This window comes from Streptomyces sp. NPDC054770, from assembly GCF_053611985.1.
The window spans coordinates 54497-111308 of sequence record NZ_JBSHBL010000006.1 but is presented as its reverse complement, the minus strand read 5'-3'; the positions used below and the strand labels follow the sequence as shown (position 1 = coordinate 111308).

Genomic DNA, 56812 nt, shown 5'->3' with positions numbered 1-56812 from the left:
CCGAAGACCTTCTCCACCGAGCCCGGGAAGTCGGTGTTGAGTGCCTCCTTCTGGCCGCCCGCGATCAGCTGCTTGTCCTTGAAGAGGGTGCCGAGCGTGCCGAGTGCCTTGACCACGGACGCGTCGGTCCACTTCAGCTTGTGGGCGGCGAGGGCGTCGTACTTCTCGGGTCCGGCCTGGGAGAGGTAGATGTTCTCGAACCAGTCGGTGAGGGTCCAGCCGTCCGCGCCGCCTATGGAGAAGGCGGCGAGCCCCGAGTCGGAGACGGTGTGCCCGTCCTTGAGCAGGTCGGCCCAGCTGGTGGGCGGCTTGACGCCGGCCTGGTCGAGGGCGTCGGGGCTGTACCAGACGGTGGACTTGTCGGCGGCCTTGAAGTAGAGGCCGTAGAGGGTGCCGCCGACGCTGCCGTAGTTCTTCCAGACCGGCGCGAAGTTGCTGTCCACGGACTGCTGGGCGGTCGTGGACAGCGGCTTCAGCCAGCCGCTCTTCGCGAACTGCTGGAGCACGCCGACCTGCGGGACCATGACGACGTCGGGGGCGTTGCCGCCCTCGATCTTGCTGCCGATGACGGTGGAGACGTTGTCGCCGGTGGAGACGAACTGGGTCTTGGCGCCGGTCTTCGCGCTGAACGCGTCGAGGACCTTCTGGAAGCTCTTCAGTTCGTCCCCGGACCAGACGCCGGCCACGGTGACGGTCTGGCCGCTGAGCGCCTTGGCGCCGCCGCCGGCCGCGACCGGGCCGCTGCTGCCGCCGCAGGCGGTGGCGCCGAGCGCGAGGACGAGGGCGGTGCAGCCGCCGAGCAGGGTGGTGCGTCGTCGCATCATCATTGATGTCCCTTCGGAAGAGCGTGAGTCGAGCGTTGTGCGGGGAGGGTTCGGAGGGGTTCGGAGGGGGTTCAGAGGTCGTTGATCCACCAGGCGGCGGTGGAGCCGGGCAGTACTCCGGCGGGGCAGGGGCCGCTGGCGAGCAGGGGGGTGCCGGAGACGGAGGCCGGGGTGGGTGTCGTACCGAAGTTGACGGCGCAGACCAGGCCGTCGCCGCGGACGAAGCCGAGGACGCCGGGCGGGGTGTCCAGCCACTCCAGCGGGCCGTCGCCCAACTGGGGCAACTGGGACCGGAGTTGGAGTCCGTCGCGGTACAGGTGCCAGAAGGAGCGGGTGTCGGCGAGGGCGCGGTCGGTGGCGTACTCGGCGAAGTAGTCGGGCTGCGGCAGCCAGGGCCGGGCCCCTTCGGCGCCGGAGGTGAAGCCGAACGGGGAGGCCTGTCCGGACCACGGGAGCGGGACCCGGCAGCCGTCCCGGATCCGGGCCCGGCTGCCGGTGCGCCGGAAGATCGGGTCGGTGAGCACGTCGTCGGGCAGGTCGACCACCTCGGGCAGGCCCAGCTCCTCGCCCTGGTAGATGTAGGCGGCACCGGGCAGCGCCAGCATCAGCAGGGCTGCGGCGCGGGCCCGGGCGGCGCCGAGTCCGCTGCCCTCCGGGGTGGGCTCGCCGTAGCGGGTGACCGTACGCACCTGGTCGTGGTTGTTGAGGACCCAGGTGACGGTGGAGCCGGTGCCGGCGATGTCCTGCATGGCCTCGCCGATGACCTTGCGGAAGGCGTCGGCGTTCCACGGCGCGCTCAGCAGGTCGAAGAAGAAGGCCTGGTGGAGTTCGTCGGGCCGGACGTACAGCGCGTGGTCGCGGGCGGTCGGCACCGACACCTCGCCGACGAGGAGGCGTTCGCGGCCGTCGCGGGCCGTGTACTCCTCGCACACCGCGCGCCAGTGCCGCCAGACGCCGTGCACCTCGGGCCGGTTCCAGGCGAGCGGGTTGACCGAGTCCCGGGTGCGCGCGTCGGCCTCCGGGTCCGGGGAGTCGGGCAGCTCGGGGTGCTTGAAGAGGCCGGCGGCGACGTCGATGCGGAAGCCGTCGACGCCCCGGTCGAGCCAGAAGCGGAGCACCTGGTCGAACTCGGCGGCGACCTCGGGGGTGCGCCAGTTCCAGTCGGGCTGCTCCGGCGCGAACATGTGCAGGTACCACTGCCCGGGCCGGCCGTCCGGCTCGGTCACCCGGGTCCAGGCCGGGCCGCCGAACATGGAGTGCCAGTTGTTGGGCGGCTCGGAGCCGCCCGGGCCCCGGCCGTCGGCGAAGTGGAACCGGCCGCGCTCCGGGCTGCCGGGGGCCGCGGCGAGGGCCTGCCGGAACCACGGGTGCTCGTCGGAGCAGTGGTTGGGGACGATGTCGAGCAGCACCCTGATGCCGAGCCGCCGGGCGGCCGCCGTCAGCAGGTCGAACTCGGCGAGGTCGCCGAAGAGCGGGTCCACGTCGCGGTAGCCGGCCACGTCGTAGCCGTGGTCGTGCTGCGGCGAGGGGTAGAAGGGGCTCAGCCAGATCCCGTCGACACCGAGCTTCTTCAGGTACGGCAGCCCGGCCCGGACGCCGGCCAGATCGCCGATGCCGTCGCCGGTGCTGTCCAGGAAGCTGCGGACGTACACCTGGTAGATCACTGCGTCACGCCACCAAGGGTGCCTGTTCAACCCGTTGACCTGTCTGTGCGAAGGGCAGCAGTTATGCATGCATGTTAAGTAGCCGTGTCGCGAAGGTGTCAACGAGTGAGCGGGATACTACTGCCGAGTTAGGCTTTATACACGGATATTTCATCCACTTGTGAGCACGGATGAGACCGTGGCGTTACCTAACAAGTAACTAGCGAGCGGAGAGGGCGGCCAGTTCCCGCGCGAGCCGGCGCACCGCCGCCGCGGGCGTCTCGTGCCCGGTCATCGCGTCGTGCACGACGGCCTGCACCACCAGGCTGACCTGGTCGTAGCGCGGGCTCTTGGGGCGCGGCCGGGCCGCCTGCACACTGGCGCGCAGGGTCGGCAGATAGGGGAACTCCCGGATCAGCGCGGGGTCGTCGTACAGCGCGGCGCGCACCGGCGGCAGCGCGCCGCGGGTGAGGACCTGGCGCTGCACGGGTGCGCTGGTGAGGTACGCGATCAGCCGCGCGGCCGAGTCGGGGTGCCGGGCGTGCGTGTTGACGGCCAGGTTGGAGCCGCCGAGGACACTGGTCCCGGGCCCGTCGGGCCCGGGCAGCGGTACGGCGCCGACCTTGCCGGCGACCGCCGAGCCCCTGGCCGAGGCGCCGACGTACGCGTACGGCCAGTTGCGCAGGAAGAGCAGGTGGCCGTCCTGGAAGGCCTGTTTGGACTCCTGCTCCGTGTACGTCAGGGCGGCCTTGGGGATCCAGCCCTCCCGCACCCCGCGGGCGAGGAACCCGATGCCCTCGCGGGCCGCCGCGGAGTCCACGGTGACCCGGGCGCCCTCGTCGCCGAGGATGGTGCCGCCGGCCGAGTAGACGGCCTCGGCGGCGTTCACGGTGAGCCCCTCGTAGGGCAGGAACTGGCCCGCGTAGCCGCCGAGTCCGTACTTCGGCGCGATGGTCTTCGCGTCCTGCTCCAGCTCGGCCCAGGTGCGCGGCGGACGCACCCCCTCCTTGGCGAGGACGTCCGCGCGGTACAGGAGCAGGCCGGCGTTGGTGACGTACGGGACCGCGTACAGCCGTCCGTCGTAGGTCGCCGTGTCGACGACCCGCGGCAGGAAGGTGCCCAGCGGGAAGCGGTCGCGGGGCAGCGGCCGGATCCAGCCCGCCGCGGCGAACTCCGAGGTCCAGGCGACGTCGATGTTGAGGACGTCGAACCGGCTGCGGTCGCCGCCGCGCAGGTCGGTGACCATCTGCGCGTGCGCCTCGTCGGTGGCGTCGGGGAGTTCGACGAGGGTGACCCGCTCGCCGGGGTGGGTGCGGTTCCAGCCCTCCAGGAGCGGGCCGAGATAGCCCGTGAGGTCCCCCGCGGTGGCCAGGGTCAGCGGGCCGCGCCCGCCGCCGTCCCCCGCTCCGGAGTGCGCGCCCGAGGCGACGTAACCGGTCATGACCACGACCAGAGCCAGGAGACCCCTACCCGCGGCACGCAACCACCGCATAGGTTCCTCCCTGTGCACCGCGACCGCACGGGGCACCTTCACCCCGAGTCGGAGGCCATGTATACCTGTTAGGTATGGGCGATACTAGGGTGCGGAGCACAATCGGTAGACAGGAGGACTGCACACGTGCGCCTGCCCCTCCTGGCACTCCTCGCGCGCGGTCCGGCCCACGGCTACGAGCTGAAGCAGGACCTTGAGCAACTGCTGGGCTCCGCGTACCCTCAGCCGAACATCGGCCAGGTCTATGTGACCCTGGGCCGTCTGGAGAAGCAGGGGCTGATCGAGGGCGAGGACGTCGAGCAGTCCAGCCGTCCCAACAAGAAGGTCTACCACCTCACCGAGGCCGGGCAGGACGAACTCCGCGCCTGGTTCGAGAAGCCCGAGGACGAGCCCCGGGTGCGGGACGAGTTCTTCATGAAGCTGGCGCTCGCTCCGCAGACGGGACTCGCCGACCAGATCGCCCTGATCAACCGGCAGCGGCGGCAGTACCTGACCACGATGCGCAGCCTGTCGAAGCTGGCCGCCGCCGAGAACCGCGACAACCGGATCGCCCACCTGCTGATCGAGGGCGCGATGCTGCACCTGCAGGCCGACCTCGACTGGCTGGAACGGTGCCAGGAGGAACTGGAAGACCTGGCAGGACTGGCAGGACGGGAAGAACCGGAATGACTGGAGGAGCTGGAATGAGCGAGACTCCCGCTCCTGTGCTGCGCGCCGAGGGCCCGGTCACTCCCGTGCTGCGCGCCGAGGGTCTGGTCAAGACGCATCACGGCGAGGGCGCCCCGGCCCGGGCCGTCCGCGGGGTGGACCTCGCCCTGCGGCCGGGCGAGTTCGTCGCCGTCACCGGTCCTTCCGGGGCCGGCAAGTCGACGCTGCTGCACCTGCTGGGCGGACTCCAGCGGCCGGACGCGGGCAGCGTCTGGCTGGACGGCACCCGCGCGGACGACTGGAGCGAGGCCCGCTGGGCCGTCGAGCGCCGCAAGCGGATCGGGATCGTCTTCCAGTTCTTCAACCTGGTGTCGAACCTGTCGGTGGCCGACAACGTGGAGCTGCCCGCGCTGCTCGCCGGTGTCCCCCCGAAGCAGGCACGGACCAAACGCATGGAACTCCTCGCCGAACTGGGCCTCGACGGCAAGGACCGCAGCCTGCCCGGCGAACTGTCCGGCGGCGAACAGCAGCGGGTCGCCCTCGCCCGCGCCCTGGTCAACCACCCCCCGCTCCTCCTCGCCGACGAACCCGCCGGCAGCCTGGACAGCAAGGGCACCCGCGAGGTGATGCGGCTGCTGTCCCGCTTCCACGGCCGCGGCCAGACGATCCTGCTGGTCACCCATGACGCCCGGCTGGCCAGCGCCGCGGACCGGGTGATCAGCTTCTTCGACGGCCGGATAGCCGACGACGCGGAACTCGACGGCACGCCCACGCGCGGCACCGGGATATCCGGCGTGCTGGAACTGACGGACTGACGGGCCGAGATGCGGACGTACGACGTCCCCCCGAGGGGCTGATGCGCATGCGGGCCACCCTGCGCTGGGCGCACTCCGATCTGCGCACGCACCGCGGCGAGGCACTGTTCCTGGTGCTGGCCACGGTCGGGACAGTCCTGTCGCTGCTCCTCGCGACGGCCCTGTTCGGCTACGCCACCAACCCCTGGCAGCGCGTCTTCGAGCAGAGCCGCGGCGCGCACGTGTGGCTGCACACCGCCAGATCCGCGCAGCTGTCGAAGCTCGCCGGGCTGGACGGCGTCGAGTCGGAGGCCGGCCCGTACGCCACCGAGTCCACCACCCTCACCTCCCATGGCACCCGCGCCGCCGTGGAACTCCGCGCCACCCCCCAGCACCTCACGATCGCCCGCCCGCTGCTCGTCTCCGGCCGCTGGCTCGACCCGGCCACCCCCGACGGCGTGGTCCTGGAGACCCGTCTCGCCCGCGCCCTGCTCGCCGAGCCCGGCGACACGCTCACCCTGCTCGGCACCAGCCGTACGGTGACCGTGCTCGGCATCGCCGACACCGCCGAGCAGCGCTACGACCCGGACGAGCAGCCGGGCCTGGTCTGGGCCCCGCCGTCGGTCGTCCACGCCCCGAACGGCCAGGTCATCGGCTTGCGCCTGACGAACCCCGACGACACGGACTACCGCGTGCAGCGCGCCGTGACCGTGCTGGGTCCCGGCGCGGTCGGCGAGGTCGACACCTGGCAGCAGGCGCGCGCCGAGGCGCAGGGCGACAACCGGCTGCTCGGCCAGGTACTGGGCCTGTTCGGACTGGGCGCGCTGATAGCCGCGGGCCTGGCCGTCCACGGCGCGATCACCACCCGCATCCGCGGCCACCTCCGCGACATCTCCATCCTCAAGGCGATCGGTTTCACCCCGGACCAGGTGGTCCGCGTCTTCCTCCTCCAGCACATCGCGTACGCGCTCCTGGGCGCCGTGACCGCGGCCGCCCTCACCCGGTCCCTGGGCAGCAGGCTCCCCGGCCGCCTCGGCGACGCGATCGCCCTCTGGCAGGGCCTGCCCGGCCACGCGCTGACGCTCGTCGCGATCCCGGCGGGCGCGGTCCTGTTCATCGCCGCGACGACGGGCCTGGCGGCGTGGCGGGCCGGCCGGGTGCCACCGGTCCCGACACCGCTCCCGTCGATCCGTGGCGCAGCCACCGTCACCGCCATCGCCATCGCCCCGCAGTCCGCCGCCCGCCTCTCCGCCCCGGCCCGGCGGGCACTGGGCCTGCGGGTACCCCCCGCACTTGTCCTGGGCTGGCACACCGCGTTCGCCCGCCGGACCCGGTCGCTGACGACCGTGGCGCGACTGGCCCTCCCCCTCCTCCTCATCGTGGTGGCGATGAGCGCGTGGACCACCATCAGCCGCTTCCACAGCGACCCCGGCCGGATCGGACTCCCGGCCGCGCTCACCGTCCACACCGACACGGGCCTGGACGACCGCGACACCCGCGCCCTGCTGACCCGGGACCCGCAGGTCGCCGCCGCCTACCCGGGCGTGGAAGTGGCCGCACTGGTCCCCGGCCAGACGGCCACGATCGCCCTGCGCGGCTTCGGCACCGACCGCGCCCCCTACCCGTACGCCCTGGCCGAGGGCCGCTCCCCGCGCCACACCGACGAGGCGGTGGCCGGCCAGGGCCTGCTCGACCTGCTGGACGCGCGCGTCGGCGACTGGGTGCGGATCACCGTCAGCAAGCAGCCGCAGATCCTGCACATCGTCGGCCGCAGCATCGAGACGGAGAACGCCGGCCGGGTCATCTCCACGTCCCTGGACACCCTGCGCGACAACAACCCCCGGCTCACCCCCACCCTCTACCAGGTGCGCCTGCGCCCCGGCACCGACGTACGCCGGGCCGCCCTCCGGTTGTCCGCCGCCGGCCACGGCCACCTGGACGTCCACACCGTGACCAACCCGGCGGACGGCCTCTCCCCGCTGCGCGGAGTGGCAGCCGGCGTGATCGCGGTCCTGGCCCTGATCGGCCTGATCGAACTCCTCACCGCCATCGGCGGCACGGTACGCGAGGGCGAACGCGACCTGCTCGCCCTCAAGGCCATCGGCCTCACCCCACGCCAGATCACAGGCGTCACCGTCACGGCCACCGCCTGCACCGCACTGGCAGCGGTCCTGGCGGGCACGGCCCTCGGCACCCCGCTCGCCCACTGGCTGATCAACACCCAGGGCAGATCGAGCGGCATCGGCGCGGGCATCGCCCAGAGCCCGCCGTTCCTGCTCCTGCTCCTGCTCGGCACGGCCGCGGTCCTGGGCGCGGCGGTCCTGTCCGCGCTCCCGGCGGCCCGAGCGGCCCGCCGCCGCCTGGCGGACACGCTGAGCGCGGTGGCCTGAGCCGCTACCCGTAGAGGCACAGCGTCCACCCGAACGGGACCGCATGCCTCATACCGGAACGACACACACCAGCCGCATGCCTACAGTCACGGCAACCCGGGATGTGAAAGGTCCACCGTTGACAGTGCAATTGGCCGTGGCCCTCACCCTTGTGAGCGGCATTGCCTGGACGATCGTCTACATCGAGGCGGCCCGCATCGGCTTCCGCGACCGCACGTACGGGATGCCGGTGGCGGCGCTGGCCCTGAACCTGGCGTGGGAGTGGACGTACGCGGTGCGTTCGATGGTGGTCGGCTCGTCCTTGCTGGGCGTCATCGAACTCATCTGGGCCCTGGCCGACTTGCTCATCGTGTACACGTATCTCCGGTACGGCCGGGCCGAGTTCCCGTCCTTCGTCACCCGGTGGATGTTCATGGGCTGGAGCGTGTTGCTGCTCATCGTCGCGTTCGCCGTCCAGCTGCTGTTCCTGACGCACTTCGGCGCAAAGAACGGCGGCGGCTACTCGGCGTTCCTCCAGAACCTGCTGATGTCGGGCCTGTTCATCGCGATGTTCGTGGCACGGGATGGCGGCCTGCGCGGGCAGTCACTCACGATCGCGGTGGCGAAGTGCCTGGGCACCCTGGCCCCGACGCTCCTCTACGGAGTCGTCTTCCACACCGCGTTCTACCTGGTCGTCGGCATCGCGTGCGGTGCGCTCGACGTCGTGTACATCGGCCTGTGCCGGCAGGCGAAGCGAACCGGTCGCGCCGCCCTCGCCTGACCGTTCGGCTCCGTCCTCTACGGCTTCCGCGCAAGCCCACCGTGCTCGGCGACGATCTCCGGAACGCCCGAACCGGCCTCCGGCCGCCACTCCGTCACCGACACGACACCGGGTTCGACAAGCTCCAGACCGTCGAAGAACGCGCTGATCTCGTCAATGCTGCGCAGGTTGTAGGGCACGGCGCCGCTGTTGTTGTAGGCGTCCTGGGCCTGCTCGAAGACGGGGTCGATGCCGCGCGACCCGTCGTTGACGGAGAGGTAACTGCCCGAGGGCAGGGCGTCCATCAGCGTGGTGACGATGGCACGGGCCTGGTCGTGGTCGGCGACGTGCCCCAGGATGTTGCTGAGAATGAGCGCGGTGGGCCGACCGAAGTCCAACGTCCTGGCGGCGGCCGCGAGAATCCGCTCCGGGTCCGTCACGTCGGCATCGATGTAGGCGGTCGCGCCCTCCTCGGTGGAGGTGAGCAGCGCACGGGCGTGCGCGAGCACCATCGGATCGTTGTCGACGTAGACGATCCGCGCCTCGGGAGCGAGCCCCTGGGCGACCTCGTGGGTGTTCTGCGCGGTCGGAAGCCCGGTACCGACGTCCAGGAACTGCCGGATACCCGCCTCGGACACGAGATACCCGATGTTCCGCCGCAGGAAGGCCCGGCTGCTGCGGGCGATGGTGACGATCCCGGGAAACACCTCGGTGTAGGCGTCACCGGCCGCCTCGTCGACGGGGTAGTTGTCCTTGCCGCCGAGCCAGTAGTTCCAGATACGGGCGGAATGCGGCACCGACGTGTCGATCTTCTGCTGCTCGGCCGGGTCGGGCGTTGCCACGTGGTCGGTCATGGGGTGTGCACGTCCTTCGGCCGGGGCGGGGATCGTTCGTGGCACATCTTACGATCCAACTCCCCTTTCTTTCCTACTAGTTCGTGCCCTTCCTCAGTCAGGCAGGCGGGTACTCCGCACGACCGGACAGTACCGAGAGATCGCGCAGGTGACCGAGACACGGACATGCCGACCAAGCTGCGGCTGCCTCAGAACGCTTGGCCAGGACGCCGTTCTCGAACCTCGCCCCGGAGCATACGTCTGGCGCCCTCGCGGACAGTCTCGTCGATCAAAGCCTCGGGCCGGCCCCTTCGCCGGCCGGAGTTTCCGCTGACCAGACTTCCCGTCCATCCCAGCAGAAACCCGGCGGGGATCGAGACCAGAGCGACCGTCTGCAGCGGGTACCAGTTGAGGTGCCGGTGCGGGAAGAGCGCGAATGCGGTCCCCGAGAATGCCGGGGAGGAGAGTTGCAGGACCAGGGCGCATGCGAGCCCTCCGTACAGCGTCCAGAGAAGGCCTGTTCGGGTGTAACCCGTCCAGAAGGTGGAGTAGATCAGCGCAGGCAGCACTGTGGAGGCGGCAATGGCCATGGCCAGAGGTATCAGGAACTGAATGTTCCATCCCTGGACCGCGACGGCGAGTGCCATGCTCAGGCCCCCGATGCCCACCCCGGCCCAGCGGGCGGCCAATACCCCGGTGCTCTCGTCGGAGCGTGCGCGTTTCGTGTGGGAGCGGATGTCGTGGGCGACAGAGGCGGCAGCGGAGAGAGTGAAGCTCGCACTGGCAGCCAGGACGGCGGCGAATACCGCGCAGGCCACGAGTACGAAGAACCACGCCCCACCTCCCGTGCTCGGGCCGCCCGCCAGTTGGCTTGCCAGCCGCAACAAGGCACTGGCGCCGCCTGGATCGGTCGCGGCGATGGCCCGGTTTCCGACGATGGCTGCGGCCCCGAGCCCCATGACGGCGGCAAGCAGACAGAAAGCCGCCGTGATCGTGATGGCGTGGCGGACGACCCGCCGGGCGGACGGGCCATCAGCTGTCGTGTTGATGCGCATCACTACGTGCGGCATAGAAGCGACGCCGAAGACAATGGTCAGCTGAAGGCCTATGAAGTCAAGGCCGGCGCTGGTGGCCGAAGCGCCGGAGACCGCGCTCATGCCCTGGCCGAGGAAACGGTCGGGAAAGGAACTGCCTTTGCGTGCAGCGCTGATGAGCGCGTCGACACTCCATTGGAAGTGGGAGAGCACGAGGGCGACGGTGATCAGACTGGCCGCGGCAAAAACAGCCGCTTTGAGGATGTGGAGGGCGCTCGCGCCGCGCATCCCCCCGAAGGCAGCCGCACATATGACCAATGATCCGATCATGAGGGAAAGTACTTGCTGCGCTCCGGGGCCGGAGAGGCCGAAGAGCAGCGCAGTGGAAACTCCCACTCCGGCGATCTCGAACATGAGCAACAGGACGCAGATGGAGAGAGTGACCACGGCCCCCGCGATGCGTACCGAAGGGCTCTCAGCACGTCGAGCGAACAGATCTCCGACGGTGAAGCGGCCATGGTTGCGCATAGTCTTCGCGAGCAGGAGCAGGACCCCGAGGGAGAGCAGCAGGCTCAGCACGACGAAGAGGCCGTCGTATCCGCTGACGGCAATGGTTCCGGTGGTCCCGAGTATGGTGCCGGCAGGGATGCATTCACTGGACAGGGCAAGGGCATTGCGAAGTGTGCCCGTATGACGCCCTCCCCGGTAGTAGGCGCTTACCAGATCTCCCTCCGGATCGGCCGTCAAACTGAAGAAGAGTGCGCCGACCAAGAAGATGAGGAAGCCGATTACCAGGACCTGCGATGTGCCGCGCCCTACGAGTATCGGGGCTGCCGATTCGAGCACCATGGTCGCTAATTCGCCTTTCCAGGTCCGGAGTTGTCGTACCGGGCGGCCGTCCAGAGGAGCAGCGCGCCCTGGACGAGGAGGAGCGCCAGGCCTACCGTGATTTCTCCGAAGACCCGGGATCTCAGCCACGCCGGATTCAGGGCCGAGAGAGTCAGTTCACCGAGGAACAGGCATCCGTTGAGCAGGATGAAGCGGGCCGTGGGAGATGCTCGGCCCGCGCGTTGCCGTCTGGTCAGAGCGTTCGGCACAGGGCTCCTTCATGGGTGCCGCCCCGGGCAGGGCGTACTTGGTTGACGTGGCAGGGCACTGGGACCGCCGATGATCAAGACACCGCTCCACAGCGCAACTGTGTGAAGAGCGCCGAGTTCAGGGACGCCGGAACGTCGCGCACAGTCGGCCTGCCCCTGACGGCTCGCCCCCGCGGCGCCGGTGCGGTGAGTGTGTCTCGTGGACGCAGGCGACTGTAGGTCCCCTCGATGCCTTGCCGGCAGGGCGACGGAGGCCAGAAAGAGGACTTCACCGGCCATGTGCCGGGAACCTGCGCGAAGGGCCTGAAGGACATCCGTTCATCTGCCGTTGCCGTTCGGCGGGAACCGGTCCGTGCGGTCAAGGGGGGCCTGGGTGGGCAGGTGCTTGCCGCCCGCATTCCGGCCACGCTGCGTGCCGGGCCGGGCACGGGCCTGGCGGAGAGGCAACCGTCTGGCCGCTGAGGCCCCCCGTCTGACCGCCCGGACCGGTTCGCGCCGAACAGCAGATGAATAGATTTCCTTCAGTCCCTCAGGAAGGGGACCGCGATCGGCCGGAAGGAGAGCGGCTTCGTCCGCCGCTCGGGTTGATCGACCTGAGCTCTTCCGCGGCTGTGAGTCGCCCTGGCACGCGAACGTCGGGCCATGCCTGGCGTGGCGTCCCTGTCACGCCGACGGCCGTACTCATCAGGGGCGCCGAACATCACCTAGGAGTGTCCATGACCGGTTCACCGAGCAGTGCGCCCACGCGGGACCGCCGGCGGAACGAAGCCGACGTCGTCGTGATCGGTGCGGGTCTGGCAGGGCTCACCGCGGCACGCGCGCTCGTCGCGGCCGGGCTGTCCGTCGCCGTGCTGGAGGCTCGTGACCGGGTCGGCGGCCGGTTGCTCAACCACCACCTCGGCGAGGGACAGGTGACCGAGATCGGCGGGCAGTTCGTCGGCCCGACCCAGGACCACATCCTGGCGTTGGCGAAGGAGGTCGGCGTCGACACCTACCGGGCGACCGTCTCCGGCGAGAACGTGTACGTGCACAACGGCAGGGCCAAGCGGTTCTCCGGGCACACGCCTCCGGACCCGCTGGCGCTGCCGGACATGGGCATCGCCCTGGCCCGCATCGGCCAGGCGGTGCAGAAGGTGCCCCCGAGGGCTCCGTGGCGGGCCCCGAACGCCCGTGAGCTGGACGGTATGACCTATGAGACGTGGCTGCGCAAGGCCGAGATCACCGGCGCCGCCGTCGACCTGGTCAACATCTTCCTGAACTCCGCGTACGGCGGGGAGGCACGCGACGCGTCGGCCCTGTTCAGCCTCTGGTACGTGGCGGCCTTCGGTGACGAGACGCATCCGGGCACGATGGAGCGCGGCACCGGTACCACCGGGGGCGCTCAGGACAGCCGCTTCGTCGGCGGCTCGCAACTGGTCGCGCAGCGGCTGGCCGTGGAACTCGACGGCCGCGTCCACCTCTCGGCCCCGGTGCGCCGCATCAGCCAGGACGCCACCGGCGTCACCGTCGTCTCGGACGCCGGCGACTGGCGGGCCGACCGCGTGATCGTCGCCGTACCACCGCTGCTGGCCTCCCGGATCGTCTGGGACCCGCTGCTGCCCCCGCAGCAGGGCCAGCTGCTGCAGCGGCTTCCGTTCGGCACCCTCATGAAGTGCGTCGCCGTCTACGACAAGCCGTTCTGGCGATCGGACGGCCTGTCCGGCATGGGTCTGCTGCGCGACGGCTCACCGATCCGCGAGATGTTCGACAACACCCCGCCCGACGGCGGACCGGGCGTCCTCATGGGCTTCCTCGGCGGCAGGGAATGGCGCAAGTGGGCCCACCGCCCGGCCCATGAGCGGCGCGGTGCGGTGCTGCGCTGCTTCGCCCGGGTGGTCGGGGACCGCGCCTTCGACACCGTCGAGTACGTCGAGCAGGACTGGACCGCCGAGGAGTGGACCCAGGGCGGCCCCACCGCCGTCGCCGCCCCCGGCGTGCTCACCGGCTACGGGGAGTGGCTGGGCCGCCGGTTCGAGCGGGTGCACTGGGCGGGCGCCGAGTTCGCCGCGTACTGGAACGGCTTCATGGACGGCGCGGTCCGCTCCGGCCAGGACGCCGCCGCCGAACTGCTCAGCCACCGCTGAGCACAGCCGAGCACAAGAGACAAGCAGAGAGAGAACCCGTCGTGAACAAGTACGCCGTCGCCGAGAAGGCCATCGTCAACGCCTCCGTGGAGCGGGTCTGGGAGGTCATCTCCCGCACCGACCGGTACGCCGAGTGGGTGGCCGGCGCGATCGAGGTCACCGACCACCACGGCGTCGCCACGGTGGGCAGGACGTACGCCGAGCTCAACCGCAGCCTCGGCCCGCTGCGCACCAGCTCGGTCTGGACCGTCAGGGAGATTGACCCGCTCAGGCGCCGCGTCGACACCGGCACCGGTTTCGCCCCGCTCCAGGACCTGACGAGCATCTTCGAGTTCCAGCCGGTGAAGGGCCCGGTCGGACAGGACGCCACGGAGATGACCTACCGGGTCGAGTACACACTCGGTCTCGGCCCCCTCGGGCTCCTCCTGGACGCCATCCAGCAGCCCGCGATGCGCGCCGGCATGCGCACCTCCATGGCCAACCTCGACACGCTGCTGCGTTCCGAGAACCCGACGACGGCACGCTGACATGCCGGCGGCGCATGAGTTCCTCGAAGAGCAGCGGCGATCCGTGGCGGCGGCGTCCCGTCGTCTCGCGGACGCGGGACTGCTGATCGGCACGGCGGGCAACGTGAGCGTGTGGACCGGCGACGGCCAGGTCGCGGTCACCGCGACCGGCGTCGTCCTCGGGCAGGCCACCCCCGAACAGGTCACCGTGGTCGACTCGGACGGCAACGTGGTCGCCGGGCAGTCGGAGCCGACCTCCGAACTCGCCCTGCATCTCGGCATCTACCGGCAGTACGACGCCGGCGCCGTGGTGCACACCCACTCACCGCAGGCCACCGCACTGTCCCTGGTGCTCGACGAACTCCCCTGCGTGCACTACCAGCAACTCGCGCTCGGCGGCACCATACGGGTCGCGCCGTTCGCCGTCTTCGGCAGCCCTGAACTCGCCGAGCAGGTCCTGGCGGCGCTCGACGGCAGGTCGGCGGCGCTGATGGCCAACCACGGCGCGGTCGCGTACGGCCCGACGCTCGCCAAGGCGGTCGAGAACGCCTTGCTGCTGGAGTGGGCGTGCGGCCTCTACCTGCGCGCCGCCTCCCTCGGCACACCGCGGGTCCTGGACGAGGACCAGCGGGCCGCCGTCATCGCCGCCGCGCTGCGGCGCAGCTACGGCACCACCCACCCCCTGAAAGACCCGAAAGAGAAGAGCCGTTGATGAGCCAGTCGGTCATAGCACTCGGCGCCCACGTCTTCGACGTGCTGGTGCGGCCTGTCGAGGCCATCCCGCAGGGGCAGAACGCCGCGCTGGTGGAGCAGATCCGGTTCAGCCCGGCGGGTACGGCCGCCGGTACCGCGCTGACGCTGGCCAAGCTGGGCGCGGCGGTGCGCACCGCCGGCGCGGTGGGCACCGACGCGATCGGTGACCTGTTGCTGGGCATGCTGGAAGCCCAGGGCGTGGACACCTCTCTCGTCCTGCGGCGCGACGACACCCAGACCTCGGCCTCGGTGCTGCCCATCCGCCCCGACGGCAGCCGCCCCGCCTTCCACGTCCTGGGCGCGAACCTCGCCTACAGGCCGGACGACGCCGTGCTCACCGAGATCGTCCGGGCCACCCACCTGCACATGGGGGCACCCGAGCTGATGGGCGGTGACGCCGCGGCGAAGATCCTCGGTCCCGCGCAGGCCGCGGGTGTGGTCACCTCCGCCGACCTGCTCGCCTCCGGCGACAGCGGCCTGTTCGACTGGATCGCGCCCGCTCTGCCGTATCTGGACCACCTGCTGTCCAACGAGGAACAGGTGCTGGGTCTCACCGGCGCGGCCACGCTGGAGGACGGCGCGCGCAGATTCCTCGCGGAAGGGGTCGGCTGCGTCGCCACGACCCGGGGCGCCCGCGGCGCTCTCGTGGTCACCGCGGACGAGGTGACCAGGGTCCCGGCCTTCGCGGTCGGGGTGGTGGACACCACGGGCTGCGGCGACGCGTTCTCGGCCGGCTTTCTGCGCGGACTCGGACTGGGCCGCCCCTTGCGGGAGTGCGCCGTGCTCGGCTGTGCGGCGGCGGCGCTGGTGGCGCAGGGGCTCGGCAGTGACCACGGGGACTTCGACCTCGCCGCCGCGGACGCGCTCGCCGCCACGGCCCCGGTGCTGGAGCCGCGCTGACGGCGTGACGGCGGCCTTGCCCTGGGCCGGCTCGCCGGCCTTGGCTTCCTGGGCTTCCTGGGCTTCGATGCCCCGCCGGGCGGCCCGGTGTCAGCGCCGCGTGTCCGGCGCCGTGCCCGGCGAGCGCCCCGGCGCGGCGCCCAGGGCTCGCAGCAAGAAGGGCAGGAGCTGATCGGCCGTGTGCCGGGCGTGCACCGCGTCGGAGTCGTCCGGCATGCGGGCGACGAGCAGCAAGCGGCTGATCATCGGTCCCATCACCAGATCCGCCACCAGCTCGGGCTGGTCGACCGGCGGGATCTCACCCCGGTCCACGGCCCTTCGCACCACCTGGGACACCCGCTCGTGCATGGGCACCGTGAACGCGGTGGTCAGGGCGTCGGCCAGGATGGCGTTGTGCGCGGCCTCCCCCAGCAGGGCGCGCAGCAGGCGCCCACCGGGGCCGGTCAGGAAAGCCGCCTTGCCACGCAGCACGGTCCGCAGATCGCCCTCCAGCGTGCCGGTCTCGACTTCCTCGGAGAGCTCCTTTCCGCACATCATCACGGCTGCGGCCACCAGGTCCTCCTTCGAGCGCCAGCGCCGGTACAGGGTTGCCGTGGACACACCGGCCGCAGCGGCCACAGCGGCCGTCGTCAGAGCGCCGTACCCCCGCTCGGTCAGGAGCGCGACGGTGGCGTCGAGCAGTGCGCGGTCCCGGGCGGCGTCACGAGGACGACCGCGCGGTGTGCCCCGCTCGTGGTCGAGGGTTGTGTCGCTGGTCATACGATCCAGCATATACGAAACGAAATGACTTCGTTTCGCATATGCTGACCGCATGCCGCATCTCACCGAAGCCGAAGCCCCCGCGACCACTGTCGCGACCGTCGTCTCCCGCCTGCACGCCACGTTCGCGGCCGGGCGGACCAAACCCGTGGCCTGGCGTCGCGCCCAGCTACGAGCCCTGCGGAGTCTGCTGACCGATCACGCGGACGAACTTCGGGACGCACTGCGGGCCGATCTCGGCAAGAGCCCCATGGAGGCGTTCACCACGGAGATCGGTTTCACCGTCAACGAGATCGACCACGCGCTCGCCCACCTGAACTCATGGCTGCGCCCGCGCCGCACCCGCGTGCCCCTCGCCCTCGCGCCCGCCCGCGCCAGGGTCGTCCGGGAGCCACTGGGGACGGTGCTGATCATCAGCCCGTGGAACTACCCGGTGATGCTGGCCCTGGCACCACTGGTCGGCGCGCTCGCCGCGGGCAACTGCGCCCTCGTCAAGCCCAGCGAACTCGCCCCCGCCACGTCTGCCGCTCTCGCCCGGCTGCTGCCGCTCCATCTCGACGAGCAGGCCGTGGCCGTGGTCGAGGGAGGTGTCCCCGAGACGACGGACTTGCTGGAGCAGCGTTTCGACCACATCTTCTACACCGGCAACGGCACCGTCGGGCGGATCGTCATGACCGCCGCCGCACGCCACCTCACCCCGCTGACCCTGGAGCTGGGCGGCAAGAGCCCCGCCGTGGTGGAACCCGGCGCCGACCTGGCCACGGCGGCCCGCCGCATCGTCTGGGGGAAGTTCATGAACGCCGGCCAGTCCTGCACCGCACCGGACTACGTCCTCGCCGTGGGCGAGACGGCCACCGCACTCGAACCCCACCTCGCCGCGGCCGTCCGCGACATGTACGGAGAAGATCCGGCTGCCGGCCCCGACTACGGCCGCATCATCAGCACCCGCCACTTCGACCGGCTAGTCGGCTTCCTCAAGGACGGACGCACCGTCATCGGCGGTGGGCACGACCGCGACAGCCGCTACATAGCCCCCACCGTCCTCGCCGAGGTCGCCCCCGACGCACCGGTGATGAACGAGGAGATCTTCGGTCCCGTCCTCCCCGTCGTCCAGGTCCCCGACCTGGACGCGGCCATCTCCTTCATCACCGAACGGGACAAGCCCCTCGCCCTCTACGCCTTCACCGCCTCCTCCGCCAGCAAGCGCCGCCTGGCGACGGAGACTTCCTCCGGCGCCCTGGCGTTCGGCGTCCCCAACGCCCATCTGACCGTCCCCGGCCTGCCGTTCGGCGGCGTCGGCGAGAGCGGCTTCGGCCGGTATCACGGCGAGCACTCCATCGACACCTTCAGCCACGCCAAGGCGGTCCTGGACAAGCCGCTCTTCCCGGACCTGCTCCGGCTCGCCTACCCGCCCTTCACTGCCTTGAAGGAACGGCTGCTGCGCCGGATGCTGTGAACGACGTGGGACCCGCTGCCGCAAGAGGACGGCCGCTTCGGGAACACGGCCCGAACGGCATCACCGTCCGGACGGCATCACCGTCCGGACGGAAAGGACCGACCGGCGGCGGGTGCGTGCGGCCTACGCCGCGGACCGGTGGTTGAAAGAACCTGCGGTCGTCAGGAGCGCGAGGACGAGCACGACGGGTATCCCGTAGGCGAGCCGGAAGTGGCCGGTGGAGCCGAGGACCCCGCTGGCGGCGCCGCCGACGAGCACACCCGTGTAGTTGAAGAGGTTCATACGGGCCAGGACCGCTTCGGTCGCCCCCGGTCGCAGACGTCCGGCGGAGGCGAGGCACAGGGGGACCAGTGCGGAGACCCCGAGCCCGGTGCCAGCGGCGGCCAGGACCGCGTACGGCCAGGAGGGCGCGGCCGCCAGTCCGGCCAGGGCCGCAGCGGTGAGCAGGGTGGCGGCACGGACCACGGCCGCCGGGCCCGTCCTGCGGACGAGGTGGTCGGCGCAGGCCCGCCCGGTGACGGTGCCGACCTGGTAGGCCGCATAGGCCAGAGGCGCGACGGACAGGGCGGCGTCCAGGGTCTGGTGGAGATACAGCGTCGACCACGACGAGACCGTGGAGTCGATGACGTAGGCGACCACGAGAACAAGGCCGAACGGGGCGAGGTCGGCCCACAGCCCGCGGCCGAGCACGACGGGCTCCTCATGGCCGGACACGGCGATCGGCGCATCGGTGGGAAGCGCGTGCGAGCGTACGGTCAGGGCGAGGGCCAGGACGAGGCCGGCCTGTGCGGTCAGGGTGTACTCGGCCGGCCAGCCGAGGTCGGCCGTGCCCGCGGTCAGCAGGGCGGCAGCGGCACCGGCGGCGCTCCAGGCGGCATAGAAGGAAGCGAAGACACTCCGGCCGTAGTGGCGTTCGACGGCCGCGGCCCTGGTGTTCGCCGACACGTCGATGCACCCCAGTCCCATGCCGAACAAGCCGTAGGACACCGCGACCACGGCCTGGCCGGGAGCCCAGCCGATCAGCAGCAGAGCCGTGGCGGTCGTCACGACCGCGACCCGCATGGCGGCGACCAGCCCCAGACGCCGGATCACGGCCAGTCCGGCGAAGCTCCCGACGCCCGCGCTCAACGCTACGGCCACGACAAGCACGGTCATCGTCAGCGGAGAGATCGAGAGACGCTCCTTGACGGCGGGCACCGTGGTGGACACCGCAGCCACCGCTGCCCCCTGGGCGGCGAAAACCGTCGCCACGGCCCGTCGGGCGGGCGCGAGCGGGCTCCGGCGCACAGATCGTCGCGGAACCGGGGCATGAAGAGGTGCGGTCATGGCGAGCCTTCGTGTTGTGCGCTCTCGCGCTGGTGCTCCATGGGGTCACGTACGGCGGACAGGCGGGTTTCCGTAAAGGTAGAGAGGCGGGAAGGCCGCTTGCAGTGCGCCGGAGGCCGGAATGGGGGCTCTGGCGGCCACGCCCGCGACAGGCGGGGCCCGGCTGCCTACAGTGAAGCGAGAAACTCCCTGGTGAGAGGGAACGCAATGCCCGACGCCCCCGCCGGGGTCACTTCTCCGGGAACCAGCCGCAGCACCTCGGCCACCATCGCGCCGAACATCCTGCACTACCTCGTCCGGGTCACCGACGCGTACGGCGTCGATCTGCAGCCGCTGCTGACCGGTGTGGGGCTGGACCCGACGGTGATGGACTCCGCCGCGCTGCGGGTCTCCTACCGGCAGGGCAGTGACGTCATCCGCCAGGCGGTGGAGCTGACCGGGGACGAACATCTGGGGCTGCGCGTGGGCGCGGCTCAGCACCTGACCGCGTGGGGGCTGCTCGGCTTCGCCATGATGGCCGCCGACACCCAGGAGCAGGCCATCGAGACGGGCGTGCGCTACCAGAACCTCTCCGGGGCGATGACGGTGTGGTCGGCCCACTGGGAGGACGTCGGCTACGTGTTGTGCGCCGATCTGCCGGACCCCGCACTGGATCCGGCGGTCGCCGTCTTCCTGATCGAGGAGGCGTACTCCAGCGTCGTCACCCTCACCCGTCTGAGCGTCGGCGCCGCATTCGCCCCGCAGGCGGTCGAGTTGACCTTCCCGGCCCCGCGCGACACCCGCCCGTTCGACGAACTGTTCCGCTGCCCGGTGCGCTTCGGCGCCGCCCGCAACCGCATGGTGATCCCCACTCGCTGGGCCCGTACGGCCATGCCGGGGCGGGACCCCATCACCTACGCCTCGGTGCTCGGCGTGATGGAGAAGCACATGACGTCACGGCGCGAGCAGCAGGACCTGCTCGAGGTGCTGGAGATCTCCGTCGCGCAGAGCCTGCCGGCCATCCCCTCGTTCCTCGAGCAGGCCCGCAGGCACGCGTCCAGCGAACGCACCTTGCGCCGTCGCCTGGCCGAGTGCGGCACCACGTACGAGGAGATCGTCGACGGAGTACGCCGCGAACGAGTCGAACAACTGCTGCAACGACGGGAACTGACGCTTCGTGACATCACCCGTCAAGCGGGCTTCGCCGACGTGAGCGCACTTCGGCGGGCGGTGCGCCGGTGGCACGGAGTGACCACTCTCGAGTTGCGCACCGATCTGCTGGAGAGGGAGGCACCGACCGGTCGGCCACATGCGTGATGCTTGCCGCTCCGAGCGCCGGAGCCGAACGGCGCCCTCCCCCTCAACTGGTGTCGTCGACGAGCCGGGAAGGAACAGAAGTGCGTGAACGGGCCTGGCCCTCCCGGTCGCCGCTACATGATCGGCCGTGAGACACCCGGCCCCGATAGGGCCGAACGGCCCTTCTTCACACCGTTGAGCGGACAGGCGCACCTCACTCCGCACCCGGACACACGCCGCCGGGCACCGACCGGCCCCGGAGCAGCCCCGCACCGACCGCCGATCGCCTTACGAACCCATGACGAGTCCAAAAGGTTCTACGGAACCCTCGCATCCGCATGTCTGTGTGTGCGGGATCCTGGCTCGTCTTCGAGGACGAAGCCGGATTCTCGATGACGCCGCCCACCCGCCACACCCGGTCCCGCCGCGGCCGCACTCCCGTCGTGCGCGTGCGAGGCCGCTCCCGCCCCCGCTCATCCGTCGCCGCCCTGGCCTGCCACAAACCCGGCGAACGCTCCCGGCTGAACTACCAAGCCCTGCCCCGATGCCCCGGCCCGATGGACGCAAGAGCTTCTCCTGGCAGGACTACCGCGACCTGATCCAGACCGCGCACCAGCAACTCGGCGGCCCGATCGTGCTGGTCCGGGACAATCTGAACACCCACCTGACCGCCGGGATGCGCCGCTACATCGCCGAGCGGAACTGGCTCACCGTCTGCCAACTCCCGTCCTGCGCACCGGACCTCAACCCGGTCGAAGGCATCTGGTCGGTGCTGCGGCGCACCACCACGGCAAACCGTGCTGTCGCTGACCCGCATGACCTGATCACCGCCATCCGGCGGGGCCTACGCCAACTCCAGTACCGCCACGACGTCCTCGACGGCTGCCTCACCGGAACCGGACTCGCACTCGCCCCACCATGACGACATCACGCTTTCAACCTCAGTAGTCGCCGCCGATTGCGCGACTTTCCCGCTGCCATGCTTCCATTGCCCCGGCACGCATCGGTTGAGGAGTGCTCCCGATGTGAGATGCCGCAAGTCATGAGGGGGCGTCGAAAGACATGAAGAGACGTGTGTGGGGCACCGCTGCAGCGGTGGTGGCGGCGACGGTGACCGGCGTCATCGTGTTCCAGGGGGTTCATGGAAGTGCCAAAGGGCCGGACAGCAAGAACGCCACACCGGTGACCGGGCCGGTCAGCACCACCGTGCACACCACGGCGGTGAAGGCCGACGGCGACCGGGCCGAGGTGCCCGAGCGCGGCACCGATCAGTTCAGCCTGATCGGTCTGTCGTGGACCAAGCCGTCCGCGCAGCTCCCGGGCACCGTGCAGGTACGGACTCGCAACGCCCGCACCGGCGCGTGGAGATCGTGGGTCACCCTGGACACCGGTGGCAACGGCGCCGCGGCGGAGGAGAGTCGACGCGGCGCAACCGACCCTGCCTGGGTGGGCCCGTCCAACGGTGTCCAGGCCCGCGTGGACGGACACGGCTCACCCCTTCCGGCCGGCATGCGGCTGGAGATGGTCGACCCGGGCGTTGGCCGTGCCGCGGTGAACGCAGATCCAGTCGCCTTCAAGATCGACGAGCCCACGGCGACGCCGGACGACGGTACGAGCGAGTCGGCGGACCCGAGCACGGGCACGGGCACGGATGCACCGGTGGTCGAGCCGAGCTCCTCGCCGAGCACGCCGTCGCCGAGCGACTCGCCGACCACGGGCACTGTCTCCCCGTCTCCGACACCGAGCGGATCGGCCACCCCCACGCTGCCGCCGGCCCCGGTGTCGAACGCGCCCGAACCGCCGATCGTCACCCGCGCCCAGTGGGGGGCCGACGAGTCGCTGAACAGTGAGGCACCCGAGTACGGCACCGAGGTCAAGGCGGTCTTCGTCCACCACACCGTGAACGCCAACGACTACTCCTGCGCGGACTCCGCTGCCATGGTCCGCGCCATCCGCACGTACCACATCCAGTCCAACGGCTGGAAGGACATCGGTTACAACTTCCTTGTCGACAAGTGCGGAACGATCTTCGAGGGGCGCAAGGGAGGTGTGGACCGGCCGGTGATCGGCGCCCACACCCCGGGCTTCAACACCAACACCGTCGGCATCGCGGTCCTGGGTGAGTACTCCTCGATCGACGCATCCTCCGCGGCCAAGGCCTCCGTGGCCCGCCTGGCCGCCTGGAAGCTCGGCCAGTACGGCAACGACCCCGCCGGTAAGGTCGATCTGACGGCCGGTCTGGACAACGGCAAGTTCAAGCTCGGGCAGACGGCCAGTTTCTACCGGATCTCCGGGCACCGTGACGGATACTCCACCGAGTGCCCCGGCGACAAGCTCTACGCCTCCCTGGCCGGCATCCGCACCCTCGCCGGCGGGCCCGTCACCGGACTCGCGCTCAAGCCCTTCGGTCAGGCCGGTGTCGTCGGCACCACCGCCTACACCAAGGGCCCCCTCACGGTGAACTGGGCCATCACCTCGCCGGCATCACTTGTGAAGCGCTACGAGGTGCTCGTCGACGGCAAGATCGCAGCCACCGCCGACCCGACCGCCACCTCCGCCCCTGTGACCCTGGGTGCGGGCACCCACACCGTCGCCGTGCGAGCGGTACACGTCTCGGGCCGCACCGCGGTGACACCCGACGCCACCGTCATCGCCGACACCACCGCACCCACTTTCACCACCAAGCCCTCGGTGACCCTGAGCACCGGCACCGTCAACCCCACCGCCGTTCCCGTCGCCCTGGGCTGGAAGGCGACCGACACCGCAGCGCTGAAGGAGGTGCGCCTGACGGTGCCGTCCGCGCACACCTACGGCCCGACCACCTACACGACCGCGCTGACCTCGAACTCCGGCACCGCCACCACCTGGTCGATGACGGCCCGCGACCAGGCCGGCAACGCCACCACCGCGACCACCACGGCCACCCCGGTGATCCTCCAGGAGACCTCGGCCACCCGGACCGGCACCTGGACCACCAAGTCCTCCAGCAGTTACCTGGGCGGCAAGTCCTACTCCTCCGGTTCCAAGAACGCCTCGCTCACCTGGAAGTTCACCGGCCGCTCAGCAGCCTGGGTGGTCTCGCGTGCCAGCAGTTCCGGACAGGCATACGTCTACGTCGACGGCGTCAAGACGGCCACCGTCGATCTGAAGTCCACCGCTACCAAGTACCGGGACGCGGTGTGGACCAAGAACTGGTCCACCAGTTCCGCCCACACCATCAAAATCGTCGTCGTGGGCACTTCCGGACGCCCGACCATCACCACCGACGGGCTCGTCTACATGAAGTAGCCCCAGATCTTTCGTCGTGCCCCTTCCACGGGCCCGGTCATCCGGACGCGATGACCGGGCCCACCTCTGTCGCGAGCCGGGGCCGGGCTTCCGGCTGAGGCAGAGGTCTCCACACGACGCGGTGGCCATACCGGACGGTGTCCATCTGTTCGGCGCCGAGGACCGGTCGATCCGGACCTCCGCTCGCCACTGAGCCCGGTCCTCGTGCACACCAAGGCTGGAAGTGGCCGAGGGCCACGTGTGCCAACGCCCGTTCGAACCCGGCCCGGTCCATGTCGATCCGCAGAATTCTTTCCTGGTTCGGCTTCCGGGCCCAGCCGGAGCGATACATCATCCACAGGAACGATGGTTTGATCCACGTCATGCGTTCGCGCTCGAATGGCGCTACGAACGTCCCAGCACGCAACGCCGGTTCCGCCCCTGTTCTGCCTCCGTCACCGACCGCGCACCTCGGACGCCCACGTACCCGCCTTGTGGACTTCCGGTCCCTCGACATGTGTGGCACCGGCCGTGTACAGCAGCCACAGCAGCTCAAGGGAGCCGAAGAAGGATTCCCCCCAGCTGTCGACCCAGACGCGGAGCCGCGACGGCCCCACCCCGACGATGTCCCAGAACTCCCAGCCGCGAGAATCCTCGTCCGGATCGAACCGATAGATCCAGTCCTGCAAGGACCAAGGCCCTTCACCGCTACGGTCCATGTACGCGGTGCGGCCGTGTCGGGCGAATTCCTGTGGCGGCACCTCGCCGTCCCGGACGGAGACAGTCTTGAACCAGTCAGGGAACTCGTCCGCCGGCTGATCTTCATCGTCGAACTCCGCCGTGCAGGCCAGGTGGAGGGCGGCGGACAGGACGCGACGTACGCGTAGCGCGTACGCCTCGGGGGTCCCCTCGAATACATCGACGGTGAAAGCGGCCAGAACCGGCGGAGCCGACTCGATCGCGGGACGCTGCCGAACACGGTCCAGTTCGGCAGCGACACTCTCCTCGCTGTGGATCATCGCACGATCCTATCCTTCCTGTTCGACGCGTCCGGAGCCCTTGATGAAGTTGTCGCGGAGTTCGTCGAGGAGCTTGGTCGGGATTCCGTAGAGGTCCTTCCCCTTGGTCGGATCGGAGATTTCCGGGTACTCCTGGAGCAGGCCTTTCCATTCCGTGCGGGTGAAGGACCTTGACCAGGTAATCTTCGGAGATCTCGAAGGAGACGAATCTGGCCGCCGTCGTCCCGGTATTCCAACGTGTGCTTGTTATTGCCGCTCATGTTCAGATAGAGCTTGCCTTTACCGGTGATCGTCACCTCGCCGTTCTCACCGATGTGAATCCGCTGGCTCAGTGGGTGGTCGGTCTGTTTGCGGGAGACCGAGATCAGGTCCTCGCCGCACTCTTCGAGACCGAGTGGATCGGTCCTGGTGTACGGGTTGTGGACGTAGGTGTTGGGGTTGGGGGCGGGGGTGAGACCGAGGGGGTCAGGGGGTGAGGTAGCGGGCGGTTTCGGGGTCGTAGTGGCGGAAGTAGTTGTACGCGCTGACAACCGGTCGAAGTACGTGTACTCGAAGCGGGAGACGGCGCCCGTGACGTCGGTGCGGCGGTGCGGTTTCCCCTGGCGTCGCATGTCCACGACTCGGCGAGCGCCCACCAGCAGCGACGCGGCCGGACCCGCCGATTGACCGGAAGCCGGAGCGTGGACCGCCGAACCGCTCGCGCTCCACGTCAGGCCAGCGGCAGGCCCAGCTCACGATGCCAGCGGCGGGCCAGGGCAAGACAGGCGCCCGCTCCGGCGAAGAGCCCCGGCTGGTCGAGGTAACGGCTCACCTGCTCGTCGCTGAACGGCATCCCAGGGCGGTCGCCGTGGGCGCCGAAGAGCAGGGTTCCCTCCTCGTTCTCGGCGACGAGCCCGGGGAACACACGGTTGAAGACCTCTACCGGCCAGACGCACACGGTGAGGATCTCCGGCTTCCAGGTGAGCGGGTCGAGCCCCAGGCCCAGAACGCTCAACCGGGCCGCGCCACTGCGGATGGCCTCGCCGACGGCCGGATAGGAGGCGCTGTGGGCCGGGTCCAGCTGGTCATGCAGGTTGGAGTCCTCGGCGCCGAGCAACTCCTCGACGTACTCCCGCACCACGCAGTCGACCAGGTCGAGGTCCTCCCCCGCCCCGGCCCGCGGGGCCGAGCGGGGCTGGAACTCCCCGGCGGGAACGACATGGTAGGCGTTCTGAACGCCCGCCGTACCGATGGCCGACCTGTGGTGCATGAGGAACCGGGTGCTGGAGCCGTCCACGATCAGGGTCAGCGTGTCGACGCCGGTGGCCGCGCACCGGCGCTCCAGCGCGAAGGGGTCGGCCAAGTGGGTCCGCAGGCGGCCGCCCAGCACGTCCGGGCAGTGCGTGAGGTCACGCAATGCGGCCTCGTAGCCCAGGGATTCGGCGGTGTCCTGGGCGTCGAAGTACCGGGCGGTGCTGAACTCCATCGTCAGGCCGGCCCCCGACGAGGGCTCGGCCCGGAGCAGTCGGTAGACCGGGGAGTCGAACCACAGGGTCGGCGGGTCGTAGCGGGTGACGGCGTCGGCGTAGCTCGGCGCTTTTGGCCGGCCGGAAGCGCCGACGGGCCAGTACGCCTCAGCGGCGGCCAGGGCGCCCCGGGTGCCGCCGGGATCTTCGGCGAGGCTGAGCCTGAGGTCGGACACCGGCAGCGGGCTGCGCGGGATCCAGCCCGCTGCGGCGACGACCGGCAGCAGCGGATCCGTCCCCTGATGGGCCGCCCGGGCCAGCGCCGTCAGGTGGTGGCGGCGTGCTCGCAGGTGCCGGCGGGTACGCACGAAGAGCTCGGCGGAGCGGTCCTTGGCCGGTGTCGTCATGGCCGGACCGCACCGTTGCGTACCGTCAGCTCCTCGACCAGGTCGTGCAGCGAGGCCAGGTGCCGATGCCCCTGCTCGGGGCAGATGCCGTACGGGTCGAAGTGCACGGCTTCCAGCCCTGCCGCCTCGGCGCACTCGACGTCGTTGCGGATGCTGTCGCCGACGTGCAGGATCCGGTCCGCCGGAACTCCCTCCACGGTGCGCATCGCGATCCGGAACAGTTCCGGATCGGGCTTGGCAGTGTTCTCGTTGCCCGAGTCGACGATGGCGTGGACGGGCACCCCGGGACCGGCGCCGACCTGGCACAGCCCGTGGCGGCCCAGCACCTCGGCGGCTTCGCCCTCCGCGTTCGTGACCAGCACGACCGGCAGACCGAGCGCATGCAGCCGGCGGAGCGCGGGTACGGTCTCGTCCGGCCGCCGGGGAACCCAGTCGGCTTCCAGGACGCCGAGCACCTCGTGCAGCAGCGGCTCGATCAGTTGCTCGGGGAGGCCGAGTCGCTCGGCGAAGGCCCGGCCGTGCAGGCGGACCAGGTCCTCCGAATCGTCGGCGCCCATGCCCAGGTCGATACGGCCGGGGCTGAAGACGGCACGGTCGACCGTCTCGTGGGTGCAGCTGAGCCCCACCTCGGCCAGGGCCACGGTGAGGAGGTTCGGGTCCGGGATGAACAACACGCCGCCGACGTCCAGGAAGACCGCCTGGACCGGGGTCGCGGGCGGAAGCGGGGGCCGTACACCGAGCGTGGGGGTGAGTTCGGTCACTGCGGGTTTCCTTCTGCTGGAGTGGAGTGTGGGTGTGCCGGACGTCCGGTCGCCAGGCCGGGCAGCAACCGGGCCGTGACGCCGCTGCCGAGCGCACCCAGCGCGATCAGCAGGCCCATGGCGATCCAGAGCAGATTGGTGGCCCGGGTGAGCACCTGTCCGACCAGGGCGGGGGCGACGGCGACGGCTGCCGCCTGGGCGGTCTGGAAGAACGACAGCGCGCGCCCCTGCACACCCGGCGCCGCAGCGAGCGCCACCACCGAGTTGGCCGCGGGTACGTAGGCCATGGTTGCGAGACCCAGGAGCACGCCGACGCCGACGGCCAGGACCAGGCGGGTCGCGCCGTGCACCCACTGGAGGCTCACCAGTACGCCGATCGTCGCTAGCAGCGCCGCGTGCGAGACGAGCAGGATGTCCCGGCGGCGGAACACGGACAGCCGTTTGGTGGCGTAGCTCTGAAACAGCACCTGGATGACGGTGCTGAGGGTGAACACGCTGACGGCCACGTCGGCCGGCAGGTGGAGTTGGTTCAGGTAGTAGAAGGGGAGGACCACGGTGGGCAGGATCCATGCGCAGGCGGTTCCGGCCTGCGAGGCGATGAACAGGGTCAGCGGCCGGTCCTTGAGCAGTCTCGCCCAACTGCCCGGCGTGGCCGGCGTGCCTGCCGCGGACTCGGTCGCGTTCCGGGACCCGTACGACGGATGAGGCCGCAGCGTCATCATGACCACTGCCGCGGCCACCGAGCTGACCACGTCCACCAGCAGCAGGTATCCGGCGGCATCGATGCCGCCGCCCGCCAGCAGCAGGGTGCCGGCGATGGCCCCCAGCCCCATGCAGGCGTTCTTCACCGTTTCGGTGAACGCGAACCAGGGGTCCATGGTGGCAGGGGTCGCCAGGGAGCTGACCAGCTTCGGCCAGGCCGCCCAGTAGACCCGGTCGGTCGCCATGACCACGAAGACCACGGCGAAGACGGCGGCGGCATGGTGGGCGACGGGGAAGAGCGCGTATCCGGCGGCCACCACGACGTTGTTGACGACCAGCAGGGTGCGGGGCGCGAACCGGTCGGCCAGCCAGCCCGCCGGCAGCCCCAGGAACAGGGCTGCCACCGAGGCCGCGCTGACCATGGCTCCCACGGTCGCGGTGTCCAGGCCCGAGTGCAGGGTGAAGTAGAGGAAGGACAGCGGGAGGAAGGCACCGACGCCGACCGTGTCGATGACCACCGCGGCGAGCAGTCGGCCGTGCCCGCTGACGTCGGGGATACCGAGGGTCTGCTGGATCCGGCCCCATGCGCCGCCGCCGTGGGCGCTGCTGTCCACCGCCGCTGCCGACCGCGAGGTCTCGGTCATCCAGCCGCTCGCAGGTCGTCGGCGCGGGTGCCGGCCCAGGAGACGCACTCGATGCGGTCGCCGTCGACGCTGGCCTCCACCAGTTCGCAGTTGCGGAGCCAGTTGACGATGCCGTGGTTGTTGGGCAGGTTCGCGCAGAGGTACGGCAGGGCGAACTGCAGCACCCCGCCGTGCGAGACGACCAGGGCGGCCTCGTCCCGCTCCGCGATCCGCAGGACGGCGGCGCGGAACCGTTCCAGCACGGCTGCGCCGGTCTCCCCCTCCGGGCCGGCGGGTATGTCCAGCCGCTCGTGCTCGGCCCAGAGCAGGTACACCGACTCCAGCTGGGCGAAGACGGCGTCGTCGAAGCGGCCTTCCAGGGTACCGACCGACAGCTCGCGCAGTTCCGGCAGCACATGCGGCTTCAGCGACCGGGGCCCGGCCACCTCGGCGGCGGTCTCCCGGGCCCGGGTCAACGGGCTGCAGTACACCGCGGCGAGCGGGGCGGCTGCGAGTGCCTGCGACAGGGCACGGCTCTGCTGGAGGCCGGACTCGTTGAGGGAGGGGCCGGGCGGCGCGGTGGACAGTGTGCGCGCAGCGTTGTTCGCGGTCTCGCCGTGACGCGCGAAGAAGAGCTGGGCCATGGTGCTATTCCTTTTCTGCTGAGGGGCAGGGTCAGTGGTCATGCGCTTCGAGCCGTACGCCGCGGCTTCCGTGCTGCTCGGCGGCGAACGGCAGTTCATGGAGCCCGACCGCTGTCAGTTCGGCCCGGAGACGGCCCTCGGCCCCGTCCTTGCTGCTGACGAGCAGGAAGCCGCCGCCGCCGGCTCCGACGACCTTCGCCCCGTCGGCTCCGCTGGCCAGCGCCAGGTCGTGCAGTTCGTCGAGGTGACCGGTGGTCACAGAGGTGGAGAGCTGCCGCTTGTGCTGCCAGTGGAGTTCGAGCAGCGGCCCGATCTCGTCGGCCCGCCCCGCCCGCAGGGCGTCAGCCATCAGCGGTGCCAGCGCACGGATACCGTGCAGCAGTTCCCGGGCCCGGGCGGAGCCCGTCCGGGTCGCGTCGGCCTGGGCCGTCAGCACCTGAGCGGCGTCGCGGCTGAGCCCGGTATGGAACAGCAGCAGCCGGTGCGCGAAGTAGTGGGCAAGTTCCCCGGTCACCGGCATCGAGTTCGCATCCACCGTCCCGTCCCGCCCGATGTGCAGGTGCTGCAGGCCGCCGAGCGCACTGGTGTAGTGGTCCTGCGCGCCCACCGGGCGGCCCAGGTCGCTCATCTCGACGGCGCTCGCCGTCATGGCCAGCCAGCCGGCCGAGGGTTCCCGGCCCTGGCTGGTCTCCAGCGCGTGGAGCAGGGCGACGGTGAAGGCGGCGGAACCGCCTGCCCCGGAGCCGCTGGGCGCATCGCCGAAGCAGCTGACCTGGACGTTGTCGGTGACGCCGCTGCGCAACAGGGCCGCCCGGGCGAACGGATTGCTGATCCCGGCAGCGGTGGGGGCCTGCTCGGGGGTCTCCCAGAAGCCGCGGACAAAACCGTCGAAGCTGAAGGGGTGGACGACGGCGCCCACGTACCGGTCGATGGCCACGGCGACGACCTCCCCGCCGAACTCCGCGGCGTAGCTGGGCAGGTCGGTTCCTCCTCCCGCCAGGGAGATCCGGAGCGGTGCCTTGGCCGCGGCGGTGGCCGGGGCGGGGCGCGGCTGCGCGGCGCCTGGGGTGAACATTGGGCGACTCCTGTGAGTGCGGGGCTGCGTCGGCCTAGTGGGGTGGCGGGTCAGAGGGAACGGACGATGTCGTCGGCGGCGCGGGGGAGGTCGGGCAGGACGGTGACGCGCTCCAGGTCCGCGTCGGGGCGCGCGCGCTGGGTCCGGCCGCGCCCGGTGAGGACCAGATAGGGGCTGACCCCGGCCCGGCGGGCGGCCTGGAGGTCTGTGAGCGCGTCCCCGACCAGGACGGAACGGCCCAGATCCAGGCCGAGGTCCCGAGCTGCCCGGAGCAGCATCCCGGGGGCTGGCTTGCGGCATGGACAGCCCTCGCGTTCGAGGTGCGGGCACAGGTACCAGGCGGGGTCGGGGCGGTGCGGCCGGCGCAGAAGTTCCAGCACGTGCCGTTGGATGTCGACTGCCTGCTCCAGGGTGAGGACTCCCTTGCCGACCGCCTGCTGGTTGGTGACCACGACGACGGCCAGGCCGGCGTCGGCCAGCCGGCCGACTGCCGCCGCTGCGCCGGCCAGCAGCTCGACGTCGTCGCGGCTCCGGACATAGGCGGGACGGTCGGCGTTCAGCACCCCGTCCCGGTCGAGGAAGACCGCCCGGCGGCTTCCCGCCACGGCAGGCGGCGCCTGGAAGGTCGGCCGGCTCTCGCGGCCCGGTGGGCAGTACAGCGGCTCATGAGCGGCCGGGAGGACACGGGCGGCAGGGCCGGTCATCGCGGCGCGCCGACGGAGCGCAGCAGCGTGGCAGCCCGCACCGGGTCCTGTGGGGTGAAGAACATGCCGGTGGCCGCCTCGGCCGCGCCGGGGATCCGGAGCCGGGTCGCCGACCGGGCCAGACCGCTGATGACGACGTTCAGGTGCGCGCGGCCCTGTCCGTGTCCCTGGACCACCCACAGGTGGTAGGGCATGGGGGCGTCGAACAGCGCGTCGAGGCGGACGACGCTGTCGGCGAGCAGCAGCGCCAGGGCCGCACGCTCGGCTGAGTCGAGTTCGTCCAGCGTGGCGACATGCCGCTCCGGGGCGATCCGCAGCGTGAACGGCGCGGGAGGCGCCTCGGGGACCCCGCTGTGCCAGCCGGGGACGGCGCGCACCAGCAGGTCCTGGTCTGCCGGAGCGCAGCCGGGGCAGCCCGCTGCGGGGGCGGGAGGGCGAAGCGGCTCGGGCACCACCGGCAGACCGAAGACCTGGCTGTGCGGATGCGCGACGGTGGCACCGGCCTCGGGACCGCGGTTCTCGAAGACCAGGACGCAGGCAACCTCGGGATGGGCGGCGAGGATCTGCGAGCGCCGGGCCCACAGGTCGATCACCCGTCGGATCTGCCGGGCCGGGAGCGTGCCGAAGTCGCCCTGGTGCCCGGTGTCGTGCACGACGACCTCGCAGTGGCCGCCGGGCAGCGCGGGCCAGCGGTTGGGGAAGGCGTAGGGGGCCACAGCGTGCCCCGGATGCTCGGTGCCGCCGGGGCAGAAGGGGCAGCCCGCGTCGGCACCGGTGTGACCGGTGCGGTCCCCGCGTCCGGAGGCGAGGAAGCCCTGCCGACCGGTCCACGCATCGACCACGTGCGCGGCACCCGGTGCGGCGACTGCCGGGTCGGTCCGGGGCGTCACGTGGGGACCTCCTCGGGGGCGGGTACGCCCTGGTGCTCGCGGGCCAGCGGCACCGCCGCCAAGGCGAGGGTGTCGTGCACGGTCCGCTGGTGGTCTGCCAGGGCGCCGGGATCGTCCAGGCAACGGACCAGGAACTGCAGCGCCTGGAGGTACTTGGCCTGCCCGGCGGGGATGTCCGGGTGCGGGTCGACGGCCGGAACGGTCACGCCGTCGGCGGGCAGAACCACGGGCGGCGTGTGGACGTCCTCGATGTCCAGGGCCACCGACCGCTCGGTGCCGTGGACCTCGAGGGAGGTCACCGGTGTCCGACCCGGGCGGTAGCCGATGTGCATGGTGCCCGCAAGGCCGTCGCTCCAGCTCAACGCAGCCGTCCAGGCGTCGGGCGAGGCCGCGCCGGCCACCGTCTCCGCGTGTTCGTCCGATGCCCCCGCCACCCGGATCGGCAACCGTACGCCGACCGGACGCCACGCGACCCGCTCGGGCGGTCCGAACAGGGCCACCGTGTGTGCGATCCCGTACAGGCCGATGTCGGAGACGACACCGCTGCCCGGCCGCAGGAACCAGCCCCGCCGGGGGTCGAGCGGGCGGCGGGCGGCAGGGCCGCCGAGTGCCACCTCGACATGGACGGTCATCGGCCGCCCCAGCGCCCCGGAGCGGACCAGTTCCTGCAGCGCCCGGGCGGCGGGGCCGAAGGCGGTGGTCGGCGCCGACACCAGCGCCCGGCCGGCTCCGCGGGCCTGGCTGCACAACTGCTCCCAGCTGTGCGCGCCCGGGGCGGCCGGCTTCTCGCTGTACGTGTGCCAGCCCAGCGACAGCAGCTCGCGGTTCGTGGCCAGATGGGCCTGAGCGGGCGTCAGATTGAGGGCCACTCCGTCGACGGGGGCCGCACCCAGCTCGGCCGGGGACGCGGCGGCGCGCGCGGCAGGGAACGCGGCCTGCCCGGCGGCTCGCTGTGCGGGGTCGGCATCGACCACCGCGACCACCTGCAGCGCGTGCTGCGCGGCCAGCGCCGGCCCGTAGAAGGTCTGGGCGACCTTCCCCCAGCCGATCAGCGCGACGGGCCTGGGGGCGGGCGGCGTCATCGGCCGGCCTCCCGTCCGATGGCACGGGTCAGGATCTCGCGGACAGCGCGGGCGACGTCCCGGACAGAGTCCGGCTGCAGGCCCGGGTAGATCGGAAGACCGACATGAGAGCGGCAGAAGTGCTCCGCCACCGGGCACTCCTGGTGCGGGGCAAAGGCGGGCATGGCCGCGCAGGACTCCCCGTGGCCCTGCAGCGGTCCGGCTTGGCGCATCCCGTAGTCGCTCTGCAACGCCTCGGCCACCGCCTCGGCGGCGCCCGGGCCGGGAAGGGTGATCCAGTACTTGTACCAGTTGGCGTCGACACCGGCGGCGGGACTCGGCAGCTCCACTCCCGGCAGGTCGCTCAGGCAACTGCGGTAGAGCTCCGCCCGTTCGGCGCGGATAGCGATGATCTCGTCGAGGCGTGCCATCTGGGTCTCGCCGAGCGCGGCCTGCATCTCCGACATCCGCCAGTTGAAGCCGGGGCGCCGATGCACCCGATCCGGGTCGCGGCCTTGGTCGCGCAGCACCCGCACCGTCTGTACCAGCGCCTCGTCCCGGCTGACGACCATGCCGCCCTCGCCCGCGGTGACCACCTTGCCGGGGAAGAACGAGAAGACTCCCGCGAGCCCGAACGCACCCGCCGGCACCCCCTTCAGACGCACGCCGAGGGCCTGGGCCGAATCCTCGATGCAGATCACTCCGCGTCGGGTGCACAGGTCGACCAGGGCCGGGGTGTCCGGGCTGATGAGCCCGCCCATGTGGCACAGCACGACCATCTTGGTGCGCGGTCCGATCGCCCGGTCGAGCTGCTCCGGTGTGGGAGCGAGGGTGGCCGGGTCGATGTCGACGAACCGGACGTCGGCGCCGCAGTTGACCGCCGCGGAGGCGGTGGCGACGAAGGTGTTGGCCGGCACCACGACCTCGTGCCCCCGCACATCGAGGCTGCGGTACAGCGCCTCGAGGGCGATGGTCGCGTTGGCCACGGCCACCGCGTGGAAGCCGTCGCCCATTCGCGCCGCGGTCGCCGCCTCGAAGGCCTCCACCCAGGGGCCTTTCGTGACGTCGCCGCTGCGGAGCATCTGCTCGTAGCGGCTCAGCAGGGTGGCGATGTCGTCCTCGGGAACGTAGGGCCGGAACCCGGGTATCCCGGCGATCCGGTCCTGGTCGGTGTCGAGGGGCATGGCAGGGTTCCTCCGCTGGAGTTCGGGGTCACGGGGTGCGGGTCGCGACGGTGACAGCCCTCAGGTCCGCCGGTGCGCCTTGAGCAGCGCCCAACTGTTCTCTCCGGTCAGGTCCTCCACCTCCGACTCGGTGAACGCCTGGAGCCGAAGCGTGCGCAGCAGGGGGGTGAGCCCTGCCTGCCGCACGTCCGGCAGCGGGCAGACCTCCTCCGCCTGTGGGGTCGAGGGGAGTTCGGTGTGCCCGGTGACAGCGATCGCCGCACCGCGCCGCACGCTTCGGGCCGCCGCGGCGTCGCGCGCAGCCGATGCCGGCTCGAACGGCAGGCACAGCATCGCGCCGTACCGGGTCGCGGCGGTCAGTACCGCTTCGACGACCGCCTTCCGGGCGGGGAACGGCAGGTCGGCCAGGAACACGCCGTGTCCCACCCGGCGGTGCCGGGTGGCGAGATGCTGCGCGACAGCGGCGAGCCGCTCCGCCGCCAGGCTGGGAGCGGCCGTGTCCGAGGCGGTCAGTTCTATGGCGACACCTGCCTCGTCCAGCGCGTTCAGCAGGTCCCGTACCCGCAGGCCGGCGGCGGCCTCGTCGTCCAGACCCCATGCCGCGACGTCGAGTCGGATGGTGCGCAGGCCGAGTGGGGCCAGCCCGGCCACCCGCGCCCACTCTCCTCGGCCGAGCGGGCGCGGGCCGAGGTAGCCGGAGAACCCGGCGACGGCCTCCAGCCGGCCGTCGGCCGAGGCTGACGCGTAGGCGCCCAGAACCTCCGTGACCCGGTCGAGGGAAGCCGCCGTCAAGGGGACGGCGGGCAACACGGCGTAGCCGCGGACGGCCGCCTCCTCGTCGATCGCCGCCAGGTGCTCGGCACGGATCAGCCGGAAGTCGCGGTCACCGATCCCGTAGACGCGGAACAGGAGAGGTTGCATGGATCTCCTCGATCAGAAGGGGGTGTCCCGTTCATGGGCGGCCGGGCCGCTCGGCCGCTGTGCTCCTGGCCTGGTCCGCGGGCCAGCCTGCCCAAGCGTTTCGATTCCGTGGGCGCCCGGACGAACATCTGTCAGCTTGTTGCCACAGCGTGGACGAACTGTCCATGTGCTGGAGAAGCTGGCAATGCGTTGGTAGTTGAGCAAGGAGTGATTGGTGTGCAAGAGGACCAGACGCAGTCACCCGACTACGAGGTACTGGCCGGCGGCGGCGTGAACGAGGTGGTGCGCATCGGGACCACGGTCCGGCGTCCCACAGGGCCCGCGTCCCCGCTTGTCCACGGCCTGCTGCGGCATTTGCGGGAGAGCGGATTCACGCAGGCGCCGGCACTGCACGAGGTCACCGCCGACGGCTTCGAGATCTTGGACTTCATCCCGGGAGACGTGTGCAACTACCCGGTTTCGGAGGCCGCTGCCACGCCGGAGGCACTGGAGTCCGCCGCAACTCTGCTGCGGGCCTTCCACGACCACACCGTGGACTACGTGGGCAGGGTTCCCGCCCACGGCTGGATGCAGGCCGAGGTCGATCCGGCGGAGGTGATCTGTCACGGCGACTACGCCCCGCACAACGTGGTCCTGCGCGGGACGGAGGCGGTGGGCATCATCGACTTCGACAACGCCCACCCCGGCCCGAGACTGTGGGACGTGGCCCACGGCGTGTACCGCTGGGCTCCCATCACGGCGCCCGGCAACGCCGACGGGTTCGGCACCGCCGAGGAACAGGCGGTACGGACCAGGGTCTTCTGCGACCGCTACGGCCTGGACGCGGACGGTCGTGCCGCACTGGTCGACGCCGTCATCGCCCGGGTCACCGCCATCGTGGACTTCATGAAGTCGCAAGCGGCAGCGGGCAATGCGGCGTTCGCCGGCCACCTTGCCGACGGGCACCACATCCAGTACCTCAACGACGTCGCGTACCTGCGCGACCAGCGGGCGGTGTTCGAAAAGCACCTCGCCTGACGCCGGGCCCCTGGGCACCGTCCAAGGGACGCCACGACTCCCCGGCCTACATCCTTCCCTACCTGTGAGAGATGGAGCCGAGCAGTGACAGGCATCGATGTCGCCTTAGCGCAGTCCGTACCCGAGGCCCTGGCGTTGTTCGCAGCAGCGTCGGTCGACCCCGAAGCACGCATCAGTCCCTCGTTGTGGCGGCGCGTCGGGCCGGTGTTCGACCAGGCCAGGGCGCTGCTCGTCGAGCACCCTGCGGCCGGCCCGTCCGTGGAGGCCGATCTGGCGTTGCTGGCCGCGGAGCCGTCGGCGGACGCCCCCTACGACCGGGTGGTCGCGGAGGCACGGCGGCTGTGCAGCTCGGACGCGGCGCTGGCCGCGGCGGCCCGGGGCCTCGCTGTACGGGTCAGCGAGTTCGCCAGGCTCTTCCCCCGGCGGGGCTCGAACGCCGCCGGTGCCGGGTCGTCCGAGCCGCTGTCCCAGCAGGCGGCCGCGCTGCAGAAGCGGCTGCGGCCGGTCCGCGGTGCCCTTCCGGACCGCGTCGCCATGACCGTCGTGCTGAGCTTCCGGGTGCCCGAGGGAGACCCGTACCGGCTGCGCAACCTGCTGGCGTGCCTGCTGGCCGTCAGCACCCAGACCAGGGCGCGAGGCGACTACCGGGTGGTCGCGGTGGAACAGGACCGCACCCCGCGCCTCAAGGATCTCCTGGCCCCCTATGTGGACTCCTACCGGTTCGCCTACAACCCCGGGGCGTTCAACTACGCCTGGGGCAGGAATGTCGGGGCGAAGGCCCACCCCGGCGACGGCGCGGTCTGCCTGCTGGACGTCGACATGCCGGTCTCACCGGACTTCGTCGCCGCCTGCCTGGAGGCACTGACCGGCTCGGTCGGCGCCGTCCTGCCCTACGACGAGGTGTTCTACCTCGACGAGCGCAGCAGTTCGCTGGCGGCCGGCCGGCTTGCGGAGGAGGGCGACGGCCGGCCCCTGGACCACAGTCTGCTGCGGGGTTACGTCCTCCGGGAGATCCGGGGTGGCGCGGTCGCGGCCACCCAGGAGGTCTACCGACGTGTGGGAGGCCAGGACGAACGTTTCCGGGGCTGGGGCGACGAGGACAACGAGTTCTACTTCCGCCTCCGTGAAACCACAGAGGTACGCAGGCTGCTGGGCACTCTGCCGCACCTGCACCACCCACGCCCCCTGATGCGCGTCGACGGCGGAAAGCGGATCAACCAGGCCGCGCTCGACGCTCCGCGTCCGCTGGGCGGCGCGTTCGGAGACTCGGACCGCTACCGGGCCGAGAGCTGACCTTCCGCACATCCGAGGCGGCACCGCCGCCTGAGTGAGCCAACAAGGTGAAACCGGAGCCAGTGCCAGTGACCCAAGTCAATCCCCCACCCCCCGCACCGGTGCGCATCGGTACGCGTACGCGCTTCGTACAAGTCGCCGGCAACTACCTGGACGACCTCAGCCACCGCGTGAGCCTGATCGACCGTGAACGCCTCGCCGACTTGGTGGGCGCGGTGGTGACCGCCATGGAGTCCGGCCGGGGCGTGCTCATCGCCGGCAACGGCGGCAGCTCATCCACCGCCGCCCACATGTGCCACGACCTCAACGCCGCCTCACGGGAGGTCGCGGTCACCCCCGGCTACGCCATCGGCCTCGCCGACAACACGCCGGCGCTGACCGCGGTCGCCAACGACCACAGCTACGACCAGGTCTTCGCCCGGCAGGTGGACGTCCTGGGCCGGCCCGGCGACCTCTACGTCGCGATCAGCGTGAGCGGCGCCTCGCCCAACGTGCTCGCGGGTGCCAAAGCCGCCCGCGCCCGGGCCATGCAGGTGGTCTCGCTGCTCGGCGCGGCCGGCCCGCTGTACGCGCTCAGCGACCACGCGGTCGCGGTCGGGGGCGGCGACTACGGCCTCAGCGAGGACATCCACCTCGCGGTGAACCACATGATGGTGCGCGCGCTGCGGCGGGTGGAGCGGCACGTCTGCGACTACCCGTCCGCCCAAGAGGTGTTCTGAGTGAAAGTCATGGTTACGGGCGGCGCCGGGTTCATCGGTTCGCACCTCACCGACGCACTCCTGGCCGAGGGCCACAGGGTGGACGTCATCGACGACCTGTCCACCGGGAACGCGGCGAACCTCCAGGACGCCTCCGGACAGCCGGGATTCGCCTTCCACCGCTGCGACCTCGGCAGCGCGGAAGCCGCCGGACTGATGCAGGACGTCCGCCCCGACGCGCTGTTGATGCTGGGCGCGCAGATGAGCGTGAAGGTCTCCATGCGCGATCCGCTGCTCGACGCGCGGGTCAATGTCCTCGGGCAGCTCAACCTGCTGGAGGCCGCGGTCGAGGCCGGCACGAGAAGAGTCGTTTTCGCTACCAGCGGCGGCACCATCTACGGCAACGTCGCACCCGAGGCGCTGCCCGTCCCCGAGACGGCGCACGGCGACCCCGACTCCTTCTACGGGCTGACCAAGCGTCTGGCCGTCGACTACCTGCGGCTGTACCGCGACCACCGCGGCCTGGAGTCCGTGGCGCTGGCCCTGGGCAACGTGTACGGGCCGCGCCAGGACCCGCGCGGTGAGGCCGGCGTGGTGGCGATCTTCGCGAACCGGATCCGGCAGGGCGAGGAGTGCGTGGTCAACGGCGACGGCTCCGTCACCCGGGACTTTGTGTACATCAGCGATGTGGTGGCTGCCTTCCTCGCTGCGCTCGAACGCGGCTCCGGGCTGGTCAACGTCGGTACCGGTGTGGAGACTTCGGTGCTCGACGTGCACCGGGAACTCGCCCGGCACACGCCCTCCGCGCCCAGACCGCGGTTCGGGCCGCCGCTGCCCGGGGAGATCGCCAGGATCGCCCTCGACAGCACGCTGGCCCTGCGCGAGTTGGGCTGGCGCGCCCAGGTCTCCTTCCAGGAGGGTGTCGAGCGGCTCCTCGCGGCCACCGGCCTCGACCCTGTGGGGCAGCGGTGAACGCCACCTCGCCGGCGGTCGGAGCGGTCGTGCTGGCCGCCGGCGAGGGACGCCGACTCGGACCGCTCACCCGGGACACCCCCAAGCCGCTGCTCACCGTGCTCGACACGCCGCTGCTCGACCTCATCCTGGCGCGGGTGGCGGAGACCTCCCCCCGGCAGACCTGGGTGGGCCTGAGCCACCGCGCGGAGGCCGTCGAGGCCCATCTGCGAGCCACGGGACAGGACGACACGGTGCGATTCCGGACGGAGGATCGGCTCAGCGGCCCGGCGGGAGCGCTCCACCAGTTCACGGAGGACCTCGCAGCCGTGGACGTCGTCCTGGTCGTGTCCGGCGACATCGTCTTCAACGACTCCCTGCCCGAGCTGGTGCGGGCGCACACCGCGAGCAGCGCCGCGATGACGTTCGCCGCCCTCCGCGTCACCCGTGCGCACCGCTACGGAGTGCTGGACGTCGACTCCTCCGGCACGGTGCAGCGCACCCGGGAGAAGCCCGACGTACCGCCCGAGCAGGAGCACTGGGTGAGCGCCGGCATCTACTGCCTGCGGCCCGAGGTGCTTCGGCGCGTTCCGGCCGGGGCGGAGTGCTACGACTTCGCCGCGCACCTCGCCCCCGAGCTCATCGCGGACGGCCACCGGGTGCGCATCCACCCGCTCGGGGGCTACTGGAACGACGTCGGCCGGCCCGCTGCGCTGCGGGACGCCAACCTGGACGCCGCACGGGGTCTGGTCCGGGGCCTGCGGCCACGCCGGCCCGCTCCGCAGCACAGCGGGGAGAGCCTTCCGCCCGAGGTGCACGTCGGTGTCGGCGCAGTCCTCGAACCCGGCAGCCGGATAGCGGGACCTGCGGTGATCGGGGCCGGTGCGCGCGTGGCCGAGGGCTCGACGGTTCACCGGAGTGTCCTGCTCCCACGAGCCGCGACCAGCCCGGGCGGCCACTTCTTCGAGGCGCTCGTCGGCGCGGACACAGCACGGGGAGCTTCATGAACCTGCTCTTCCTCAGTTCCACGTTCCATCCGTACACGGGCGGTGCCGAGACCTACATGCGGCTGCTGGCGCAGGGCGCGGCGGCCGCCGGCCACCAGGTCACCGTGCTCACCGACGGAAGCCGGCTGCCGGAGCTCCCGGCCGAGGAGGAGAGCGAGGGGTACCGGCTGGTCCGGCTGCGGACCTTCGCCGCGGAGCTCGACCGGACCGACACCGTGCTCTGGCGCCGGATGCAGTTCGCGCTGCTCGACGAACTCGGCGAGCTCTCCGGCGTGAACGGCGCGGACCTCGTTCACGCCAACAGCCACGAAACCCTGGTGCACGCCGTCGCCATCGCACTGGACGCGGGCATCCCGCTCGCCGCCTCGCTGCACGAGCAGAACCCGGACCTGGGGCCGTTCGGACACGGCCGCTGCCGCCTGTCCTACCAGGTCCTCCCGGTCGACGCCTACTTCACCGGGAGCCGCTTCTACGACGAGCGTGCCATGGCCTACGGCGCGCCCCGGGAACGGACCCATCTCATCTACCACGGTGTCCCGATACCCGGACCAGACCCGGCACTGCGGGCGGCGGGACGCGCGCGGTACGGGCTGGAGGACGACGACGTCCTCCTGCTGTGCCCGGGCCGGATCGACCCCCGGAAGGCCCAGCTCGACCTGGCTGAGGCGCTGCCGGCGGTGGTGTCCGGGAGACGACGGGTCCGGGTCCTGCTCGCCGGCCGGGACACCGACCACGCCTACGCCGCCCGGCTGCGGGCGCGGCTGCAGGAACTCCGGCTGCAGGAAGTGGTCCGGATCCAGTCGGATCTCACAAACCGGACCATGGACCAGGTGTATGCGGCCTCGGACATCGTGGTGCAGCCCTCGCTCGAGGAGGGGCTCGGACTGGCCGCCATCGAGGCCATGTCATGGGCGCGTCCGGTGGTAGCCACGGATGTCGTCGGGTTGAACGAGGTAGTCACCCACGACGCCGACGGACTGCTGGTCCCCGTGTCGACTCCGCCCGCGCTCGCCGACGCACTGACCGCCCTGATCGCCGACCCGTCCCGGGCCCAGCGACTCGGGGCCGCTGCCAGGGAGACGGTCCGGCAGCGCTTCAGCCAGCAGGCGATGGTCGACCGCCACCTCGAAATCTACGCCTCGCTCTGTGCGGCGCGGACGGGGACCACGGCCGCGTAGCCGCCGTCGCCGCCTCGGCGGAGCAGCCGAGGGCGGAAACCCGTTCGGGAACTCCCCAGCCATGTCCTTTCCATGTGAATCGAGGAACTGTGATGACTGACGTCAACATTTCTCGGCAGCTCCTGCCGCACGCCGGCGACGACGACAGGCTGCCGGTGGAGGTCCACTGCCACGGCTTCAACGGCGTGGACTTCTCAGACCTGGCAAACTTCGACCTGGACCTGCTCAATGAGGCGTGCCGGGCCGAGGGCGTGATCGCACTGCCGACCCTCTACCTGCACCGGGACCGGCTCTCCGACTTCGAGCGCCTCGTGCACGGCTACGCACGCCGGCGGGCGGACGGCGAACTCGGCCACATCGGCGGCATCGCACTGGAGGGGCCGCTGCTGGCCAGCCACGGCGGCACCCCGGCGTCCACCGTATGGCTGCCGACCCGGGCCGAGTGGGAGCGGCTGGCCGCTCTCGGCGAACACGGGCTCGTGTACACCGTGCTGTCGCCGGACGCCTTCTCCCCCGAGTCCGGGTTGAGCGAGGCGTTCGGCTCCTCGGAGGCCCGGTTCGACACCATCGTCCCGCTGCTGGTCTCGCACGGGGTGCGCCCTGCCCTGGGCCACTTCACCAGGGCCGACCCGGCCCGGAGCGCGGCACAGGTGAACGAGATCGTCGAGCTCGCCCTGGGCGCGTCCTGGCCGGGGGGCGGGGTCAGGGTCATTACCGACCATCTCTTCAACGACATGCCGCTGAACATCCGGCACGCCTTCCGCACCTCAAGCGCCCGGGCCCAGCGAGCCGAGACCGTGGCGGGGTACGACCTTCCCGGGTGGACCCTGGAGAACATCGAGGAGATCCTCGGCCCCGTTCCGGCAGCAATCATCCGCCAGGCGAACGCCGGGCGCATTGCCGCCTGCATCAACTTCGACGGTGAGCACGTCGACCTCGACATCGCCAAGCGCGCTGTCGAGTTGATGGGCTTCGAGAATTCGATGCTGATGACCGACCGGTGCGACTCGGCGCGCCTCGGCGGGCAGGAGCTGCACCAGATCCAGGCGAACACCCTGTGGTACCAGGAGGACGGCATCGTGGCTGCGGGCTCGCAGCCGCTGGCACGCCAGATCGACAACGCTCGCTCCGTCGGCCTGGCGGACGCCGATATCTGGCAGATCGTCGCCGGCACCGCGCATCGGTCCTTCGACCTCGCAGCCTCGGCGCAGCTCATCGAACCCGGACGGCTGGCGGGCTGACCGGGGTGGCGGCGAACGTGTCACTGGTGTGCATCTGCTCCCGGGTCACCGAGTCCGAGCTGATCGAAGCGTGCCGCAGCGGCTGCCGCACGGTGGACGACCTCGGTGTGCGGACCGGCGCCGGTCAGGGCTGCGGTGACTGCCGACCGGACATTGAGGACCTGCTGGTCGAGACTTCCGACCAGCAGGCCGGCTGAGGCCCCTGCGAGTCGAGGGCAGAAGGGTCCGGACAAGGGACAGGAGCGGCCGTCCGGCTTGCACCGCCGGACGGCCATGCACCAGTAACGGCAAAAGAACAACGACCCAAGCCCGATCAGTTTCCTTTGCATCCGTCACCGTCTTCGGACACGAACTCATGGAAACCCATGCCACCTTCCATCAAGCACCGCGTGAAGCAGGTCCTGGTCGTGGTGAAGGGACTCGCCACAACCCCTGACAAAATCGGGGACGATCAGTTGCTCACATCTCAAGAAATCGGCCTGGACTCACTTTCCCTGCTTGAAGTCATTGTCCGCCTGGAATCCGAGTTCGAGGTTCTGATACCGGACTCCGAGGTATTTCACGCACAACTGCAGACCGTCGAGGACCTGACCGAACTGGTCGCACAACAGGTGGAGCACGAGGGGATGGAATCCGGCACATGACCACTCAGCCCACGAATTCCGCGGCATCCGAAAGGATCGTGCCCACACACTGGTACAACGTCCTGTCCGACCTGAAGGACGTCGAGGACGCGGCCCGACTGCGACGAGCCCGCCCCGCCGAGGTCACCCGCCCGGCCGACGGCGGCATAGCCCCTCAGATCCCGCTGACGATGTACCGGCAGAGCCTGAGCCGGCAGCCGTTCATCGAGATCCCCGACGAGGTACGGCAGCACTACCTGCGTTGGCGCCCCACCCCGCTGAAGCGAGCCCGGAACCTCGAACGGCTGCTGGACACCCCCGCCAGGATCTACTTCAAGTACGAGGGCACCAGCCCGACGGGCAGCCACAAGCTCAACACCGCGCTGGCCCAGGCCTACTACTACAAGCAGGCCGGCGTGGAGGAGCTGACGACGGGAACCGGCGCGGGCCAGTGGGGGTCCGCGCTGTCCCTGGCCGCCCGGGTTTACGGGCTGCGGTGCACGGTCTACATGGTCCGCGTCAGCTACGACCAGAAGCCCTACCGCCGGGTGATGATGGAGATGAACGGCGCCAAGGTGGTACCGAGTCCGAGCACCGGGACCGCGGCGGGGCGCGCCGCACTGGCTCGGGACCCGGAGACGAGTGGCAGCCTGTCCATCGCCAACGCCGAAGCGTTCGAGCACGCGACAGCCCTGGACCGGTGCAATCTGTCGGTCGGCAGCGGGGAGAACCACGTCCTGCTGCACCAGACGGTGATCGGTCAGGAGGCGCTGCGCCAGCTGGAGGCCCTCGACGAGTTTCCGGACGTCGTCATCGGCGCGGTGGGCGCGGGCAGCAACTTCTCCGGGCTGGCCTTCCCGTTCTTCCACGAGAAGATCCGCACCGGCAGGGCCACCCGGTTCGTCGCCGTGGAGCCGGAGGCCGCGCCCAAGCTCACCAGGGGCACCTACGCCTGGGACTACAACGACTTCACGGGTGTCACCCCCATGACGAAGATGTACACCCTCGGGCACACCTTCGTCTCCCCTGGCATCCATGCCGGCGGACTCCGCTACCACGGAGCCGCTCCCCTGGTCAGCGCGATGTACGAGCAGAAGCTGATCGAGGCCGTCGCCTACCCCCAGCAGCGCGTCTTCGAAGCCGGCATCACCTTCGCGGAGCAGGAGTGGATCACCCCGGCACCGGAGTCGGCGCACGCCGTCCGGGCGGCCGTCGACGAAGCGCTACGGGCCCGGGAGGAGGGCCGCGAGAAGGTGATCCTCTTCAATCTCAGCGGCCACGGCCTGCTCGATCTCTCCGCCTATGAGCACTACCTGAGCGGCCGGATGACGGACATGGCGGCAACCGAGGAACAGATCCGCGCCTCGCTGGACCGGCTTCCGCCCCAGGACGACGGGCAGTCGGCCGCTGCCCGCTCCCGGTGATGTCCGCCGACGGCTCGTTCACCGTGGCCGTGGTGGGAGGCGGGCCGCGCGGTATCGCGGTCTTCGAGCGGCTCGCCCACCACCTCTCCAGCGCGGCCGACGACCAGCCGCGGGGAGCCGTGCACATCGTGCTGCTGGACGCGGTGCAGCCGGGGCGCGGCAGAGTCTGGCGCACGGACCAGCCACCGTGGCTGCTGATGAACACAGTCATCGGCGAACTGACCATGTTCCCGCCGGGCCAGGGCCCCACGTTCGCCGAGTGGCTGCGCCGGCGTCCTGAGCCCGAGCTGAACACACTCGACGAGAACGACTGCGCGCCGCGCCGGACGTACGGCGAATATCTCGGGCATGTGTACCGGGAGGCTGCCCGCCGGCTGCCCCCCACCGTACGGGTGACGGAGCCACGCAGCCTGGTCACCTCGCTGCGGCCCGGCCAAGGCGGCTATGTGCTGGAGCTGTCCGACGAGTCCGGCCCGCGGTGTCTTCGAGCCGACGCGGTGGTCCTGGCCACGGGCCACTCCGGCGTACCGGCGGTGGAGCAGCTCGCTCCGGATCTGTGGCAGGCCTCGCAGGACGAGCCGGATCTGCTCTTCCTGGGCGGCCGGCCGGTGGCCGACCTGGACCTCGATGCCATCCCCGTGGAGTCGGCGGTCGGTGTCCTCGGGCTCGGTCTGTCCTTCTACGACCTGCTGCTCTCCCTCAGCGTGGGGCGCGGCGGCTCCTTCCGCCGCGCGGGGGACCGGCTGGTCTACACGCCCAGCGGAAAGGAGCCGGTCGTCCACGCCGGTTCGCGCAGCGGGCTGCCCATCGGTACCCGGGGGCACAACCAGAAACCCGCCGCGAGCGGATACTTCCGGCCGTGCTTCCTCACTCCTGCGGCTCTGGCCGGACTGCGCGTGGACGCCCTGCGCGACCGCGGCACGCCCTCCCTGGACTTCATGGCCGCCGTGTGGCCGCTGCTGACCGCCGAGGTGAACCTGGTCCATGTGCACGCGCACGCCCGAGCACGGCAGGGCGCCACGGCCGCCGCGGCACTGGCCGACGAGCTCACTGCGGTCGGCCCCGACATCCGTGACTGGCGCGGCCCCCTGGCCGAGCACGGCCTGGACGACATTCAGCCGCTGGACCTGGAACGGCTGGGCCGCCCCTTCGCCGGGCGCCGGTTCCCCGGCCCGGCCGCCTACACCCGAGAACTGCACCGGATCCTGCGGAACGATCTGGCCGAGGCCCGCCTCGGCAATGTCGACGGTCCGCTCAAGGCGGCTCTGGACGTGATCCGGGACGCCCGCGACCTGCTGCGGTTCGCCCTGGAGTCGGGCGGGCTGGCGCCCTCGTCCCAACTCGATTTCCAGGCCCGTGTCGCTCCCCTGTTGTCCTTGCTGTCGACGGGGCCGCCACCGCTGCGTACGGAGCAGTTCCTCGCGCTCGCCGAGGCAGGCCTCGTGCATGTGGTCGGGCCGGACGCCATGTTCGGATACGACCGCGAACGGCGGCTGTTCACTGTGGAGTCGCCGGCGGTCCGGGGCTCCCGGCGGCATGTCTCCACGCTGGTCGACAGCCGCGTCCCCACGCCCTCGCTGTCCGCCACCCGCAACCCGCTGCTGCGGCAGTTGGCCGACGACGGACTGGCGGACGTGTTCGTCACCACCGCGGGTGACACCGCGTCCGCCACCGGCGGTCTGCGGGTCACCCCGGCGGAGGGCCGGCTGGTGGCCGCGGACGGCGGCGTGCACAGCGCCCTGTACGCCCTCGGCGTGCCCACCGAGGGCGCTCGCTGGTTCACCCAGATCGGGAACGGACGCACCGGCAGCCGTACCACGTTCCACCGCGAGGCCGACGCCATCGCCCTGAGCATCGTCCGGTACTGCCGGAGCAGACTGCCGGGGCGGGTGGCCTGACCCGCCGTGCCCCTCCCCCACTTCGCATGCGAAACCCGCAACTCGCCCTGGAGTTCCCATGAGTTCGCCCCCTGCCTTTGAGGCCCCGTCCGGCGCCGCTCCCGGCCCCCGGAGCACCGCCCACGAGGAATTCCGCGTCGCCCGGGACGTACTGCTGCGGCACGCGCACGACCCGGATCACGCCCACGCGTCGTTCCGCTGGCCCCGGCCGCCGCACTTCAACTGGGCCGTGGACTGGTTCGACGCGGTGGCCCGGGGCAACGGCCGCCCCGCCCTGTGGGTGATCACCCCGGACCGTGACCGGCAGGTGTCCTTCGACGGCCTGGCGCGGCGCTCGGACCAGGTGGCCGGATGGCTGCGGTCCCGCGGCGTGCGGCGCGGAGACGGCGTGGCCCTGCTCCTCGACACCAGCGTGGCCGTCTGGGAGCTGTTGCTGGCGCTGATGAAGCTGCGCGCCGTCGCCGTACCGCTGTTCACCACGCTGGCCGCCGAGGAGGTGGATGACCGGTTGCGCCGTGCGGGCGTGCGCCATGTGGTGGCCGACGCCGCCGTGGCCGGCGAACCGGCGTTCCAGGGCACGGCGTTGCACACCGTCCCGGGCCTGCGGGTCTGTGTGGGCGGCCCGGTCCCCGGCTGGGAGCCGTGGACGGACGCCGAACGGTTCGAGGGCGGTTTCGCGGCGGAGGGTCCCACCCCTGCCGACGAACTGATGTGCTGCTTCTTCACCTCCGGGAGCACCGCGCGGCCCAAGCTCGTCGGCCACACCCATACGAGCTATCCCATCGGACATCTGTCCGGAATGTTCTGGGCGGGCCTGCGGCCCGGCGACGTCCATCTGAACATCTCGTCCCCCGGCTGGGCCAAGCATCCCTGGAGTTCGCTGTTCGCACCGTGGAACGCCGAGGCCCAAGTGGTCTCCCTGGACACCCGGCACGCCTCCGCCGAGCTGGTCCTGAACGCCCTCGAACGCACCGCGGCGACCAGTTTCTGCGCCCCGCCGAGCATCTGGCGCCGGCTGGTCGCCGCCGGGCTGAGCGGGCGGCAGATCGCGCTGCGGGAGGCCATGAGCGTGGGCGAGCCGCTCACCGACGACATCGTGGACGCAGTCCGCGCGGCCTGGGGTGTCGTCGTACGCAACGGCTACGGCCAGTCGGAGCTGACCGCGATGGCCGGTGTGTCGTCCGGGCAGCCGCACGACCCCACCTCCCTGGGACGTCCCCTGCCCGGCTACCGGATCGTCCTGTGCCCGCCGGGCACGACGGCATCCGCACGCGAAGGCGAGATCTGTGTGGATCTGACGGATCGCCCGGCGGGACTGATGCGGGGTTACCTCGATCCGGCGCACACGCCGCCCTCGGGGCCCGGAACGCTGTACCGAACGGGTGATCTCGCCCAGTGGGAGGACGACGGGACCCTCACCTTCATCGGTCGGGTCAAGGACGTCTTCCACACGGCACGCGGCGTCCGAGTCGCACCTGCCGTGCTGGAGAAGCTGCTGCTGAGCCACCCGGCGGTCGCCGAGGCCGGCGTGGTGCCGGTGGCTGCCGCGGCGGACCCCGAGTCGTTGGAGGCCAAAGCGTACGTCCGTCTCGCGAACGGCTGGAACGCGGGCGCGGTCACGGCCGAAGCGGTCCTCGGACATGTCAACGGAAAGCACGGTGAACTCCCCGAGGCCGTACGGCTCACCGTGCTGGAGTTCGTGGACGACCTCCCCCGCACCGAGTCCGGCAAGATATTCCGGGAGCAGCTGCGCGGGTTCGTGCGCTCTCCGCTCGTCGAGTTCACCGCGCCCGTGCCCGCCGCGTCCTCTGCCCGCGAGACGGACTCATGAGGCGTGAGCATGTCCTACTTCTCGACCGCTGGGGCTACAGCGCCTACCGGCATCCGGACGGCCGCCCCTACCTCGATCCGGACCGGTACGAAGTCACGTTGGTGACCCTGCCGGAGAAGGCGCACGACCACCGGCCGGGCGAAGTGTCCCGGGTGGTGACCGCCGACACCTCACACGAGGAGCGTGTCCTGGGTGCGCTGCCCGAGATACAGGCCGGGCCGCCCGTGGACCGGGTCGCCGCCGTGACCGAGCGGTTGCTGGTACCGGCGGCCGCCCTTCGCGAGGTCCTGGGTGTGCCCGGCCTGGATGTCGCGCAGACGACCGTGTTCCGCCACAAAGTGCTGATGAAGCGTCATGTCGCCGCGGGCGGTGTGCGCACCCCGGAATTCACTGGAATCAGCGGCCCGGCCGACGCCGAGCCGCTGCTGGAGAAGTACGGAAGGATCATCCTCAAGCCCGTCGACTCCTGGCTCGCACAGGGCGTGCACCAGGTAGCGAGCCGCGCCGAACTGTGCCGTCTGGAGCAGACCGGCCTCGGCCACGATGGCCCCTACCAGGCGGAGGAGTTCGTCGAGGGCACTTCCTGCCACATCGACAGCGTGGTCCGGGCGGGCCGGCCCGTGGCCGCGCTGGCTTCCCGCTATCTCGATCTGCTGCCTTCGCTGGTCCCGGGCGACCAGCGCAGGTCGGTGGCGGTCGGCGCGGGGAGGGTGCGCGAGACGCTGCTCGCCTTCAACCGGCAGGTGCTCGCGACGACGCCCTGGTTCTCCGGCGTCTCCCACCTGGAGGTCTTCCTCACCCCTGATGGGATCCCGGTCTTCTGCGAGATCGCCGCCCGTCCGGGAGGAGCCGGTGTCATCCCGTCCTTCAGGCACCGGTACGGCATCGACCTGCGACTGGCCGCGCTGCTGGGCCAGCTGGGTCTCCCGCTGCCCCGCCCGGACGAGTGCCAGCCGCCGGACCGGCGGGCCACCGGCTGGCTGGTCTCCTATCCGGCTGCCCCCGCGCTCTGCCGTACCCCCGCAGATCCGCCGGACGTCGACTGGCTGGTCCAGCTCAAGTGGCTGACGGATCCCCGCAACGTCTCGCCGGCCACCGTCACTGCGCAGGGGCTCGCCGCGGCCACGGTCTGCGGGCCGGACCCGGCGACTGTGACGGAGCGGCTGGCCCAGGTCAAGGACTGGCTGACCGGCACCCGTCCGGACCTCGGTGGCCCGGCCCCCGCCGTACCGGCCCGCCGCAGAGGTCCGGTGTGAACGTCCTCGTCCTGCACCGGGGTTCGCTGGCGGCCAACCCCTACCACGAGTGGCTCGCGGACCACGAGGGCGACATCGTGCTGCTCGCCTCCGAGGAGTTCCTGGATCGCCATGGCGAGCGGCTGCCGGCCGACCAGCCCCGCTACCTGCACACCGAGGCGGTCACCGGGTACGACGACGACCGGGAGTTGGCAGACCGAGCCGCGGAACTCGCCCGCAAGTACCGCGTCGGGCATGTCATCGCCTGCCAGGAACGTGATCTGGAACGGGCCGCGCAGCTGCGCCGGGAGCTCGGTCTGCCCGGGCCGCTGCCGCACGACGTGGCGCCCTTCCGTGACAAGTGGGAGATGAAACGCCGGGCCCGCCTGGCCGGACTCCCGGTCGCCGAGCACACCCTGCTGACCAGTCCGGACCTGCTCCGTGCCTTCGCAAGGCGCCACGGTCTGCCGGTCGTGGTCAAACCGCGCCGGGGAGCGGGTTCGGTGGGTCTGCGCGTGCTGGGCAACGAGCGGGACATCGGTGCCTTCATCGCGTCAGGTGCGGGCGCCGGGAGCACATGGCTCGCGGAGTCCTTCGTACCCGGCGGCATGTGCCACATCGACGGCCTGGTGACCGGAGGCGAGATTCGGTCGATGTGGCCGTTCCAGTACCTGTACACGCTCGCGTCCTTCCGTGAGGACCGGGACGCCAGGCTGGATCTGCCGTTCGATCCGGGGGACCCGCTCGGCGACCGTCTGCTCGCGTTCGCACACGAAGTGCTGCGGGCACTCTGCGGCCCACTCGCTTCCGGGCCGGGGCCCGTTCGGGGCCCGCTGGCCGGACCGCGGGACTTCGCCTTCCACATCGAGGTGTTCCGCACCCCGCAGGACGAACTGGTGCTGTGCGAGGCGGCCTGTCGGGCCCCCGGGGCGGCGCTGCGGGAAGTGCACCGTGCCATGTTCGGCTTCGATCCGGCCCAGGCTGCGGTGCGGGCCCAACTCGGGCTTTCCCCCATGGTGGAGGGCCCGGACAGCGGTCGCGTGCCGCCAGGGGTGCTGGCTGGCCAGATGCTGCTGATGAAGCGTCCCGGAACCCTGCGCGCCCTGCCGGCCGGGCTGGACGGATTCCCCGGCCTGGTCCGGCAGCGGACCTTCGTCCGCCCCGGCGGACGGATGACCGCACCCACCTACTCTGCCGACGTGCTGGCCGACTTCGTCGTCAGCGGGCCCACCCGCGCAGAGTGCGAGCGGCGGATGCGTGCGCTGGACGCTCGGTTCCGTGACGGGCTGGAGATCGACTTCAATGAGGAAAGACGTGACCAGAGCGATTCCTGACCGTGCGAGGACCGACGAGCCTGCCGCACCGACCGCTGCGGCCTTCCGGCTGCCCGGCTTCCGGCTGCTGTTCGCCGCGGTACTCGTCAACAACACCGGCAGTGAGATCACTCTGCTGGCCTACCCCCTGGTGGCCGTGGTCCTGCTGCACGCGGGTCCCGAGCAGGTGGGTCTGCTGGCAGCCGCGGGTACGCTCGCGTTCCTCGTGATCGGCCTGCCCGCGGGGGTCTGGGTGGACCGGTTCGAGCGTCGCCACGTCATGATTGCCGCAGACCTCACCCGGTTCGGGCTGCTGGCCTCGGTGCCCCTGGCCTGGTGGTTGGGGCATCTCGGCCTGGAGCAACTGGTGGCCGTAGCGTTCCTGACCGGTGTCTGCCGGGTCTTCTTCGACGTGTCGGCGCAGAGTTATGTGCCACGGCTCGTCGGACCGAACGGCCTTGTGGCGGCCAACGCCGGCCTGACCGGGGCGAATTCCGGCTCTCAGATCGTGGGACGCGCGCTGGGCGGATTTCTGATCCAGGCACTCACGGGCCCGGTGGCGATGGGCATGAACGCGCTGACCGCGTTGTGGTCCGCAAGCTGTGTCCTCTTGATTCGCGGCGACCGGCCGCCGTCCGCGCCGGCGGCCGACCCGGTTCCGCTGCGCCAGGGCGTCCGCGAAGGGCTGCGTCATGTGCTCCGGGATCCCGTCCTCCGGCCGTCCGCCCTGTCGAGCAGTCTGGGGAACCTGTTCATCAGCATCACCGTCACCATGCTGCCGGTGGTACTGGTCCGCGAGGTGGGTCTGTCCGCCGGCGGGGTCGGCCTCTTCTTCTCGGTCGCGGGCGTGGGGTCTGTACTGGGTGCCGTCCTCACTCCCTGGGCGACCCGGAGATTCGGTTACGGACGGGTGCTGTGGCTCTCGGCCATGCTGAGCGCCCCCCTGTATTTCCTGCTGCCCCTGGCCGGTCACGGATTCCGGCTTGTCGTCGCCGCAGGCGCCTTCCTCGTGATGAACCTGCGGAACATGATCGGCAATATCATCCTGGTCAGCTACCGGCAGCAGGTGACGCCCGACCACCTGCTCGGCAGAGTCAACGCCACCATGCGCTTCGCGCTGTGGGGGATGCTCCCGATCGGCTCGGGCCTGTCGGCGCTGATCGGCGAGTACGCCAGTCCAAGGACCGCTCTCTGGGTGGCCGCGACAGGCACGGCGCTCGCCTGGATTCCGGTGGCGCTGTCACCACTCAGCGGCATGAGAGATCTGCCGCCCGCCGTCCAGTGACGCGTTCACGAGACTTCGCTCTCCGTGCTCTCTTTCCACCGAACCAGACGCCATCGAGAGGAACCACCATGACAGTCCAACATGACAAGTCTCCCGAATCGGCCTTCCCCGTAGAGGCGTTGAACTACTTGCCGACAATGACGATCGGCACCTACCTGAGCACGGTCGCCGCCACACATCCGCTCCTGTCCTCGCTGCTGGATCTCGGACGCCCGGGCACCGAAGCCGCCCTCGCTGCCCTGGCGGACACGGTCACGGAGTTCGACTCCGACGGCACGGGACGAGGGGACTCGTACCGCAAGGCGCAGCGGAACACGATGGTCCGCTGGACCGGGATACGCCAGATCCTGGGTCTGCTGGCACCGCAGCGATCCGGCGCCGCCACTGTGCTCGACGTCCTGGGCGGGGACGGCACCATCGCGAGGGCCCTGGCCACAGCCGCGGACCCGGTCCTGTCCGGGCTGTGCGTTGTGACCGGCGACGTGTCCGGAACCATGGTCGAACGTGCCCTGGAGCACGGCCTCCCAGCGGTGCGCCAGTCGGCCGACTTCCTGTTCCTGCGGGACGATGCGGTGGATGCCGTGCTTCTCGCCTACGGAACCCATCACATATCCCCTGTGGACCGTCCCGCCGCCATCGCCGAGGCCGCTCGGGTGGTCCGCGCCGACGGCCAGGTACTGGTCCACGACTTCGACGAGACGAGCCCGATGGCACGGTTCTTCACCGAGGTGGTGCACCCGTACTCGACTGCCGGTCACGACTACCGGCACTTTTCGCGTGCGCACCTGACCGAGTTGTTCGATCATGCCGGGATCCCCGCTCAGCTGGTCGACTTCTACGACCCGCTGACCGTCGTGGCGGACTCCGCGGAGGAAGCCCGTCAGGGTATGTGCGACTACATCCAGGAGATGTACGGAATCCACAAGTTCTTCGCCGAGTACGAGAACGCGGAGGCCGCCTGGCATTCCCTGGAGCAGTACTTCGATCACGCTGCCTATCTGGGCGCCGTCAACCGCCGGGGGGATTTCCGGAGTTCGCCGACGATTTATGCGGCCGGCAACCGATTCGTGGCGGAAGTGCCCCGCGTGGCACTCCTCGCCGTGGGACCCAAGGGATCCGCCTGGCAACGGCCGACACAATGAGAATATTCCAGCCGCGTCCAGGCATCCGGGTGTCCCACACCCGAGCCCGGCGCGGCGCGCTGTCCTGACTGCTGGTCAACTCGGCGATCGTGACCTTCAGTTCGTCGATCACGCATGTCTCTACGGCCACCAGCGTCACGAGTTCCCCGTACGACGGCCGCCGCAACATAACCCGGAACGTACACCTCGGCGCGCATCCGCCCCGCCCCGCCCCGTGAACGGACACTGGACACGTCAGAGTGCGGTCAGTATCTTTGGTACAGACAAATACAGGGCCGCGGGGGCGCCTCTGCCTGGCGTCTCTCTCGCGAGTGTCGGAGCAGTGGGGGATTTCATCAAGATATGCACATGCAAACCGTTGGGATGCCGCGTGCTGTCTACCAAATCCTTCGAGAATCCCGGTCGTCACTCACCCTGGTGATTCCCGCCGTCGATCGCACTGATTCCGACGAACTGCGCACCGCCAGGGACATCGCCCGTTCGGGAGTGCCGGTACGGGTTCACCGAGCGAAGCCCGTGACTGATCCGGGCCCGTCGGACACCCCATTGAGCGAGAGCACACCACCCTCGGGGAATCTCACCTGCATGGCTGTGGTGGACGGCCGTTGCGTGGTCATCGCCGGAAACGGCCGAAACTTCCAGGACGGCGCGGTCATCGTGTACAGCACACGCATGGCCCGCGTCATGGAGGAGGGAATCGGCACTGGGGGCCATACCGTCGATGCGGACTCCAACGAACCGTGCGTCATCGACATGGACGACCGGGAGCGCAAAGTGCTCTACCAATTACTTCTGGGTGCCACGGACGACCTGGGAGCCAGACGATTATCGATGGCGACCCGCACCTACCGGCGGATCGTCGCCGTCCTGATGAAGCGACTAGCGGCCGAGAGCCGCTTCCAGGCAGGCTACTTGGCTGCCCGACTGCATCTGATGGATGCCCCGGAGGCTGTTCCCCGAGATCAACCCAAACCAGAACCACCCAACCGTACGGACCCGGTCCGGAACCACAGCGGGAGCATATCGGAACTCTCTCCCGCGAAGGTAGCCCAGGCCGTACCCAGAAAGGCCGCCGCCGGCCGTCCTGGTCGCCCCCTTCACCGGCTGCCTGCACCGCCGCGGGAACGAAGGGGCAAGTGTCTGATGGACGGCGGATCCGATGATCAAGGAACCGCGTCTGATGACGGCGACTGTAGTAGAGAACGAGCAGGCCGAGCAGGTGATTCAGGCACCGTCGAGTGCGGTGTCGGACGAGCAGCTCCCGGCCTCCCGGGAGGTCCCAGGTAGAAGCGGGACGGCTCCAGGCACGAGAAAAGGCCCCGACCAGGCCATAAGGCCAGGTCAGAGCCTCAGCGGCAGACGAGTCGGGCTGTACGCCGGGTTCTGTACCCCGGTCCCTCGCGGGTGCCGGGGTGACGGCCATCCATCTAGGGCCGGTGTTGCCACCGGCCTCGTGCGGTCTACCCGCGGACTCGGGCGGGCAGCCCTCGAACGTCCGCGCAGGGACACCGGGGTGTCCCCTCTTGACCTTGCTCCGGGTGGGGTTTACCTAGCTGCCCAGGTCACCCTGGGCACTGGTGGTCTCTTACACCACCGTTTCACCCTTACCGAGGACCGAGGTCCCCGGCGGTCTGCTTTCTGTGGCACTGTCCCGCGAGTCGCCTCGGGTGGCCGTTAGCCACCACCCTGCCCTGTGGAGCCCGGACGTTCCTCGGGAAGCCCCCCGTCAAGGGGACTCCACGCGGCCGTCCGCCCGGCTCGTCTGCCGTGTGGACCATGCTACCGGGCGCGCCGGCCCCTTCGGTGCCGAGGACGCCGTCGCCAGCACCGAACCCGCCAGGATCAGTGCGAAGGAGACCGCGATGGTCGGGGTGAAGCTCTCGCCCAGGAACAGCGCTCCCGCCGCCACCGCGACCGCCGGGTTGACGTAGGTGATGACCGTCGAGCGGGTCGGGCCGATCTCCTTGATCAGTTCCAGGAAGGCCACGAAGGCCACCGCCGTGCAGAGGACGCCCAGCGCGAGGAGGGAGAGCAGGGCGTTCGTCGAGGGGAGGGAGGAGGGCCAGGTCGCGGCCGCCGCGGGGGCGTAGACCAGGGTCGCCAGGGTCAGGCAGGGGGCTATCAGCTGCAGCGTCGGGACGTCCTTCAGGCGGCGGGCCGCGATGAGGGGGGCCGTCGCGTAGCCGATGACCGTGAGGAGGACCTCGCCGAGGGAGCGGGCGTCGCCGCCGGTCAGGTGCGGGATGGTCAGGACGCCCACGCCGGCCAGGCCGATCAGGAGGCCCACCACACGTCGTGCGCCCAGGTGCTCCCGCTCGCCGCCGAAGTACCTCGCCGCCACCACTCCGACGATCGGTACGCCCGCTATCAGCAGGCCCGCCGTCGAGCTGGACAGGTGGCGCTCCGCGTCGGTCAGGGTGAACCACGGGCCCATGATCTCTATGCACGCGAAGGCCAGCATCGGGCGCCAGTGGGTGCGGACGGTCAGCCACAGGCCGCCCTGGCGGATCGCCAGGGGGAGCAGGAGCAGGGCGCCCACCGCACAACGTGCGAACACCACCATCGACGGGGACACCTCGTCCACCGCCACCTTGATCATCAGATAGGGGATGCCCCAGATCACTCCCATGAGGGAGAAGAGGAACCAGCCGCGTGCAGTCATGCGGCAAGCTTCGCTGTCAGTACCGTGCCGCGTCTTGAACGCTGTTGCGGTACGCCGCCGGGGTCACCCCCAAGACCCGGCGGAACCAGCGGGTCATGTGGGCCTGGTCGGCGAAGCCCACGAGCGTGGCGGCCTCCGCGGGGCGCAGGCCCGCTTCCAGCAGGGCGCGGGCGCGGTTCACCCGGTACTGGGCCAGCCACGCGTACGGCGGGACGCCCATCGTCGTACGGAAGGCCCGGAGGAGCTGGTAGCGGGAGAGACCCAGGTCGGCCGCCAGGTCGGCGAGGGAGGGTGGGGTGGTGAGTTCGTCCGCCAGGCGGTCCCGGACGAGGAGGGATATGCCGTGGGCTCCGGGTATCTCGTCCCTCGCCGGTCTCGCCGTGGAGTGGCGGCGGGACAGGGCCGTCAGCAGCCAGGGCAGGCGGGTTTCGGCCTCCAGCGGGTCCGGGCAGGCGGCCAGTTCGGTGTGGGCCAGGCGGAGGGCCGCGGCCAGCTCCGGGTCGTCGACGACCGGGTCCCGGAAGTGCGGTACGGCGTCCAGCGTGCCGTCCGCCAGCAGGGACGGGGCCGCGTACAGGGCGCGGTAGGCGTAGCCGTCGGTCGGGGTGGCCGGACCGCCCGTGTGCATCTCGCCGGGGGCCAGGACGACGATCGAGCCGGGGCCGGTGTGGATGTGGCCGCCCCGGTAGGCGATCACCTCGGAGCCGGCCACGCACACC

General features: G+C 70.7%; 48 protein-coding genes, 1 other RNA gene and 3 pseudogenes (2 of these 52 cut by a window edge). 29 read left to right on the top strand and 23 right to left on the bottom strand.

Annotation, left to right across the window (positions count from 1 at the left end):
* The 3 genes from ACWGKQ_RS08430 to ACWGKQ_RS08420 all read right to left on the bottom strand — a co-directional run.
* On the bottom strand, nt 1-824 hold the 5' portion of the coding sequence (locus ACWGKQ_RS08430; protein ID WP_453291205.1) for an ABC transporter substrate-binding protein. It extends 508 nt beyond the left edge of the window; only the first 824 of its 1332 coding nucleotides appear in the window; the start codon lies at nt 822-824; its stop codon lies beyond the left edge, outside the window.
* 71 nt (nt 825-895) lie between these two features.
* Nucleotides 896-2557, bottom strand: coding sequence for a glycoside hydrolase family 13 protein (locus ACWGKQ_RS08425; RefSeq protein ID WP_453291099.1), 1662 nt, complete (start codon nt 2555-2557; stop codon nt 896-898).
* Nucleotides 2558-2687: 130 nt separating this feature from the next.
* Nucleotides 2688-3959 carry an ABC transporter substrate-binding protein gene (locus ACWGKQ_RS08420; protein WP_453291098.1) on the bottom strand — a complete coding sequence of 424 codons (1272 nt, stop codon included), beginning with the start codon at nt 3957-3959 and terminating at the stop codon, nt 2688-2690.
* A 126-nt stretch (nt 3960-4085) separates the two neighbouring features.
* Here ACWGKQ_RS08420 and ACWGKQ_RS08415 point away from each other — a divergent pair, with 126 nt between their 5' ends.
* From ACWGKQ_RS08415 to ACWGKQ_RS08400, 4 genes are all read left to right on the top strand, one after another.
* Nucleotides 4086-4628, top strand: a complete 543-nt coding sequence (locus ACWGKQ_RS08415; RefSeq protein ID WP_453291097.1) for a PadR family transcriptional regulator — start codon at nt 4086-4088, stop codon at nt 4626-4628.
* Nucleotides 4629-4642: 14 nt separating this feature from the next.
* Nucleotides 4643-5422, top strand: a complete 780-nt coding sequence (locus tag ACWGKQ_RS08410) for an ABC transporter ATP-binding protein (RefSeq protein WP_453291096.1) — start codon at nt 4643-4645, stop codon at nt 5420-5422.
* A gap of 47 nt (nt 5423-5469) precedes the next feature.
* The gene (locus tag ACWGKQ_RS08405; protein ID WP_453291095.1) at nt 5470-7791 is read left to right on the top strand and encodes an FtsX-like permease family protein; all 2322 of its coding nucleotides are present in this window, start codon (nt 5470-5472) and stop codon (nt 7789-7791) included.
* Nucleotides 7792-7915: 124 nt separating this feature from the next.
* On the top strand, nt 7916-8551 hold the full coding sequence (locus ACWGKQ_RS08400) for a transmembrane-type terpene cyclase (protein WP_453291204.1): 636 nt from the start codon (nt 7916-7918) through the stop codon (nt 8549-8551).
* A gap of 17 nt (nt 8552-8568) precedes the next feature.
* Here ACWGKQ_RS08400 and ACWGKQ_RS08395 read toward each other — a convergent pair whose 3' ends face one another.
* Together ACWGKQ_RS08395 and ACWGKQ_RS08390 are read right to left on the bottom strand one after the other, a co-directional pair.
* Entirely contained in the window at nt 8569-9384 is an 816-nt protein-coding gene (locus ACWGKQ_RS08395; RefSeq protein WP_453291094.1) for an SAM-dependent methyltransferase, read from the bottom strand.
* Nucleotides 9385-9572: 188 nt separating this feature from the next.
* Entirely contained in the window at nt 9573-11246 is a 1674-nt protein-coding gene (locus ACWGKQ_RS08390) for a sodium/solute symporter (protein WP_453291093.1), read from the bottom strand.
* Nucleotides 11247-12210: 964 nt separating this feature from the next.
* Here ACWGKQ_RS08390 and ACWGKQ_RS08385 point away from each other — a divergent pair.
* From ACWGKQ_RS08385 to ACWGKQ_RS08370, 4 genes are read left to right on the top strand one after another with little or no spacing between them, the layout of a single operon-like run.
* Nucleotides 12211-13617, top strand: a complete 1407-nt coding sequence (locus tag ACWGKQ_RS08385; protein ID WP_453291092.1) for a flavin monoamine oxidase family protein — start codon at nt 12211-12213, stop codon at nt 13615-13617.
* Between the two features lie 41 nt (nt 13618-13658).
* Nucleotides 13659-14144: an SRPBCC family protein gene (locus ACWGKQ_RS08380; protein ID WP_453291091.1), complete on the top strand. Its 486-nt coding sequence runs from the start codon at nt 13659-13661 to the stop codon at nt 14142-14144.
* Between the two features lies 1 nt (nt 14145).
* A complete protein-coding gene (locus ACWGKQ_RS08375) occupies nt 14146-14835 on the top strand; it encodes a class II aldolase/adducin family protein (RefSeq protein WP_453291090.1) in 690 nt (229 codons plus the stop codon).
* On the top strand, nt 14835-15776 hold the full coding sequence (locus ACWGKQ_RS08370) for a carbohydrate kinase family protein (protein WP_453291089.1): 942 nt from the start codon (nt 14835-14837) through the stop codon (nt 15774-15776). The genes ACWGKQ_RS08375 and ACWGKQ_RS08370 overlap by 1 nt, the downstream gene beginning before the upstream one ends.
* 90 nt (nt 15777-15866) lie before the next feature.
* Here ACWGKQ_RS08370 and ACWGKQ_RS08365 read toward each other — a convergent pair whose 3' ends face one another.
* On the bottom strand, nt 15867-16535 hold the full coding sequence (locus tag ACWGKQ_RS08365; RefSeq protein ID WP_453291088.1) for a TetR-like C-terminal domain-containing protein: 669 nt from the start codon (nt 16533-16535) through the stop codon (nt 15867-15869).
* Nucleotides 16536-16587: 52 nt separating this feature from the next.
* Here ACWGKQ_RS08365 and ACWGKQ_RS08360 point away from each other — a divergent pair, with 52 nt between their 5' ends.
* The gene (locus tag ACWGKQ_RS08360) at nt 16588-17991 is read left to right on the top strand and encodes an aldehyde dehydrogenase family protein (RefSeq protein WP_453291087.1); all 1404 of its coding nucleotides are present in this window, start codon (nt 16588-16590) and stop codon (nt 17989-17991) included.
* Nucleotides 17992-18114: 123 nt separating this feature from the next.
* Here ACWGKQ_RS08360 and ACWGKQ_RS08355 read toward each other — a convergent pair whose 3' ends face one another.
* Nucleotides 18115-19317, bottom strand: a complete 1203-nt coding sequence (locus ACWGKQ_RS08355; protein ID WP_453291086.1) for an MFS transporter — start codon at nt 19315-19317, stop codon at nt 18115-18117.
* Between the two features lie 207 nt (nt 19318-19524).
* On the opposite strand from ACWGKQ_RS08355, the gene ACWGKQ_RS08350 reads away from it, so the two are divergent.
* The 3 genes and pseudogenes from ACWGKQ_RS08350 to ACWGKQ_RS08340 all read left to right on the top strand — a co-directional run bounded on the left by ACWGKQ_RS08350 (nt 19525) and on the right by ACWGKQ_RS08340 (nt 23880).
* Complete coding sequence (locus ACWGKQ_RS08350) at nt 19525-20613, top strand: AraC family transcriptional regulator ligand-binding domain-containing protein (RefSeq protein ID WP_453291085.1); 1089 nt, start codon at nt 19525-19527, stop codon at nt 20611-20613.
* A gap of 308 nt (nt 20614-20921) precedes the next feature.
* Nucleotides 20922-21514 (top strand): annotated as a pseudogene (locus ACWGKQ_RS08345) (transposase); the annotation flags it as partial.
* Between the two features lie 140 nt (nt 21515-21654).
* Nucleotides 21655-23880 carry a peptidoglycan recognition protein family protein gene (locus tag ACWGKQ_RS08340; RefSeq protein ID WP_453291084.1) on the top strand — a complete coding sequence of 742 codons (2226 nt, stop codon included), beginning with the start codon at nt 21655-21657 and terminating at the stop codon, nt 23878-23880.
* A gap of 37 nt (nt 23881-23917) precedes the next feature.
* Here ACWGKQ_RS08340 and ACWGKQ_RS08335 read toward each other — a convergent pair whose 3' ends face one another.
* The 13 genes and pseudogenes from ACWGKQ_RS08335 to ACWGKQ_RS08275 all read right to left on the bottom strand — a co-directional run bounded on the left by ACWGKQ_RS08335 (nt 23918) and on the right by ACWGKQ_RS08275 (nt 35295).
* Complete coding sequence (locus ACWGKQ_RS08335; RefSeq protein WP_453291083.1) at nt 23918-24376, bottom strand: DUF4291 family protein; 459 nt, start codon at nt 24374-24376, stop codon at nt 23918-23920.
* Nucleotides 24315-24878, bottom strand: coding sequence for a hypothetical protein (locus ACWGKQ_RS08330; RefSeq protein WP_453291082.1), 564 nt, complete (start codon nt 24876-24878; stop codon nt 24315-24317). The genes ACWGKQ_RS08335 and ACWGKQ_RS08330 overlap by 62 nt, the downstream gene beginning before the upstream one ends.
* A 359-nt stretch (nt 24879-25237) precedes the next feature.
* Nucleotides 25238-25397 (bottom strand): annotated as a pseudogene (locus tag ACWGKQ_RS08325) (RHS repeat-associated core domain-containing protein); the annotation flags it as partial.
* A 190-nt stretch (nt 25398-25587) separates the two neighbouring features.
* Entirely contained in the window at nt 25588-26730 is a 1143-nt protein-coding gene (locus ACWGKQ_RS08320; protein WP_453291081.1) for a hypothetical protein, read from the bottom strand.
* Nucleotides 26727-27491 (bottom strand): HAD family hydrolase, encoded by a 765-nt coding sequence (locus ACWGKQ_RS08315; RefSeq protein ID WP_453291080.1) that lies wholly within the window; start codon nt 27489-27491, stop codon nt 26727-26729. Before ACWGKQ_RS08315 ends, ACWGKQ_RS08320 begins: the two co-directional genes overlap by 4 nt.
* Nucleotides 27488-28837, bottom strand: coding sequence for an MFS transporter (locus tag ACWGKQ_RS08310; protein ID WP_453291079.1), 1350 nt, complete (start codon nt 28835-28837; stop codon nt 27488-27490). Before ACWGKQ_RS08310 ends, ACWGKQ_RS08315 begins: the two co-directional genes overlap by 4 nt.
* The gene (locus ACWGKQ_RS08305) at nt 28834-29460 is read right to left on the bottom strand and encodes a histidine phosphatase family protein (RefSeq protein WP_453291078.1); all 627 of its coding nucleotides are present in this window, start codon (nt 29458-29460) and stop codon (nt 28834-28836) included. Before ACWGKQ_RS08305 ends, ACWGKQ_RS08310 begins: the two co-directional genes overlap by 4 nt.
* A gap of 31 nt (nt 29461-29491) precedes the next feature.
* Nucleotides 29492-30535, bottom strand: a complete 1044-nt coding sequence (locus ACWGKQ_RS08300) for a GHMP family kinase ATP-binding protein (protein ID WP_453291077.1) — start codon at nt 30533-30535, stop codon at nt 29492-29494.
* A 50-nt stretch (nt 30536-30585) separates the two neighbouring features.
* Entirely contained in the window at nt 30586-31140 is a 555-nt protein-coding gene (locus ACWGKQ_RS08295) for a D-glycero-alpha-D-manno-heptose-1,7-bisphosphate 7-phosphatase (RefSeq protein WP_453291076.1), read from the bottom strand.
* A 95-nt stretch (nt 31141-31235) separates the two neighbouring features.
* Complete coding sequence (locus ACWGKQ_RS08290) at nt 31236-32129, bottom strand: DUF4931 domain-containing protein (protein ID WP_453291075.1); 894 nt, start codon at nt 32127-32129, stop codon at nt 31236-31238.
* Complete coding sequence (locus ACWGKQ_RS08285) at nt 32126-33211, bottom strand: Gfo/Idh/MocA family protein (RefSeq protein ID WP_453291074.1); 1086 nt, start codon at nt 33209-33211, stop codon at nt 32126-32128. The genes ACWGKQ_RS08290 and ACWGKQ_RS08285 overlap by 4 nt, the downstream gene beginning before the upstream one ends.
* Nucleotides 33208-34374, bottom strand: a complete 1167-nt coding sequence (locus ACWGKQ_RS08280; RefSeq protein WP_453291073.1) for a DegT/DnrJ/EryC1/StrS family aminotransferase — start codon at nt 34372-34374, stop codon at nt 33208-33210. The genes ACWGKQ_RS08285 and ACWGKQ_RS08280 overlap by 4 nt, the downstream gene beginning before the upstream one ends.
* Nucleotides 34375-34434: 60 nt before the next feature.
* Entirely contained in the window at nt 34435-35295 is an 861-nt protein-coding gene (locus ACWGKQ_RS08275; RefSeq protein WP_453291072.1) for a hypothetical protein, read from the bottom strand.
* Between the two features lie 216 nt (nt 35296-35511).
* Here ACWGKQ_RS08275 and ACWGKQ_RS08270 point away from each other — a divergent pair, with 216 nt between their 5' ends.
* The 16 genes from ACWGKQ_RS08270 to ACWGKQ_RS08195 all read left to right on the top strand — a co-directional run bounded on the left by ACWGKQ_RS08270 (nt 35512) and on the right by ACWGKQ_RS08195 (nt 53431).
* Nucleotides 35512-36312, top strand: coding sequence for an aminoglycoside phosphotransferase family protein (locus ACWGKQ_RS08270; RefSeq protein WP_453291071.1), 801 nt, complete (start codon nt 35512-35514; stop codon nt 36310-36312).
* Nucleotides 36313-36396: 84 nt separating this feature from the next.
* The gene (locus ACWGKQ_RS08265; RefSeq protein WP_453291070.1) at nt 36397-37605 is read left to right on the top strand and encodes a galactosyltransferase-related protein; all 1209 of its coding nucleotides are present in this window, start codon (nt 36397-36399) and stop codon (nt 37603-37605) included.
* A gap of 101 nt (nt 37606-37706) precedes the next feature.
* Nucleotides 37707-38324, top strand: coding sequence for a D-sedoheptulose-7-phosphate isomerase (locus tag ACWGKQ_RS08260; protein WP_453291069.1), 618 nt, complete (start codon nt 37707-37709; stop codon nt 38322-38324).
* A gap of 9 nt (nt 38325-38333) precedes the next feature.
* Nucleotides 38334-39275, top strand: coding sequence for an NAD-dependent epimerase/dehydratase family protein (locus ACWGKQ_RS08255; protein WP_453291203.1), 942 nt, complete (start codon nt 38334-38336; stop codon nt 39273-39275).
* Complete coding sequence (locus ACWGKQ_RS08250) at nt 39272-40261, top strand: sugar phosphate nucleotidyltransferase (protein ID WP_453291068.1); 990 nt, start codon at nt 39272-39274, stop codon at nt 40259-40261. The genes ACWGKQ_RS08255 and ACWGKQ_RS08250 overlap by 4 nt, the downstream gene beginning before the upstream one ends.
* Nucleotides 40258-41439 carry a glycosyltransferase family 4 protein gene (locus ACWGKQ_RS08245; protein ID WP_453291067.1) on the top strand — a complete coding sequence of 394 codons (1182 nt, stop codon included), beginning with the start codon at nt 40258-40260 and terminating at the stop codon, nt 41437-41439. The genes ACWGKQ_RS08250 and ACWGKQ_RS08245 overlap by 4 nt, the downstream gene beginning before the upstream one ends.
* A gap of 92 nt (nt 41440-41531) precedes the next feature.
* Nucleotides 41532-42680: a hypothetical protein gene (locus ACWGKQ_RS08240; RefSeq protein WP_453291066.1), complete on the top strand. Its 1149-nt coding sequence runs from the start codon at nt 41532-41534 to the stop codon at nt 42678-42680.
* A 17-nt stretch (nt 42681-42697) separates the two neighbouring features.
* A complete protein-coding gene (locus tag ACWGKQ_RS08235; protein ID WP_453291065.1) occupies nt 42698-42877 on the top strand; it encodes a (2Fe-2S)-binding protein in 180 nt (59 codons plus the stop codon).
* Nucleotides 42878-43069: 192 nt separating this feature from the next.
* Entirely contained in the window at nt 43070-43324 is a 255-nt protein-coding gene (locus tag ACWGKQ_RS08230; protein WP_453291064.1) for an acyl carrier protein, read from the top strand.
* Nucleotides 43321-44727 (top strand): TrpB-like pyridoxal phosphate-dependent enzyme, encoded by a 1407-nt coding sequence (locus tag ACWGKQ_RS08225; RefSeq protein ID WP_453291063.1) that lies wholly within the window; start codon nt 43321-43323, stop codon nt 44725-44727. The genes ACWGKQ_RS08230 and ACWGKQ_RS08225 overlap by 4 nt, the downstream gene beginning before the upstream one ends.
* Nucleotides 44727-46625 (top strand): FAD/NAD(P)-binding protein, encoded by a 1899-nt coding sequence (locus ACWGKQ_RS08220; RefSeq protein ID WP_453291062.1) that lies wholly within the window; start codon nt 44727-44729, stop codon nt 46623-46625. The genes ACWGKQ_RS08225 and ACWGKQ_RS08220 overlap by 1 nt, the downstream gene beginning before the upstream one ends.
* Before the next feature lie 58 nt (nt 46626-46683).
* Nucleotides 46684-48456 (top strand): AMP-binding protein, encoded by a 1773-nt coding sequence (locus ACWGKQ_RS08215; RefSeq protein ID WP_453291061.1) that lies wholly within the window; start codon nt 46684-46686, stop codon nt 48454-48456.
* On the top strand, nt 48453-49712 hold the full coding sequence (locus ACWGKQ_RS08210; protein WP_453291060.1) for an ATP-grasp domain-containing protein: 1260 nt from the start codon (nt 48453-48455) through the stop codon (nt 49710-49712). Before ACWGKQ_RS08215 ends, ACWGKQ_RS08210 begins: the two co-directional genes overlap by 4 nt.
* Nucleotides 49709-51025: a NikS protein gene (locus ACWGKQ_RS08205; protein ID WP_453291059.1), complete on the top strand. Its 1317-nt coding sequence runs from the start codon at nt 49709-49711 to the stop codon at nt 51023-51025. The genes ACWGKQ_RS08210 and ACWGKQ_RS08205 overlap by 4 nt, the downstream gene beginning before the upstream one ends.
* Nucleotides 51006-52289, top strand: a complete 1284-nt coding sequence (locus tag ACWGKQ_RS08200) for an MFS transporter (RefSeq protein ID WP_453291058.1) — start codon at nt 51006-51008, stop codon at nt 52287-52289. Before ACWGKQ_RS08205 ends, ACWGKQ_RS08200 begins: the two co-directional genes overlap by 20 nt.
* Before the next feature lie 68 nt (nt 52290-52357).
* Nucleotides 52358-53431, top strand: coding sequence for a class I SAM-dependent methyltransferase (locus ACWGKQ_RS08195; RefSeq protein WP_453291057.1), 1074 nt, complete (start codon nt 52358-52360; stop codon nt 53429-53431).
* A 1356-nt stretch (nt 53432-54787) separates the two neighbouring features.
* Here the strand turns inward: ACWGKQ_RS08195 and rnpB are convergent.
* Nucleotides 54788-55192, bottom strand: an RNA gene (gene rnpB, locus ACWGKQ_RS08190) — RNase P RNA component class A.
* Between the two features lie 8 nt (nt 55193-55200).
* Between rnpB and ACWGKQ_RS08185 the strand changes: the two genes are divergently transcribed.
* A complete protein-coding gene (locus tag ACWGKQ_RS08185) occupies nt 55201-55362 on the top strand; it encodes a hypothetical protein (RefSeq protein ID WP_453291056.1) in 162 nt (53 codons plus the stop codon).
* On the opposite strand, the pseudogene ACWGKQ_RS08180 reads toward ACWGKQ_RS08185, so the two are convergent.
* A pseudogene (locus ACWGKQ_RS08180) lies at nt 55311-56030 on the bottom strand (DMT family transporter); the annotation flags it as partial. The gene ACWGKQ_RS08185 and the pseudogene ACWGKQ_RS08180 sit on opposite strands and share 52 nt — an antisense overlap.
* 79 nt (nt 56031-56109) lie before the next feature.
* A protein-coding gene (locus tag ACWGKQ_RS08175; protein ID WP_453291055.1) for a helix-turn-helix domain-containing protein crosses the window boundary here: on the bottom strand, nt 56110-56812 show its 3' portion. 176 nt of this gene lie beyond the right edge of the window; the window shows 703 of its 879 coding nt (coding positions 177-879); its start codon lies beyond the right edge, outside the window; its stop codon occupies nt 56110-56112.

What these genes read in the sequence shown, in the direction of transcription:
- ACWGKQ_RS08210 (WP_453291060.1), top strand. Translation starts at nt 48,453, where the DNA reads ATGAGGCGTGAGCATGTCCTACTTCTCGACCGCTGGGGCTACAGCGCC.
- ACWGKQ_RS08385 (WP_453291092.1), top strand. Translation starts at nt 12,211, where the DNA reads ATGACCGGTTCACCGAGCAGTGCGCCCACGCGGGACCGCCGGCGGAAC.
- ACWGKQ_RS08215 (WP_453291061.1), top strand. Translation starts at nt 46,684, where the DNA reads ATGAGTTCGCCCCCTGCCTTTGAGGCCCCGTCCGGCGCCGCTCCCGGC.
- ACWGKQ_RS08405 (WP_453291095.1), top strand. Translation starts at nt 5,470, where the DNA reads ATGCGGGCCACCCTGCGCTGGGCGCACTCCGATCTGCGCACGCACCGC.
- ACWGKQ_RS08370 (WP_453291089.1), top strand. Translation starts at nt 14,835, where the DNA reads ATGAGCCAGTCGGTCATAGCACTCGGCGCCCACGTCTTCGACGTGCTG.
- ACWGKQ_RS08225 (WP_453291063.1), top strand. Translation starts at nt 43,321, where the DNA reads ATGACCACTCAGCCCACGAATTCCGCGGCATCCGAAAGGATCGTGCCC.
- ACWGKQ_RS08365 (WP_453291088.1), bottom strand. Translation starts at nt 16,535, where the DNA reads ATGACCAGCGACACAACCCTCGACCACGAGCGGGGCACACCGCGCGGT.
- ACWGKQ_RS08350 (WP_453291085.1), top strand. Translation starts at nt 19,525, where the DNA reads ATGCCCGACGCCCCCGCCGGGGTCACTTCTCCGGGAACCAGCCGCAGC.
- ACWGKQ_RS08195 (WP_453291057.1), top strand. Translation starts at nt 52,358, where the DNA reads ATGACAGTCCAACATGACAAGTCTCCCGAATCGGCCTTCCCCGTAGAG.
- ACWGKQ_RS08245 (WP_453291067.1), top strand. Translation starts at nt 40,258, where the DNA reads ATGAACCTGCTCTTCCTCAGTTCCACGTTCCATCCGTACACGGGCGGT.
- ACWGKQ_RS08330 (WP_453291082.1), bottom strand. Translation starts at nt 24,878, where the DNA reads ATGATCCACAGCGAGGAGAGTGTCGCTGCCGAACTGGACCGTGTTCGG.
- ACWGKQ_RS08360 (WP_453291087.1), top strand. Translation starts at nt 16,588, where the DNA reads ATGCCGCATCTCACCGAAGCCGAAGCCCCCGCGACCACTGTCGCGACC.
- ACWGKQ_RS08220 (WP_453291062.1), top strand. Translation starts at nt 44,727, where the DNA reads ATGTCCGCCGACGGCTCGTTCACCGTGGCCGTGGTGGGAGGCGGGCCG.
- ACWGKQ_RS08305 (WP_453291078.1), bottom strand. Translation starts at nt 29,460, where the DNA reads ATGGCCCAGCTCTTCTTCGCGCGTCACGGCGAGACCGCGAACAACGCT.
- ACWGKQ_RS08340 (WP_453291084.1), top strand. Translation starts at nt 21,655, where the DNA reads ATGAAGAGACGTGTGTGGGGCACCGCTGCAGCGGTGGTGGCGGCGACG.
- ACWGKQ_RS08375 (WP_453291090.1), top strand. Translation starts at nt 14,146, where the DNA reads ATGCCGGCGGCGCATGAGTTCCTCGAAGAGCAGCGGCGATCCGTGGCG.
- ACWGKQ_RS08255 (WP_453291203.1), top strand. Translation starts at nt 38,334, where the DNA reads ATGGTTACGGGCGGCGCCGGGTTCATCGGTTCGCACCTCACCGACGCA.
- ACWGKQ_RS08410 (WP_453291096.1), top strand. Translation starts at nt 4,643, where the DNA reads ATGAGCGAGACTCCCGCTCCTGTGCTGCGCGCCGAGGGCCCGGTCACT.
- ACWGKQ_RS08355 (WP_453291086.1), bottom strand. Translation starts at nt 19,317, where the DNA reads ATGACCGCACCTCTTCATGCCCCGGTTCCGCGACGATCTGTGCGCCGG.
- ACWGKQ_RS08310 (WP_453291079.1), bottom strand. Translation starts at nt 28,837, where the DNA reads ATGACCGAGACCTCGCGGTCGGCAGCGGCGGTGGACAGCAGCGCCCAC.
- ACWGKQ_RS08320 (WP_453291081.1), bottom strand. Translation starts at nt 26,730, where the DNA reads ATGACGACACCGGCCAAGGACCGCTCCGCCGAGCTCTTCGTGCGTACC.
- ACWGKQ_RS08425 (WP_453291099.1), bottom strand. Translation starts at nt 2,557, where the DNA reads ATGCATAACTGCTGCCCTTCGCACAGACAGGTCAACGGGTTGAACAGG.
- ACWGKQ_RS08395 (WP_453291094.1), bottom strand. Translation starts at nt 9,384, where the DNA reads ATGACCGACCACGTGGCAACGCCCGACCCGGCCGAGCAGCAGAAGATC.
- ACWGKQ_RS08240 (WP_453291066.1), top strand. Translation starts at nt 41,532, where the DNA reads ATGACTGACGTCAACATTTCTCGGCAGCTCCTGCCGCACGCCGGCGAC.
- ACWGKQ_RS08390 (WP_453291093.1), bottom strand. Translation starts at nt 11,246, where the DNA reads ATGGTGCTCGAATCGGCAGCCCCGATACTCGTAGGGCGCGGCACATCG.
- ACWGKQ_RS08420 (WP_453291098.1), bottom strand. Translation starts at nt 3,959, where the DNA reads ATGCGGTGGTTGCGTGCCGCGGGTAGGGGTCTCCTGGCTCTGGTCGTG.
- ACWGKQ_RS08335 (WP_453291083.1), bottom strand. Translation starts at nt 24,376, where the DNA reads ATGTCGAGGGACCGGAAGTCCACAAGGCGGGTACGTGGGCGTCCGAGG.
- ACWGKQ_RS08285 (WP_453291074.1), bottom strand. Translation starts at nt 33,211, where the DNA reads ATGACGCCGCCCGCCCCCAGGCCCGTCGCGCTGATCGGCTGGGGGAAG.
- ACWGKQ_RS08280 (WP_453291073.1), bottom strand. Translation starts at nt 34,374, where the DNA reads ATGCCCCTCGACACCGACCAGGACCGGATCGCCGGGATACCCGGGTTC.
- ACWGKQ_RS08300 (WP_453291077.1), bottom strand. Translation starts at nt 30,535, where the DNA reads ATGTTCACCCCAGGCGCCGCGCAGCCGCGCCCCGCCCCGGCCACCGCC.
- ACWGKQ_RS08275 (WP_453291072.1), bottom strand. Translation starts at nt 35,295, where the DNA reads ATGCAACCTCTCCTGTTCCGCGTCTACGGGATCGGTGACCGCGACTTC.